Below are 56,533 nucleotides of genomic sequence, written 5' to 3'. Positions count from 1 at the left end.
CGCTTCCTTTTGTTCGTCGGAGCGACCTTCGATCATCGTGATCTGGACGATGGGCATGGCGCGTTTCTCCTGAATAGCGTCGATGTGAAAGATCAGCCGGCATGGATCACCGGCCGCAAAATTGCGCAGCCGCGCCAAGCGAGGGCGCCTGGTACAACAACAATTGCGCCGCGTGGCGAAGCTGCTCGCCGCACCAGGCGGTGCGTTCGGCGTCGAGCTCGCGTGAGAGCGCAGTGGTGACGAGACAGCCGGCGGCCGTGCCGGTCCATGTGCGCACTGGGGCGCCGATCGCCGTCACGCCCACGCGCTGTTCGTCGCGCGCGACCACGTAACCGCGCTCGGCCGATAACGCCAGGTCCGTATCCAGTTGCGCCCACGTTCTGAGTGTGTTGGCCGTCCAGGCTTCGAACGGTTCGACACCGAGCAGCGCGTGGCGCTCCTCGGCGCGCAGCGTCAGAAGCAGCGACTTGCCGGCGCCGCTGCCATGCAACGGTCCATGCAGCCACGTGCCGTAAAACGGGCTCAGCGAGCCGGGCGTCTGTGCGATTTCGAGGACCATGCGTTCATAGCCCAGAAACAGGACGAATACGATCGTCTGGCGCAGTTCGTTAGCGAGTTCGCGCACGACGCTGCATGTTTCGCGGCGCAATTGATCGACCGGATTGAGCAGCGCGAGGGGATGGATGGCTTTCGGCGACGGCGAATAGCGCTTCGCAACCGGGTTGCGCACCACGAACGCGCCGTCTTCGAGCGCGCGCAACAGGCGCAACGTGGTGCTCTGTTCAAGATTCGCCAGCGCGGCGATTTCCGCGAGCGACAGTGGCTGGCGAGCGGCCAGCATCACTTCGAGCACGGCGAGGCCGCGCGCGAGCGTGCCGACGAGCGCATCGCGGTCGCTGTCCTCGGGCGCGGCAAGCGCCGCCGGACGCAGCGTGACGGCCGGCCACTCTGAAGACGCCGTGCGGATGGCCATGGCTTTGGCGAGTTCGCTCAAGGGTATAGTTCCTGAAAGGAGACCGGGCCCCGGTCAGCCGGCCGGCGTATGAAGACCGACACGCAGGCTTTCCAGGCGGTCCCAGTCGAATTCGAAGCCCACCCCGGGACGCGTCGGCAAGGCAGCGCGACCCTCGGCATCGAGCGTGACTTTTTGCTGGAAGAGCGGTTCGAACCAGGGAAACGACTCGCAGTACAGCCCGTTCTGCGATGAAGCCACGATGTGCATGCTGTGCTCGGTAAAGATGTGCGGCGAGATCGGCACGTCGCGCGTGGCGAGATAACCGGCGACCTTGCGCATTTCCGTGTAGCCACCCATGCGCTGCAGGTCCGGCATCATGATTTTGGCGGCGCGCGCTTCGACCATGCGGCGCACGCCGTAGCGCGTGTATTCGGTTTCGCCGCTCGCGATTGCCGTGTCGAGCGTGGCTGCGAGCGCGGCGTTTCCAGCATCGTCCCAGGTGGGGAGCGGTTCCTCGAACCACACGAGGTTGAACTTCTCCAGCGCGCGGCCGAGGCGAATGGCTTTGTCGAAGGTGAGGCCCTGGTTGGCATCGACCATTAGCGCAACGTCTTCGCCAATCGCGTCGCGCACGCACTCCACACGCGCCACGTCCTGCTGCCAGCGTGGCGAACCGAGGCGCAGTTTCATCGCGCGGAAACCTTGCGAGAGGAACTTCTTCGCCTCCGCGCCGAGTTCTTCGAGCGTGCTCGACAACCACAAGCCACCGCTCGCATAAATGGGCACGCTCGAACGGCACGCGCCGAACAATTGATAGAGCGGACGTCTGGCTGCCTTGCCGATGATGTCCCAGCACGCCACGTCGAAGGGCGTCATCGCGATCACGGCAATGCCGCCCTGACCGTAGAAATTGAGCGAGCGAAACGTTTCTGCCCAGAGCGCTTCCACGTCATGGGGATCGCGGCCCATATAGAGCTTCTTCAGCGACTGCGCGAGCGCCGCGATGGACTGCATGCGCTCGATGTCGAAGCTGAACGCATAGCCTTCGCCGGTAATGCCCGCGTCGGTCGTGATGGTGACGAGCAGCGCCGCGACGTGATCGAAGCGATGAATCGCCGTGGTCTGCGGCCGTTCCAACGGCAATTTGACGGCTGCCAGTTCAATTCCCGTGATCTTGATGTCGACGCTGCTCATGCGATATGTCTCCGTGATCGTTTTGGTGAGTATCGTCAAGTATTTCGTTGGTAGCAATTAAAATTTCATTATGGAAAATACCAGCGCGTTTCCTCGATGAGGCGAACACCTTGCCAGCTATGCCGCCCGAGCAATTTTTCGCCCTAAGCTCATGAAATTTACGGGATTCCACCTACGCCCGTTCGGTTGACAGAGATTCGCAGCAGTCATATCGTCCATCAAAATAGAATTTTCATTCACCGAAACGTAGACGGTAAAAACGTGCTCGGTCCATTTGATCAGGAGGCGGCGTGTCGGAGCGGATTGGCGTTAAACGGGTGTTGCAGTGTCTGGGGGCAGGAGCGGTCGTGCTCGCAATGGGAACTTCGACGGTATTCGCGGCCGACGAGGGGCCGATTCGCATCGGCTGGCTTTCATCGCTGACCGGTCCCTTGTCTTCGGCGGCCAGCGCCGAAAACCAGGGCGTGCAATTCGCGGTCGAGCAGATCAACGCCGCGGGCGGCATCAATGGCCGCAAGCTTGAACTCGTCACGCGCGATACCGCCGGCGATCCGACCAAGGCCGTCAACTACGCAAACCAGTTGATCTACAGCGAGAAAGTCGCGGCGATCATCGGCCCGGTGAATTCGGGCGAGTCGCTTGCCACGGTGCCGATCGTCGCGCGATCGGGCACGCCCAACATGGTGATCAGCACGGTTGACGAACTCACGGACCCGCACCGGTATCCCCGCGCGTTTCGCGTGATCAACACCAACGAACAGTGGTTGAACGCAGCCAACCACTACGCGCTGGACGTGCTGAAACGGCGCAAGATCGCGATCATCGGCGATACGAGCGGCTACGGTACGACCACCGCGAAGCGCGCCGCGCAGTTGCTGGCGGCGAAAGGCGTGACGCCCGTATACAGCGTATTGGTGGACGCGAATCAGACCAGTCTCAACGATGAAATGAGCAAGGCGCGCGCCGCCGGCGCCGATGTCGTGATGCCGTGGTCGGCCGCAACCGGCCTGCTCGCCCGCATTCTGAACGCGCGCGGCGACATGGGCTGGGACGTGCCGGTGGTCGGGCACCCCGCGATCATGGGCACGCCGATCCGCGCGCTGCTGAACAAGCCATCCTATTGGGACAACACGTATTCGGTCGGGTACGCATCGTCGACTTATGGGCCCAATGGCGAATTGCCGGCGGCCACCCGCAAGTTGATGCAAGACATCACGCCACGCCTGGGCGGCAAGATCGACTTCACGTTCTGGTGGGTCGCGATGGGTTACGACTCGGTGAAGCTGATCGAGCGGGCCGTGAAGACCGCTGGTTCCACCGATCCCGCCGCGTTGCAGAAGGCTTTCGAAGGCATGAAGAACGTGCCGGGTGTCTACGCGAATTACAGCTATGGTCCGACGCAGCGCAACGGATTTCCTGATTCGGGCATCGTGATGGATCGGGCGAATACCTTCAGGGATGGCAGCTTCGAGCGTGCGCCGAACTGAGGCGGTGGAAACCGGAAAGGGACTGCATTGATGGAAACCGTTTTGATGTCAGGCCTCGCCATGGGTGCGCTCTACGGCGCCGCCGCGCTCGCCTATAACGTGATGTTCTCCACCTCGCGCGTTCTGAGCGTGGCGACCGGCCATCTTTTCATGCTGAGCGCCGTGGCGGGCGCATTCTTCGTGAACCAGCTCGGCTGGCCGGCGTGGCTGGCGTTCCTGGGTGCGGTCGTGATCGGGATCGTGGCAGGTTTGATCAGTGAGATCGTCGCGATACGGCGCGTGTTGTCGCGTTCCACCGATCACCTGTGGTTGCTGAGCACCCTGGCGCTCGGCACGATCATGCAGCAGAGCGTGGGCCTGTGGTGGGGAACGGAGCCGAAACCGTTTCCGCGCGTGTTCACCCAGGGCTTCAATACCTCCATCTGGGATCAGAAGTATTGGCTGCCGATTGTCGCGGTCGTGCTGCTCGCGATCGGCCTCGAACTGTTTTACCGGCGAACGCTGTATGGCAAGATTTTTCTCGCCGTGGCCGAGGATTCGCTCGCCGCGACCGCGCGAGCGGTGAATACGGGGCATGTGCGGATGCTCTCATATGGGCTGGCGGGTTTGATCGGCGGCGTGATGGGTTTCGCGGCCGGACAGATGACGTTCGCGTTCTTCGCGACCGGACTCACGCTGACGCTGAACGGATTCATCGCCATCGCGGTGGGCGGTCTCGGTAGCAATACCGGCGCGCTGGTCGGCGGCGTCGTGCTCGGCCTGCTGAGCGCATTCACCACGTATTTCTTCGGCGGGCAGTATCAGCAGACGATCGCGGTCGGTCTGCTGATGGCCTTTCTCCTTATCCGGCCCGAGGGACTGTTCGGCGCCAAACTGGTCCGTCAGGTATGAACGCCGACTCGAAAAAGACCTTGCAAAAACGCGCGTCGTACGTAGCCGCGCTGGCTGCGGCCAGTGTGCCGCTATGGTCGCCGAATCCGTATTTCGTGCATCTGGCGACGCTCATCGCCGTGTACTGGATCCTGATCTCCGGGCTCAATCTGGTAGTCGGTTTCATGGGACTGCTATCGATCGGGCATGTCGGTTTGCTGGCGATCGGCGCATATGGGTTTGCGATATTGGCCGGTACGCTGGGCTGGAATCCGCTGCTGACGCTACCGGCAGTCGGGGTGGTCGGTGGCGTGTGCGGCTTCCTGCTCGGGCTGCCCGCGTTGCGCCTGCCCGGCTTCTATTTCGCGATGGCAACGCTCGCCTTTTCGTTGATGGTTGGCGAGTTCACGCTCGCGCAAAGCGGCCTGACGGGGGGCGGCGCGGGCATTGCAGCACCGTTGTTCAATCCGCCGTTCGATACCCCGAACGCCTTCTACTGGCTGGTCGCCGGCGTGGCCGTGCTGGTGACGTGGATGACCTGGAACGTCTCGCGCATGATGTGGGGCCGCGGCATGATCGCGCTGCGCGACAGCGAAGTGGCGGGGGCCTCCGTGGGCGTGCCGATGTACCGCGTCCGGCTCACCGTCTTCACATTCAGCGGCGTCACGGCGGGTGTGGGCGGCGCGCTGTTTGCCTCGCTGCAAAGCTACATCACGCCCGAAACGTTCGTGTTCGAACTGGGCCTGTTCTTTTTTATCTGCATCGTCATTGGTGGACGTGGTTCGATTCTCGGGCCGCTGATGGGTACGATCGTGCTGACGGCGCTCCCTGAACTGGTCGCGCCGCTCGCACGCTTCGGCCAGCTGTTCTATGGTCTGTTGCTGCTCGGTGTCGTGTTGCTGCTGCCTGAAGGACTGGGCGAATTGCCCGCGCTGCTGCACCTGAAAAGACACAAGGCGGCGCACGTGCATGAACCGCTCGTGCCCGATATGGATGTGCTCAAAGCGGCAATCCGCGCCGGGAGAGAAGCCTGATGCCAGGATCACGACCTTCGCCGGCTTGCTTGCCCGTGGCGCTTGCCCGCGACGTCAGCATGACCGATCAGTCGCTGGAACGGATGTCCGCGTCCACGGCGCCGGCTGCGGACGCCCGCTCCGGAGTTCCGCAACCGAACGTGCTCGACGCGCGAGGCGTGGTGAAGCGCTTCGGCGGCGTGGTGGCGGTAGACGACGTCAGTCTCGAACTGAGCAGCACCGAGATCCATGGTCTCATCGGACCGAACGGCAGCGGCAAGACGACCATGCTGAACCTGCTGTCCGGCTATTACAGTGCGGATCAGGGCGACATCACGTTGAACGGCACCGTGCTCACCCACGCGAGCACGCAACTGCGTACCCGTCACGGACTCGCGCGCACGTTTCAGAAGCCGCGCCTGCTGGAAACGTTGAGCGTGCTCGACAATGCCACGCTCGGCGCCTGGAACGACGCGCGCACGAACTTCCTCAAGACGGCGTTCGCGTGGCCCTCGGAACGACGCCGCGACGGTGAATTGCGTGAGCGCGCGCGACGCCTGCTCGAGGGCGTGGGGCTCGGCGGCATGGCGGAGCGCCGCGCGAATTTGCTGGATCATGCGCAACAGCGCTTTCTGGAAATTGCGCGCGCGCTCGCCATGCGGCCGCATTTCATTCTTCTCGATGAACCTGCGGGCGGCCTCACCGAACACGAAATCGACCTGCTCGGCGAGATCCTGCTGGCCGTGCGCGATTGCGGCATCGGCGTGCTGGTCGTCGAGCATCATACCGACTTCGTGTTCCGTATCTGCGACCGTGTGACCGTGCTCAATCTTGGCAAGACGATTGCGAGCGGGGCGCCTGATGAAGTTCGTCAGGATGACGAAGTCATCCGCGTTTATCTGGGGGCTTGAATGCAGGCATCGATGCAACGTCGCGGGGCGCCTGTGCTGCTCGACGTCAGGAACCTGAGCGTCGCGTACGGCAAGGCGCAAGTCGTGCACGACGTGGACTTCGAAGTGCGCGAGGGCGAGTTCACCGTGATGCTCGGGCGCAACGGCGCCGGCAAGACCACCATTCTGCAGGCGCTGTCGGCGCTCGTTCCGAAGCGTAACGGCACGGTGCGCTTCGGCGACGCGGAATTGGGCGCGGCGCGCGCGCCGGAGATCGTGCGGGCGGGCATCGTCCACGTACTCGAAGGACATCGCGTATTCACGACGCTCAGCGTGGAAGACAATTTGCTGCTCGGCACGTTTGCGAAGAGCCGTCGCGGCGACCGCTCCAAGCTCGCGCGTATCTACGACATGTTTCCGATCCTCGGGGAAAAGCGGCATCAACTGGCGTCGCGCCTGTCCGGCGGACAACAGCAGATTCTCGCGGTGGCGCAGGGCGTGATCGCCGATCCGAAACTCCTGATCCTCGATGAACCGTCGCGTGGTTTGGCGCCGCTGATCGTCGATCAAATTCTGCAGGTTTCCCGGCAGCTTTGCGCGGAGGGCATCGCCGTGCTGCTGGTCGAGCAGCTCGTGCGCGAAGCGCTCAAATATGCGGACTACTGCTATCTGCTCGACACGGGGCGCATAGGCGGCGAGGGCACGCCCGCTGCCCTACGTTCCGGCGATCTCTTGCAGAAGGCTTTCCTGGGGCACTGAGCCGGACCCGCATGGGCACGGCATCGCGGAGCACGACATGAGCGACAGCAGCAAGATCAGAAGCATCGAAGCCATTCCGGTTGGCTTGCCCTACACGCACGACGGCCCGCCGACCGGCTTCGGCGGCACGAACTGGACCACGTTGCGCTATGTGCTGGTGAAGGTCGTCACCGAAGACGGCCTGACCGGATGGGGTGAAGCGTTCGGCTACAACGTGCAGAGCGCGACCGTCGAGGTGGTCAACCACACGCTTGCACCGCTTGCCGTGGGCAAGGATGCGGCCGATATCGCCGGTTTGATGGGCTGGCTCAAGCACACGATGCATCTCTTCGGGCGCGGCGGCCCGACGCAATACGGCCTGGGCGGGCTGGACATCGCGCTGTGGGATCTGGCGGGCAAACGCGCGGGGATGCCGGTCGCGCAGTTGCTGGGCGGCATCAGCCGCCGCGAGATTCCCGCCTATTCGAGCCTGATGCGCATGCCCGATCCGCAGGCGGTCGCGCATGCCTGCGAGCGCGTGCTCGCCAGAGGCTACCGGCAGATCAAGCTGCACGAACACACGGTCGCGGCCGTGGCGGCGGCGCGCGAGGCGGTAGGCGAGGACATTGACCTGATGCTCGACGTCAACTGCGCGTGGACGCCGAACGAAGCGCTCGGTATCGCCAGGAAGCTGGTGCGTTATCAACTCAAGTGGCTCGAGGAACCCATTTATCCGCCGGAAGATTTTGCTTCGCTAGCCCGTCTGCGGCAACTCGTTGACGTGCCGCTCGCCGCGGGCGAGAACCTCCCGAATGCGTGGGCGTTCAAGGGCATGATAGAAAGCGGTGCGCTGGATTACCTGCAGCCCAGCGTGACGAAGGTCGGAGGCATCAGCGAATTTCGAACCATCCTTACGATGGCCGAGATGCAGGGCCGCGCCGTCGCGCCGCATTCGCCCTATTTCGGTCCGGGATTGCTAGCCACGTTGCAGCTCGCGGCGTTTTCGCCGCTGATCGGCGGTATCGAAAGTTTCGGGGTGACGCTCGACACACCATTCTTCGGCGACATCGGCTTGCCCGATAGCCGCGGCATGATTCGTGTGCCCGACGGTCCCGGTCTTGGCGCCGATCCGGATCCGGACGTCATCGAGCGGTTCATGATCCGGTAGCGGCGCAGACGGCACCGCAGCGACCCGCATTCATCCGGCAACCATCGAAAACGGAGGAGGGTAAATCCTCTCATCGCGACAAGCGTGAGCGCGGCGGCCGCGGGAATCGAGATCATTCTGTGTACACGAAGTGCGCGTTGTACCGGTTCGCTCATCGTGTGCGCCGGCATTCCAGCGCGGCTGCTTGCGGGTAATCGTGGGACGCGTCGTTCGACGCGCTACCTGCCACGCATTCGGCTTCGCAGGGGGTGCCTCCGGGTTACTTTAGAATGCGGGGCGTCGAATAGTGGTCTAGCTTGTTTCAAGGAAGGTATGAGGAAGCGAAAGGAAAAAGAACACGTCGAGAGTGCGGTCACCCTCGACATACCTGAGAGCGGAGAGCGCGATGGGCCGGTCGGTACGCTCGCACGCGGTCTGAGCGTGCTCGACGCGCTCGCCGGCGCGCCGCAACCGCTTGGACTCGCCGAGGTCGCCGGCCTGACAGGCCTGGAGCAAAGCACGACCTTGCGGTTGTTGCGGGCGCTCGAGGAAAGCCGTTTCGTGATTCGCAGTGTCGAATCGAAGAAGTACTGTCTCTCTCCGAAAGCGCTGCGGCCATTGCCGCTACTGCATCCGCTAGAACAACTGCGGCGCGAGATTGCGACGCCGTTGCGGGATCTGGCGCTGCGTATCGATAAAACCGTGTTGCTCGCGCTTTATGTCGGGCATGAGCGGATGGTGATTGACATCGCGCAGGGCAACAATACGATCAACGCGTACTACGACACATGGCTCACCGGTCCTCTGCATGGAACCGCGGCGGGCAAGGCGTATCTGGTGAGTCTCGATGCGAAGCGCCGCCATGCGTTACTTGGGCCGGAGCCGCTGCAGCGCTATACAGAGGCTACGTTCGCTGACTATGCGGCGCTTGAGACGGACCTCGCGTTGTCGGAGAAACGAGGTTATGTGCTCGCGCGGGAAGAAAGCCGGCCAGGTATCGGCGCACTTGCGGCCAACGTGCGGACATGGCGGGGCAATGCCGTCGGCTGCGTGGTCGCGACGGGCCATGCGCGTGACTTCAATGAAGCCGCCGTCGAAAAGATCGGTCTGGAGGTTAAGCAGGCCGCCGATCTGATTCTTGTCCAGGCGCCGTCGCTGCTCGCCGCTGCTCAGTTTTGCGGGAACTAGTACCGGTCGAGCTGTCGCCGTCTTATCGAGCTTCGGTCCGATCCGGCAGCACTTCGCACTCAAGCGAAGGCGCTCGATCATCTCTTTTAACTTGACAGTGCAATCTACCGTTTCAAGGTAGATTGCACGAAACATGCGGTCGGCGTCAGATCCCGCCCACGCACATGTACTTGATGACGACATAATCGTCGATACCGTAATGCGAGCCTTCGCGGCCGAGGCCAGATTGCTTGACGCCGCCGAACGGCGCGACTTCGTTGGAAATCAGCCCGGTGTTGATACCGACCATGCCATATTCGAGTGCTTCGGCGACGCGCCAGACGCGACCGATATCGCGGCTATAGAAGTACGATGCGAGGCCGAATTCGGTGTCGTTGGCGAGGCGGACGACTTCTTCATCCGACGAGAAGCGGAACAGCGGCGCGAGCGGCCCGAAGGTTTCGTCGCGAGAGAGCTTCATGGCCGGCGTGACATCCGCGAGCACGGTGGGCTCGAAGAAACCGTGACCAAGCGCATGACGCTTGCCGCCGGTGACGATGCGAGCGCCTTTGGCGAGGGCATCTTCGATATGCGATTCGACCTTGAGCACGGCTGCTTCGTTGATGAGCGGACCTTGGGTGACGCCATCTTCGGTGCCGCGGCCCACCTTGAGTTGTTCGACGGCGACGCGCAGTTTGTCGGCGAACGCGTCGTAGACTTTATCGTGAACGTAGAAACGATTCGTGCAGACGCAGGTCTGGCCGCTATTGCGATATTTCGACGCGATGGCGCCTGCGACGGCGGCATCCAGATCCGCGTCGTCGAACACGATGAACGGCGCGTTGCCGCCGAGTTCGAGCGAGACTTTCTTGACCGTCGGCGCGCACTGCGCCATGAGCAGACGGCCGACCGGCGTAGAGCCTGTGAAAGACAATTTGCGCACGATCGGATTGCCGGTCATTTCCGCGCCGATGGCTTTCGGCTCACCGGTGACGACGTTGAACACGCCGCGTGGCACGCCGGCGCGTTCGGCCAGCACGGCGAGTGCGAGAGCCGATAGTGGCGTGGCTTCTGCCGGTTTGACGATGATCGGGCAGCCGGCGGCGAGGGCCGGGCCGACTTTACGCGTGATCATGGCCGCCGGGAAATTCCATGGCGTGATGGCTGCGCAGACGCCGATCGGTTCTTTCGTGACGACGATGCGTTTGTCGCCTGCCGGCGTAGGGATGGTGTCGCCGTTGACGCGTTTGCCTTCTTCCGCGAACCATTCCAGGAACGAGGCGGCGTACTGGATTTCGCCTTTAGCTTCGGCGAGGGGCTTGCCTTGTTCGGTGGTCAGGATCCTGGCCAGATCGTCGGCGTTTTCCAGCATCAGGTCATGCCATTTGCGCAGGATCGTGGCGCGTTGTTTGGCCGTGGTTGCTCGCCATGCCGGCCAGGCCGCGTTGGCTGTGTCGATCGCTCGACGGGTTTCGGTTGTGCCCATGCGGGGCACTGTGGCGATTGTTTCGCCTGTGGCAGGGTTCTTTACTTCGAAAGTCGTGGCGTCGTCGGCGGATTGCCATTCGCCTGCGATGTAGGCTTTTGTTTTTAGAAGGGTGGGGTCTTTTAGGGTTAACGTCGTCATTTTGTCTTTTTGCTCCAAGGTCTTTGAATGAGGGTTTTTTGCCTGCTCGGCGCTTTTGCTTTTTTGCCTTCGTGGAGCTTCTTTTTTTTGTTTGCTTGCTGGGTTGGGGTTTTCTTGTTTTGTTAGTGGTCTATTAGCGTCGCCCCTGTGCGGGGCGGCACCTACTTTTCTTTGCCGGCTGCAAAGAAAAGTAGGCAAAAGAAAGCAGCTCAAACCGCTAATGCTAAGCGGCTCCCGCAGCCAGCCAACGGTAGTGGCTCCGTGGAATCCGTGTTCTCGCACATTCGGCACTAGTGACAAAGGCGTCATACTTCCGGCGGCGCTGCGCGCGCCGAAGCGTAGTTCATCAAACCAGCGCCTGTTCCGAGGCTTCGCCGAGGCGAAGCCGACGGCCCCCACATCCTGAACGAAGCCCCTGGTTTCCCATGCAGACTCGTCCGCGACGCACGTAGTGCGGAGTGGGAGCTGATGACACCTTTGTCACTTCGCGCTGAAGGTCCGAGGGCGCGGATTCCACGGGGCCACAGGCCCCTCCAAGCCAGGGGAGCCGCTTAGCATTAGCGGTTTGAGCTGCTTTCTTTTGCCTACTTTTCTTTGCAGCCGGCAAAGAAAAGTAGGTGCCGCCCCGCACAGGGGCAACGCTAATAGACCACAAACAAAACAAGAAAACCCCCCACAACAAGCACCCAAAAAAAGAAGCGCCGCGCAGGCAAAAAAAAACTCAAACCCCTACAGCAACACTCTCCCGAACAACATCTTCGAGAATAGCCAAAGCCTCCTCGAAGACGGAGTCTTGAACAGTAAGCGGAAACAGGAACCGCACAACATTCGAATAAACCCCACACACCAACAGCAACAACCCGCGCTCCAGCGCCCGAGCCTGCACTCGCTTGGTGAACTCGGCATCCGGTTCCGTCCCCCCCGCCTTGCAGAACTCAACAGCCACCATCCCACCGGGCCCGCGTACATCGGCAATCTGCGGCACTTCGCTCTGAAGCGCGATCAGCTTCGCTTTAATACGATCGCCCAAAACAGTAGCCCGCTCGCAGAGCTTCTCTTCATCGATGATATCGAGCACAGCATGTGCAGCAGCAAGGGCAAGCGGATTGCCGGCATAGGTGCCGCCCAGGCCACCAGGCGCCGCCGCATCCATCACGTCAGCGCGCCCAACCACACCCGACAACGGCATGCCGCCAGCCAGGCTCTTGGCAATCGTCATCAGATCAGGCACCACGTCATAGTGATGCATCGCAAACAACTTTCCGGTACGGGCAAAACCCGTCTGCACTTCATCGGCGATCAGCAAAATGCCATGCTCATTGCAAAGCTTCCGCAGTGCGCGCACGAACTCGGCCGGCGCCGGATAGAAACCGCCTTCGCCCTGAACCGGTTCAAAAATAATCGCCGCCACTCGCTTCGGATCGATGTCGGCCTTGAACAGAAACTCGATCGCCTTCAGCGAATCGGCCGTCGTCACGCCGTGCAGCGGATTCGGGAACGGGGCATGGAACACGTCCGACGGGAACGGACCAAAACCGATCTTGTACGGCGCAACCTTGCCGGTCAGCGCCATGCCCATCAACGTGCGGCCGTGGAAGCCGCCGGTAAACGCAATCACGCCCGGGCGGCCGGTCGCGGCGCGGGCAATCTTGATCGCGTTTTCCACGGCTTCGGCGCCGGTCGTGAAGAATGCGGTCTTCTTCGGGTAGTCGCCGGGCGCGCGCGCGTTGATCTTCTCAGCCAGCTCGACATACGACGCGTACGGCACGATCTGATACGCGGTGTGCGTGAAATGATCGAGCTGGTCGCGGATCGCAGCCAAAATCTTCGGGTGACGGTGGCCCGTGTTGCACACCGCAATACCCGCAGCGAAATCGATGAAACGGCGGCCTTCGACGTCCCACAATTCGGCGTTCTCAGCGCGCTCAGCGTAGAAATCGCACATCACCCCGACGCCGCGCGGCGTGGCGGCATCCTTGCGGCTCTTCAATTCTGCATTCTTCATGGTTATCTCCTTCACTCCTCGATTTTGCGGGGGCCCGCCTGCGGGCGCCGCGCACACAGCGCAGCACATGCCGCGACTATAATGAGATTTGGCTCTTAATTTCAGAGCCATTTCAATAAAAATATAGGAGCCAATCATGCGCGCGAGCGTTTTGTCCGACTGGCTGGCACAGCGCCTCGACCGTGGCAACGGCCAGCCGATCTATCGTCAGCTGCACCGGCTGTTGCAGCAGGCGATCCTGTCGCGTGAATTGCCGGCGGGCAGCAAGGTGCCGTCGTCCCGTCTGCTGGCGCAGGAATTGGGCGTCGGGCGCAATACCGTAACGCAGGTGTACGAGCAGTTGGCGCTCGAAGGCTATGTAAGCTCGGCAACCGGCAGGGGCACCTTTGTCGCGGATAGCGCGCCGGATGAGATCGTCGGCGTGCCCGATGCCGAGGCGCCGGACGCGCGGCTCGAGCCATTGCCGCCACCTTTGACGGCCAAACGCGCGTTGTCCACGCGCGGGGCGAGGCTTATCGCGGGAGCGGGTGTGTCGAAGCGGCAATGGGGCGCGTTCATGCCCGGGGTGCCGGACGTCACGAAATTTCCGGCGCGCGTGTGGAGCCGCCTGCACAACAAGTATTGGCGCCGTCTGCGTCCGGACCTGCTGACTTATGCGCCGGGCGGAGGGCTGGCCTCGTTGCGGCACGCGCTGGCCGAGTATCTGCGCACTTCGCGCTCGGTGCGTTGCACGCCCGAGCAGATCATCATCACGACCGGGATCCACCAGTCCGTCGATCTGGCCGTGCGCCTGCTGTCCGATCCGGGCGACCTGATCTGGACCGAAGACCCTTGCTATTGGGGCGTGCGCAGCGTGCTGCATGTGTCCGGCCTGCAATCGCGGCCGATCGCCGTCGACGAAGAAGGCATCAATCCCTCCGCCGACGATCTCGCGCAGCCGCCCAAGCTAATGCTCGTCACGCCGTCGCACCAATATCCGCTCGGCATGGTGATGAGCCTCGCGCGGCGTCGCATGCTGCTCGAATACGCGCGGCAAAACCAATGCTGGATCATCGAGGACGACTACGACAGCGAATACCGCTACGGCAGCCGGCCGCTGGCATCGCTGCAAGGTCTGGATACGTCCGGGCAGGTGATTTACGTGGGCAGTTTCGGCAAAACGCTGTTTCCTGGCTTGCGCATCGGCTATCTGGTCGTGCCCGAGGCGCTGGCGGAGAGCTTTGCCACCGCGAGTGCCGAGTTGTATCGGGAAGGACAGTTGCTGCAGCAGGCGATGCTCGCGGAGTTCATCGCGGAAGGGCATTTCACGTCGCATATCCGTAAGATGCGCACGCTTTACGGGCAACGTCGTCAGACCCTGCTCGATGCCGCGGCGCAGCGTTATGGCGATGCGCTGCCGGCGGTGGGCGGCGACGCCGGTTTGCACCTGGTGATGCAGTTGCCTGAGGGTACCGACGACCGAGCGGTGGCGGCTGCCGCGCTGGAGCGCAATATTGTCGTGCGGCCTTTGTCGGGGTACTACGCGCAACCGTCGCTGGCGCCGTCGGGTTTGCTGATCGGCTATGCGTGCGTGCCTGACGAGGAGATCGCGCCGGCCTTCAATACGCTCGCCGATGCGATTGACGAGACGCTCGTGCAGTTTGCATGAGGGGGCTTGCCGAGCCGCTCTTTCAGCCGAGCAAAGGCGGCTCTGGTCAGATGGCTATGCTGTAGGGACGGACAACTGAAACGGTTTGCGTGAGGCCCAGTCCGGCTAGGGTGTCGAGGTACTCGTCGATAGACTTCGGCGGACTTTTCAATGATTTCCGATGCTCAGCCATCGCTTCAAGAACCTTTGCCTGGTTCAGGTCGAAGAGATCAGCGATAAAGTCGTCGGGATGCTGAGCGGCCACGTTGAATGTGCTCAAAGCGTCGGCCGGGAAATCCTTCAGGTTAAACGTGACGATGAGTTCCGCGCCACAATGCACGGCGGCGGCGACCACATGTGCATCATCAGGGTCTGGCAAATCGATGGCCGGTATCAGGTGCTCGTAGTTGTCGACCAAAGCGTCCCGAACATGCGCGTCCATAAGATCACGGACGCGATAGATCCTGGCGGGGTCGAGGTCAGGACGGTTTGCGATCAGATTGCGAGTCCACTCGCCATGAATAGCCTGCGTCCAGCGCGCCCGGTAGAGGTCGGTTAGCGCCAGACGCATCAACAGGTTTCGTAATGGTTGGGAGTACAGAACGCAAGCGTCGTAGATTGCGGTGAAATGTGACGACATCGATTATTCCAGTCCCATTTCCTGCGACAGCGCCGCGAGTTCGTCCAGCGCCTTGCGGCGTTCCGAGTCGATTCGATTCTTATAGGCCATCACGTCTTCGTAGCGCACGCGCCGATGCGTGTTCACCTTCCGGAAAGGAATCTCCTTCTTCTCCAGCAACTGCACGAAGTACGGTCGCGACACATTAAGTAGGTCGGCCGCTTCCTGCGTGGTCAGCTCGGCATGAATAGGGATGATCGATACGGCGTTACCTTGGCCGATTTGCGCGAGGACGTCGACTATTAGACGCACGACCAATGTCGGCAGCTCCACGCTACGCGTTTCGCCCTTGCTGTCCTTGAAGTCGAACTGTTGCGTTTCGGCACGGCTTGAAAGCACGACCGACAGATTTCGACCGGAGACGCGGGCGAGTTCAGCCTCTTGCGCTGACGGCAGCGACGTGGGGTGGAGCGAGGTGTTCATGGCACGGTTCCTTTCGAATTTCGGTATTGTAAATCGAAATATTCGAAATCGCAATAAACGAAACAGGCGTAAACAGAAGCGCGAGCGCGTGCTTCACCGCTTCAAATCCTGATCAGCACCGCTCCCAGCGTAACCAGCGCACACGCAACAATACGCCGCGTGGTCAGCTTCTCGCGCATGAAGAGCCAGCCGATCAGCACCGCGAAGAGCGAACTCAGCTCGCGCAGCGCGGAGACCATCGCAATCGGCAGATAGCGGTAAGCCTCGATGATCAGGCAATAGGCGGTCAGTGCCAGCGCACCGGACGCCATGCCTTTGAGCACCGCCGCGCGGCCAATGAAAAGGCCTTTGGCGCCGCCGCGCCAATGCCAGGCAAGCAGAAACTGCGGGATGTTCCAGATCAGATAGACCCACATGATGTAGCTCAGGCCGTTGCCCGCCACGCGCGAGCCGATCCCGTCCACGACGGAATACGTTGCGATGAAGAAGCCGGTCAGCAGCGCAAACGGCACGCTTTCCCCTGAAAACCGCATGCCCCGGCGGAACGCCAGCGAGACGATGCCGAGCGACACCAGCGCCACGCCGATCGCCGCTGGCGGCTTGAGCGCTTCGTGCGCGAACACCAGCGCGCCGACGAACACGAGCATCGGCGAAAGGCCGCGTGCAATCGGATAGATCTGGCCGAAGTCGCCGCTCTTGTACGCGCGAATCAGCGCCAGCAGGTAGCCGAATTCGAGTACCACCGATGCGACGATGTAAGGCCAGGCCGCCGGTTCAGGGAGCGGCAGCACGGTCACGCCGACCGCGCTGACGGCGAGATACGGAATCGCCATCATGCCGAGCAGCCAGACGCGGTCTTCGGACAGATGCAGGAAAGCGTTCCAGGTGGCGTGGAGCAGCGCGGAGAGCAGCACTAGCAAGACGACAAAGGTGTCCATCGAAGGCCAGGGAGTGGGAACGGGAGGCCTGGGTGCCGGCCGCAACCCTGTGATTATTCCAGCAGAACGTGGCAATGGTCCAATCACGCTTTGGCTACAAGGACTTTGAGGCTCTCCAGATCACGGCCGGACTGTCAGGTCACGCGTTCGCGCAGCCACGCGGACGCCAGATCGATCACCGTCACCACCACGATCACCATGATCATCACCGCGGCGGTCTGCGCGTAATTGAACGAGCGGATCGCTTCGTACAGCACCACGCCGATCCCGCCCGCACCGACCATGCCGACCACCATCGCCGAGCGCACGTTCGATTCGAAGCGATATAACGCGTATGAGATCCACAATGGCAGCACTTGCGGCAGTACGCCGTAAATGATTTCGTCGAGACTGGTCGCGCCGGTTGCGCGCACGCCTTCGGCCGGACGTGGATCGATGGCTTCGACCGCTTCGGCAAAGAGCTTGGCGAGCACGCCAGTGGTGTGCACCCACAGGGCCAGCACGCCGGCGAACGGACCGAGCCCCACTGCGACGATGAACAGCATCGCGAAGACCATTTCATTGATCGCGCGGCACGCGTCCATCACGCGCCGCATCGGCTGCACGACCCACATCGGCGCCATGTTGTGCGCGGACATCAGCCCGCACGGCACCGCGCATACCAGCGAGAGAGCCGTGCCCCACACCGCCACCGACAGCGTCACAATCATCTCGTGCAGATAGCTGCGCCATTCGGTGAAATCCGGCGGGAAGAAGTCCTTGGCGAACTGGCCCATGTTGCCGGAGTCGGAGAGCAGGTCCAGCGGACGCATATCGGCGCCGTGCCATGCGCCGCCCAATACGGCAAGCAGGGCGATCCAGCCGACGAGCGACAACCAGCTGCGCTTGCCCGCGGCCGGGGCGGCATGACGCGCCGTCTGCGCGGCGAGCGCTTCGCTCGCACGCGTTGGCGACGTGCTCAGGTCAACCGTGTTCATTGTTTGGCTAAGGCGGTGTTCAGTGCGCTCAGCCTGGCATCGAGCGCGGCCAGCTGGGTCTTGCGCTCGTCATCGGACAGATGCGTGTCGCTCTCGATCTTCTGCTTCTGCTGGAACAACGCGACCTGGCGGATCGGCAGCAACTGCGTATCCGACGATGCGGCAAAGCCAGCGTAGCCGGTAATCGCCGCCATCACCGCTTTTTCGTGCGGATCGGTCTTCGCGTAGTTCAGGAAAAAGTTGCGGATCTTGTCCTTGGTGGCTTGCGGCAAATCCTTGCGCCACACCAGCGGGTCCGACGGAATCAGCGGCGAGGTCCACAGCACGCGCACTTGCGCGAACTTGTCCGGATGCTGTTTCTTCAGGGTGTCGAGCATCTCGGTGTTGTTGGTCGCGATGTCGATCTTGTTGTTCACCACGGCCAGCAGATTCGCTTCGTGGCTCGACGGCAGGACGGCCTTGAACGACGTGTTGACCGGCGTGTTGTGCTTGGCGAACAGGTAGTAGCCGGGGATCAGCGTGCCCGAGGTGGAGTTCGGATCGCCGAAGCCGAGCGTGACGTCCCTGGTGTTCCTGAACACGTCGTCGAGCGTTTTGAAGCGGCTATTCACGTTGGTGATCAGCACCGAGTTGTAACCCGCGTCGCCGTTCGCGTACTGGACCTTCGCGAACACTTCGCCTTGCGAACGATCCACTGCTTCGATCGCCGACGCATTGCCGAAATAGCCGACCTGTACCTTGTTAAAGCGCATCCCTTCGATGATGCCGGCGTAGTCGGTCGCGAAAAACGCTTTGACGTTCAGGCCGGTTTGCTTGTTCATGTCTTCGATCAGCGGTTCCCAGCGCTGTTTCAGCACGGAGGACGAATCGGTCGAGATGATGCCGAGGTTGATATCCTCGGCCTGTGCGGTGGCGACGCAGGCGAATGCGGCAGCGCCGACGGTCAGCGTGATCAATGAACGCAGGATTTTCATCGGTTGAGATCCGGTTGAGTGAACAGAATGGGTCGGCGCGCTCAGTTCGAGTGCGCCGGATCGAGAGCGAACGCATAACGCGTCGACGCGGGCGTGGCGTCTTGCGGCGGTACGCTGGTTTGGGCGCCGGTGGCGGGGTTGGCCGTATGACCGGCATCGCTATCGGCGGCGGCCTCGTCGAGCAGTTCGTGCGCCTCGTCGCCGTAGAGTTTCTTGAGCAGGGCAGGGGTCAGCGCGGCGGATGGCCCGTCGTAGACCACCTTGCCGCGTCGCAACGCGACAGTGCGCGGGCAATACTGCATCGCGATGTCGACCTGATGCAGCGACACCAGCACCGTCAGTTGATGCTCCCTGTTCAGCGTGCGCAGCATGTCCATCACGCGGCGCGACGATTCGGGGTCGAGCGAGGCGATCGGTTCGTCGGCGAGCACGATGCGCGCGCGCTGCACCAGCGCACGCGCCAAGGCCGCGCGTTGCTGCTGGCCACCGGAGAGGGTGGCGGCGCGCTCGCGCGCATGTTCGCCGATGCCGACTTCATTGAGCGCGGCCAACGACCGCTCCCGCTCGGCACTCGGAAAGCGCCCGCTCAAACGGCGCCACAAAGGCAGCCGCGCGAGCGCGCCGATCAGCACGTTGCTCTCGACGGTGAGCCGGTTCACGAGATTGAATTGTTGGAACACGAAGCCGATATCGCGGCGAATGCTGCGCACTTCGCGCACAATGCGGCCGTTCTGCTGGATCGGCCGGCCGAGAATCGCGATCCGCGACGGCTGGGCATCCGAGGGCGTGAAGCCCGCGATATGACGCAGCAATGTCGACTTGCCCGAACCCGACGCGCCGATCAACGCAACCATTTCGCCTGGCTCGATGCGCAGATCGATCTCGTCCAGTGCCTTGCGGCCATTGCTGAACGTCTTGCTCAACCGTTCGATGCGAATTGCTTCCCGAATTGCTTCCATAGGTATCCCCTGATGCATCCGGCCATTGGCGGCATGTGTGGGGCTCATTCTAGGAAGCGTCTGTGACGGTTGAGTGAAGGCATCGCAACGTCTAGACGACTATATCTTCTTGTGTCTTTTTTGCGTCGTCAGAAAGGCAGCAAGATGTCATTCGTTCGAGTCAAAAATGACACCCGTATGACACGATTTGGATCGGGTTGGGGCCGGTGCGCATGATCGCCTGCAGCCAGGCTATATTGCGTCATTCGGGGTGCCGTCCCCAATAACCTTGCAATTCCTTTCGACGTCGTCATGCCGCCTTTGAGCTTCCTTCCCGACAGTTTTGCGGAGTACGAAGATCTCAGGACGATCCTCGACCAGGGCAGCGCGAGCTTTGAGATCCGCTCGGTCTGCGAGACGACAGTGCGAGGGCGGCACTTCGTGGTGCACACCGCGAGCATCGGTTCGACCGATCCGCTCGCGCCGGCGATCGGGTTTTTCGGCGGCATTCACGGGCTCGAACGGATTGGCTCGCAACTCGTGCTCGATTACATGCGGGCGCTCCTTGCGCGGCTTGAATGGGACGAACTGTTGGTGCGGGAGTTGCAATCGATTCGTCTGGTTTTTATGCCGATCGTCAATCCAGGCGGGATGTGGGCGGCTACACGCGCGAATCCCAACGGGGTCGACCTGATGCGCAACGCGCCGCAGAACGCCAACGAGCGCGTGCCGCTGCTCGCCGGCGGCCAGCGGGTGGGCGCATGGCTGCCCTGGTATCGCGGCCGGCAAGGCGAGCCGATGGAGCCGGAGGCCGCGGCGCTCCTGCGGGTGGTCGAAACGGAACTGGCGGCGCGGCCTTTGAGCATCGCGCTCGACTGCCACTCGGGTTACGGCTGGCGCGACAGCATCTGGTTTCCCTACGCGCGAACCCGCGAACTGATGCCTCATCTGCCGGAAATGTACATGCTGAAAACGATGTTCGAGCACGCGCATCCGCATCATGGCTACGCGTTCGAACCGCAGAGCCACCAGTATCTGTTGCACGGCGATCTCTGGGACTTCGCCTACGACCGCACACCGGCGCCCAACATATTCCTGCCGATGACGCTCGAACTCGGTTCGTGGCTGTGGATCAAGAAGAACCCGCGCCAGCTGTTTTCACGTCAGGGTATGTTCAACCCGGTGAAAGCGCATCGCACCGCGCGCGTGCTGCGGCGTCACGCGAACCTGTTCGACTTCCTGGCGCGGGCGGCGTTCTCAGCGCAACGCTGGCTGCCCCAAGGCAATCGTCGCGAGCAACTGCTGCAAAGCGCAATCGACCACTGGCATAAACCGGACGCTTCATGAGCACGTGGATTGTGTTGCGCGGACTCACGCGCGAAACGCGCCACTGGGGCCGCTTGCCCGGCTTACTGGGTGAAGCGGTCGGCACGGATCGCCTGCTGTTGCTCGATCTGCCCGGCAACGGCGAGTTCTCCCATCTGCGCGCGCCGGCTACCGTCGCGGAGATGGTGGGCTTCGTGCGGATTGCTGCTTTGCAAAGCGGCGCGCCAGGTCCGTATAGCGTGCTGGCGATGTCGCTCGGTGGCATGGTGGCGACGGATTGGGCACAAAGGCATCCCGGTGAAATCGAGCGGCTCGTGCTGATCAATACCAGCATGCGGCCGTTCAGCCGTATGCTGGAGCGGTTGCGTCCATCGGCATGGCCGGGGCTGTTAGGCGTCGCCGCGCACTGGCGCGATGCGCCGCGCGCTGAAAGCGGCATTCACGGATTGACGTGCAATAACGTCGAGACGCGGGGCTTTGATCTCGATGCTTGGGCCGAAATCCGCCGGAGCGCGCCGGTGAGCCGTGGCAATGCGTTGCGGCAGCTTTGGGCCGCCGCGCGCTTCAGTGCGGCGGTCGCGAAACCGGGGTGCCCGTTGCTGATTCTTTCTTCGCGCGCCGACAAACTGGTCAACCCGATGTGTTCGGCGAAGCTCGCGGCGGCGTGGGGGGCAACGCATCGCGAGCATGCGTGGGCCGGTCACGACCTGCCGCACGACGATCCGGCGTGGACCAGCGACCAGGTGCGAGCGTGGCTGACGCAGGACGCCGGTGATCCGAAGCCTGCATTTTGAGCAGCCGGCAGCGGGTGGGTATAACCTAAGTGCAGTCGCGCATCGCTTTCCGGGTGACAGGCGCATAATTCCCGTTCAGACGATGCATGCGAATCAAGCGATACTCGCTATTGCCGCCCGCCGGGGGAGTTGATCATGCAAGCAAAGAATGAAGAAGCCGTCACCCACCTGCTGAACGATGTCTCCGAATTTGCGCGTGCGCGCTTGCCGGAACCCACCTTCAAAGTCGTCGAGCCTTTTCTACGGCACTACTACGATTTCGTCGACGCCGACGATCTGCAGAGCCGCTCGATTGCCGATCTCTACGGCGCGGCCCTCGCACACTGGCAGACCGCGCAGCGCTTCGTACCCGGCAGCGAGCGGCTGCGCGTCTACAACCCGATTCTCGAGCAGCACGGCTGGCATTCCGATCACACAGTGATCGAGATCGTCAATGACGATATGCCGTTTCTGGTCGATTCGGTATCGATGGCGGTCAACCGCCTCGGACTCGCGCTGCATTCGGTCGTGCACCCGGTATTTCGTATCTGGCGCGGACCGGATGGCAGCATCGTACGGGTGGGCCTGGGCGCTGAAGACGCAGCCGACACGCGTTCGCAGCTCGCCTCGTTCATTCACTTCGAAGTTGACCGTTGCGGCGACGCAGCGAAGCTCGACGCGTTGCGTGACGAGATCGCCAAGGTCCTGCGCGACGTGCGTGCGGCGGTGGAAGACTGGCCCAAGATCGTCGAACTCGCGCGCGTTACCACCAAAAGCATGAAGGCCGGCGAGGCCGGGCCGGAAGGGGTCGAGGCTCGCGCGTTTCTCGAATGGATGGTGGCCGATCACTTCACGTTTCTCGGCCAGCGCGACTATGAACTGGTGCAGCACGATATCGGCTTTGGCCTGCGCGCGATACCCGGCTCCGGCCTAGGCATTCTGCGCGACCCGCCGCGTCCTGCGGGCGCAGCCGAAGTCACGCCGTTGCCACCGGCGGCCGCCGAGATCATCTCCGGCTCGTCTCCGATCTTCCTCACCAAGGCCAACTCGCGCGCGACCGTGCATCGGCCGGGCTATCTGGATTATGTCGGCATCAAGCTGACCGGTGCGGACGGCAAGGTAACCGGTGAGCGGCGTTTTATCGGCTTGTACACGTCGACCGCGTATCTGGTCTCGGCTTCGGAAATTCCGATCGTGCGGCGTAAATGCGCGAACATCGTAAGGCGCGCCGGCTTCCTGCCGAAAGGACATCTGGCGAAATCGCTGGTGACGGTGCTTGAAACCTATCCACGCGACGAACTCTTCCAGGCCGACGAAAACCAGCTCTACGAAATCGCACTCGGTGTGCTGCGTTTGCAGGAGCATCAACGCACGCGCCTGTTCGTGCGGCGCGACCGCTTCGACCGCTTCGTGTCGTGCCTCGTGTTCGTGCCGCGCGACAAATACAATACCGATCTGCGGCAGCGCATTGCCAACCTGCTGGCCGATGCATTCAACGGGGAAAGTGTCGAGTTCACGCCGCTGCTGTCGGAGTCGACACTCGCGCGCATTCACTTCGTCGTGCATGCGAAGCCGGGCGGCATGCCCAACGTCGATACGCGCGAACTGGAAGCACGGCTCGTGCACGTGACGCGCCGCTGGCAGGACGATCTCGCCGACGCGTTGCTCGATTCATTCGGCGAAGAGCAGGGCAACCGTCTGCTGCAACACTACGCGGATTCTTTTCCTCCGGGCTATCGCGACGATTATCCGGCCCGCACAGCGGTGCGCGATATCGAACTGATCGAACGCGTGCAGGGCAGCGAGCGGCTCGCGATGAACCTGTACCGCCCAATCGAAGCAGGGCCGCGGGCGTTTCGCTTCAAGGTTTATCGTGCGGGTTTGCCCATCGCGTTGTCGCGCAGCTTGCCGATGCTGGAACATCTCGGCGTGCGCGTCGATGAAGAGCGGCCCTATCTGATCGAAGCGCCGGATGCCACGCCTGCCTGGATTCACGACTTCGGCCTCGAACTCGCGGACGATGCGGAGTTCGATATCGAACGCATTAAGGACCTGTTCGAAGAGGCGTTCGAACAGGTGTGGACCGGCGGAATCGAAAGCGACGACTTCAACCGGCTCGTGTTGCGCGCACAACTGAATGCGCGTGAGGTGACGATTCTGCGGGCTTACGCGAAGTACCTAAGGCAAGTGGGTTCGACATTCAGCGACGCCTATATCGAACGCGCGGTGACCGGTAACCCGGCGATTGCCCGCATGCTCGTGGAGTTGTTCATTGCGCGCTTCGATCCGGTGCTCGGCGATACGCGCGAGGACCGCGTCGACGGCTGGTTGAAAACGATCGACAGTGCGCTCGATCAGGTGCCGAATCTCGACGAGGACCGGATACTCCGGCAATTTCTCGGCGTCATCAAGGCGACGAAGCGTACGAACTATTATCGCTTCGACGCCGACGGACATCCTAAGCCGTATCTGTCGTTCAAGTTCGATCCGGCGCAAGTGCCGGGTTTGCCTGAACCGAAACCCATGTTCGAGATCTGGGTGTATTCGCCGCGTGTGGAAGGCGTGCATTTGCGCGGCGGCCGCGTCGCGCGCGGCGGCCTACGCTGGTCGGACCGGCGTGAGGACTTCCGCACGGAAGTGCTCGGGCTGATGAAGGCGCAGATGGTGAAGAACGTGGTGATCGTGCCGGTCGGCTCTAAAGGCGGTTTCGTCGTGAAGAATCCGCCGCCGCAAACCGAGCGCGATGCGTGGATGCGCGAAGGGATTGCCTGCTATCAGACGTTCTTGCGCGGCCTGCTCGATTTGACCGACAACCTCGCGGGCACGACGGTAGTGCCTCCGTCTGATGTGGTGCGACACGATCCCGACGATCCCTATCTGGTGGTCGCCGCCGACAAGGGCACCGCCACCTTCTCGGACTACGCGAACGCGATCTCCCAGGAGTATGGCTTCTGGCTCGACGACGCATTTGCGTCGGGCGGTTCGGTCGGCTATGACCATAAGAAAATGGCGATCACGGCGCGCGGCGCGTGGGAATCCGTCAAGCGGCACTTCCGGGAAATGGGCGTCGATACGCAGACGACCGACTTCACGGTGGTTGGCGTCGGCGATATGTCGGGCGATGTGTTCGGCAATGGCATGCTGTTGTCGCCACATATCAAGCTGGTGGCCGCGTTCGATCACCGGCATATCTTTCTCGATCCAAACCCCGATCCGGCGGTAAGCCTTGCCGAACGTGGGCGCCTGTTCGCTCTGGATCGGTCGAGCTGGGCCGACTACGATCCTTCGCTGATCTCGACGGGCGGCGGCGTGTTTCCGCGTACCGCCAAGACGATTCCGCTGTCGCCGGCCGTGCAGGCGGTGCTCGGCATCAGCGCGCCGGCGCTCGCACCGGCTGAGTTGATGCGAGCGATTCTGCAGGCGCCCGTCGATCTGCTCTACAACGGCGGCATCGGAACCTATGTGAAGGCGAGCCGCGAAACGCATCTGCAGGTCGGCGATCGCGCCAACGATGCGATCCGCGTCAACGGCGCCGATCTGCATTGCAAGGCCGTGGCGGAAGGCGGCAATCTCGGTCTGACGCAACTCGGGCGCATTGAATTCGCGCAGCGCGGCGGCCGCATCAATACCGATGCGATCGACAACTCCGCAGGTGTCGACTGTTCGGACCACGAGGTCAACATCAAGATTCTGCTGGGCCTGGTCGTCTCCGACGGCGAAATGACCGAGAAGCAGCGCAATGCATTGCTTGCGGAAATGACCGATGAAGTCGGCTTGCTTGTGTTGCAGGACAACTACTATCAGACCCAGGCACTCTCGATTGCGGGCCGCTACGGCGTCGAATTGCTCGATGCGGAAGCGCGTTTGATGCGTTACCTCGAACGTGCAGGCCGTCTGAATCGCGTGATCGAGTTCTTGCCGACCGACGAGGAAGTTACCGAACGCCAGGCCGCGAAACAAGGGCTGACCACGCCCGAACGCGCGGTGCTGCTTGCCTATAGCAAGATGTGGCTGTACGACGCGCTGCTCGAATCGTCGATGCCGGAAGACCCGCTCGTCAGCGACATGCTGATCGAATATTTCCCGAAGCCGTTGCGGCAGCGCTTTAGCGAACCGATGCAACGTCACCCGCTGCGGCGCGAAATCCTTGCGACGCATTTGACCAATGCGCTGGTGAATCGGGTGGGCTGCGAGTTCGTGCATCGCCTGATGGAAGAGACCGATGCGCAACCCGGCGAGATCGTGCGCGCCTGCATCATGGCGCGCGATGTGTTCGATCTCGACGATGTATGGCGCAGCATCGACGCGCTCGATAACCGTGTCGCCGACGACGTGCAGGCGCGCATGTTCGTCGAAGTCGCGCGGCTCGTCGAACGCTCCGCGCTGTGGTTCTTGCGGCAGTTGCAATCGGGCGCGGTCAGCCACGGCGATGTTGCCGGCTTGCTCGCACGGTGCCGCGATGCAGCGCAACGCCTCGCGCCGCAATGGCCCGCACTGCTGCCGACCGCTGATCTCGAAGCGCTATCCGAACGGCAACGCGTGCTTGCGGACGCGGGTGTCGATAGCGAACTGGCGGTGCGGATCGCGAGCGGCGAGATTTCGGCGGCTTTGCTCGACATCGCCGAGGTGGCGTCGGCCTGCGGGCGCAGCCTCGAACTCGTGGCGGGTGTCTACTTCGCGCTCGGCACGCTGCTGAACTACGGCTGGATCAGCGAACGCGCGGCCGCGCTGCCGGCGCCCACGCATTGGGACATGCTGGCGCGCGCCACGGCGCTGGCCGAGCTTGCACGCCTGAAACGCGCGTTGACCACGAGCGCGCTGGCGGACGCCGATGAAGCGTCGACGCCGGATGCGTTGGTTCATACATGGCGTGAGAAGCGTGCCGGGCAACTCGAGCGTTACGCGCGCCTGCTTGCCGATTTGCGGGCGACGGGCGGCGCGAGCCTGTCGATGCTGCTGGTGATCGTGCGTGAGATGGCGGCGCTCGAACGCGCATAACACGACTCGAAGCGCACAAGGATGAGCGTTGCAGAAATCGGCGCAAAACAGCGCCGGGGTTGGACGCATGCCGCCCGGCGTGTCCATAATACGAACTATTGCCAACCGAAAGCTCTCTGCAAACTCACCGACAACCGCCACGACGATGAAAGAAGAATCGCCGAAAGCCATTTTCTATGCGCTTGCCGCCAACTTCGGCATCGCAATCTGCAAGTTTGCTGCCGCCACGTTTACCGGTTCCGGCTCGATGTTCGCTGAAGCCATTCACTCGACCGCCGATTGCGGCAATCAACTGCTGCTGCTATTCGGTTTGCGTAAAGCGCGCAAACCGGCGAGCCCGTTGCATCCCATGGGTGGCGGCCGCGAGATCAATTTCTATTCGCTGCTGGTTGCGTTGCTGCTGTTTTTTGTCGGCGGCGCGTTTTCGGTGTACGAGGGCGTGCATCGTCTGTTTGCACGCGAGCCTTTGCAGTATGCGTATGTGGCGCTTGTCGTGCTTGGCGTTTCGGTGGTGCTCGAAGCGCTTTCGTTGTGGGGCGCGGTCAAGGAAATCCGCAAGACGCATCCCGACACAAGCATGTGGCACTGGTTTCGCGAAACGCGCGAGTCCGAATTGCTGGTGGTGGCGGGCGAGGACATCGCTGCGTTAGCGGGTCTTGCGATGGCCTTTGCCGCCGTGCTGCTGACGATGGTGACGGGCAATCCCGTCTACGACGCGTTGGGCTCCATCGGCGTGGGGGTATTGCTGATGGTGATTGCGTGGCTGGTGGCGCGCGAAGTGAAATCGATGATCGTCGGCGAATCGGCGAGCCCGGACGTGCGCCGCGCGATCGAGACGCATCTGCGCGCACGCACCGAGATTCGCAGCATCATCAACATGATTACGCTGCAATGGGGCCGTCACGTGGTGGTGGCGGTGCAGGCGGAAATGATCGACTATGCGAGCGGCCGCGCGATGGTCGACGCGATCAACGTGATCGAAGCGGACTTGCAGGCGGCGTTTCCGCAAGTGCGCTGGGTGTTTTTTGAACCGGACGTGCCGCGGGTTTGATGCCTTCCTGCCTGCGGGTGGCGCGCAAGGGTATGTCCGGTCCAGCCGGGTCGGCGGGTTCCATTCCAATCAGGTGCCCGCTGACTGTTACACGTACCGCTTATTTGAAACCAGTCACCGCATGCGGCACATACAGCTCTTCAAGTTGGCGGATTTCGTCCGCGCTCAGGTTCAACGAGAGTGCCGCGACCGCATCGTCCAGATGATGCAGCCTGGTCGCGCCGACGATCGGCGCGGTGATCGGTTTCTTCTGCAACACCCAGGCTAGCGCGACTTGCGCACGCGGCACGCCGCGCTCCCTGGCAATCTCGCTGACCCATTCGACGATCCGGCGATCCGCGTCTTCAGTATGCGCGTACAGCGTGCGGCCGAATTCGTCGGTCTCGGAGCGTGCGCTTTCAGTATTCCAGTCGCGCGTCAGACGCCCGCGTGCCAGCGGACTCCACGGAATCACGCCGATGCCTTCGTTTTCGCACAACGGCAGCATCTCGCGCTCTTCTTCGCGGTACAGCAGGTTCACGTAGTTCTGCATTGTCACGAAGCGCGTCCAGCCATTGCGTTCAGCCACATTCAACGCCTTGGCGAATTGCCACGCATACATCGACGATGCACCGATATAGCGCGCCTTGCCTGCCTTCACAACATCGTGCAGCGCTTCCATGGTTTCTTCGATTGGCGTGCCGTAGTCCCAGCGGTGGATTTGATACAGATCGACGTAATCCGTACCGAGGCGTCTCAGGCTGTTATCGATTTCCGCCATGATCGCCTTGCGTGACAGGCCTGCACCGTTCGGACCCGGATGCATGCGGCTATTCACCTTGGTAGCCAGTACGATCTCGTCGCGCTTCGCAAAGTCCTTCAGCGCGCGGCCGACGATTTCTTCGCTGGTGCCGTCCGAATAAACGTTGGCGGTATCGAAGAAATTGATGCCGTGGTCGAGCGCCTGCTTGATAAAGGGGCGCGCCGCTTCATCGTCGAGCGACCAGGGGTGGGTGCCGCGAGCGGGCACGCCATAGCTCATGCAGCCGAGACAAAGACGCGATACATCCAGGCCGGTGCGGCCCAGTTTCACATAATCCATCGAAGTGCTCCTGTTTTTAAGTGCCCAAACGCGGTACGTGCTGCGGACTCTCGATTATAGGGAAATGCGGGGCCGGACGTTGCAAGCCCATTCGCGTGCCTGGCCGCGCTGGATATGACTGCGACGCGGGAAACGGCGCATCGTGTAGTGGCAAATAGTTTCTTCGCATCTATACTTCTTTCGGCTTGAAAGCAGCACCCTCTCCCAATCTGCATCTTAAGCAAAAGGAAGGATCACGATGCTGACTCGCACACTCGGCGCCCTCTGCGCAATGACACTCGCGGCGTGTGCCGCCTTTTCGTCCGGACCCGCCAGCGCGGACGACAACGACGGTTTCTCGCAGGGCGACGGCGGCTCGCATGGGCGGCCGGTCAAGGTAATGATCATTTCGATGTTCGGGCCGGAGGGGCAGGTGTGGCTCGATCGGCTCGGACCATGGCGTGAAATTCCGGTGGACGGGTTATCGCCCGATTACCCGACGGTGCATTGCAATAAGCAGGACGTGTGCGTCATGACTACCGGCATGGGGCATGCGAATGCTGCCGCGTCGATCATGGCGCTCACCTTCTCGCCGCGCTTCGATTTGCGGCATACGTACTTTATGGTTGCGGGGATTGCCGGGATCGATCCGCAACAGGGCACGGTTGGGTCGGCCGCGTGGGCGAAGTATCTGGTCGACTTCGGGATTCAGTGGGAGATCGACGGGCGGGAGATTCCGGCCGGCTGGAACACGGGGTACCTTGGGATCAATACCAAGAGTCCAACGGACAAGCCGCCGCTCGATTATCGGACGGAGGTGTTTCAGTTGAATACTCAGCTTGCCGATACGGCGTTTGCTTTGTCGCGCAGCGTTGTGCTTTCCGATAACGCGCAGGCTCAGGCTGCGCGGGCCAAGTATTCTTATGCGCCGGCGAATCGGCCGCCTACGGTCATTCAATGCGATACGCTGGCAGGAGACACCTGGTGGTCAGGGACGTTGCTTGGGCAGCGGGCTCGGGATTGGACCAGGATTCTGACCGACAACAAGGGAGTTTATTGCACTACGCAGCAGGAGGATAACGCGACGTATGAGGCGCTTAAGCGCGCCGCCTCTGTGCATAAGGTCGATTTGAATCGCGTTGCGGTGGTGCGCGCTGGGTCGGATTTTGACCGGCCATATGATGGGCAGACTAGTGCGGATAATCTGCTTAACTATGCTGCGCAAGGGGGCTTTGCGATTGCTATCGAGAATCTGTTCCAGTCTGGGAATCCGCTCGTGCAGGATATTGCTACCCATTGGGGAGAGTGGCGGGATGGGGTGCCGAAGAGGTAGTTTTTTTTGCCTTTGGTGGCGGCATTTGGTTGGGTGATTGTGGCGGTGCTTTTCTTGAATTGTTTGTGGTCTATTAGTGTTCCCCCTGTGCGGGGGGGCACCTACTTTTCTTTGCCGCCGCAAAGAAAAGTAGGCAAAAGAAAGCGGCTCAAACCGCTAATACTAAGCGGCTCTCCTGGCTTGGAGGGGCCAGTGGCCCCGTGGAATCCGGGTCATCGCACCTTCAGGTGCTAGTGACAAAGGACTCATCAGCTCCCACTCCGCACTGCGTGCGTCGCGGACGAGTCTACATGGGAAACCAGGGGCTTCGTTTGAGCAAGTGGGACCATCAGCTTCGCCCCGGCGATGGGCCTCTGCACGGATGGGCGAACCACAATTTCGAATGAATGTCGGTATGTTGTGGTTGTAATGCAATTACGAGCCAATGGTCCTGAGCAAAATTCGAGTGTCAAAACGTAGCGAGCGGCTTTAGGAAATACTCTTCGGCGCGCGCAGCGTCGCCGGAAGTATGACGCCCTTGTCACTAGTGCCGAATGTGCGAGAACACGGATTCCACGGGGCCACTACCGTTTGCTGGCTGCGGGAGCCGCTTAGCATTAGCGGTTTGAGCTGCTTTCTTTTGCCTACTTTTCTTTGCAGCAGGCAAAGAAAAGTAGGTGCCCCCGCACAGGGGGAACGCTAATAGACCACAAACAAATCAATAGACCACAAACAAATCAAGAAAAGCCGCAAAAACCAGAACCACAAAAAAACAAACAGCCGCACAGGCAAAAAAAACCTCAACACCCTATCGCTGCGGTGCCCGATAAGGCATCCACACAGGCGCATCCGCATCCCAATGATCGAGTTCAGACGGTGTCATGATGTGCTCCTTTATGAAGAGTCCACAGATAGCCCCGCAATGACGATTTATTTTGGAAACCGAATCATTGCGGAATCTTCGCCTCACCGCCCGTTGGCAAACCGTGCCACATCGCCGCCAGCGCCTTCCTGCAGCGCAATGCGCGCTGCTTGCGTTTGACCAACAAGACCCTTATTCGGATACGTGGTGCGATTCAGCGAAGGCAGCGACCCGTCGCGATACGCCGCCACTAGTTCGGCTTTCACTTCAGCACGGGTTTTGCCGCTCGTCGTCGGGGCCGGTTGCGTTTCGTACGTGCCGGCGCGGCCAATGCCACCACCACCGCCATTGCCTTGAGCAAAAACCGATCCGCTGGCAAGCAGCGAAAGAGCCAGACCTGCTAAGAGATTGCGTTTCATGATTCACTCCTGTCAACTTGTTTGCAGCACAAGCAGCGCTGCGACAGGGTGAAATGTAGACTTCGAAGCGGTGCGGATAAATCGCACTTTCGCGAAATGAATTGTCGCGATTCCAGAACAATCGCGGCGACCAGCGCGTCACTCAGGCAACCGCGGCATTAGCGCCGCGGTTGGAATTCACTGTTCCAGATTTTGTACTTCAAAGAACCCGCGTCAAGCAACCCACTCTGTTATCACCGGCGTATCGAGCATCGGAGCAGATTCGCGTTCCTCAAAAGTTCGCTTCGTGCACGTCGCGTCCAGACTCCCGCGGCCGCTTAGCAACGGGCAGCGATCGAACAACTCCGCAATCCAGTCTACGAAAACCCGGACTTTAGGCGACAGATGACGACTGTGCGGATAGACTGCGGAAATTGGCATCGGCAAAGGTTTCAGCTCCGGCAGCACTTCTACCAGCTGACCCGAACGCAGATGCGGCAGTACCATGAAGAGCGCCGGCTGCACCAAACCGAAGCCTTCGAGTCCGCATGTTACGTAGGCATCCGCGTCGTTGACCGACACGATGCCCTTCATCTTCACTTCAACTTCTTTGCCATCAACCTTGAAGGCCCAATCGATCGTGCGCCCCGTGCGGCTCGAGAAATAGTTGACTGCTTTGTGATTCTCCAGATCCTCGAGCGTCATAGGCATGCCCGCGCGCTCGATGTAGTCGGGGGACGCGCACGTCACGCCCTCGAACAAACCGATACGCCGCGCCACCAGCGACGAATCCTGTAGCGCGCCCACCCGCACCACGCAATCCACGCCTTCCTGCAACAGGTCGACGGGCCGGTCCGTCAACCCAAGCTGCAGGTCGATGTCGGGGTAGCGCGTGTGGAATTCACACAGCGAAGGAATCACCAGCAAGCGTCCAATCGATCCCGGCATGTCGATGCGTAGCTTGCCGTGCGGCTTTTTATTGCCGCTCTGAAAACTGGCCTCGGTCTCTTCGACGTCCGCAAGGATGCGCACGCAGCGTTCGTAATACGCGGCGCCGTCCGGCGTCAGCGACAAACGCCGCGTGGTCCGATGCATCAGACGTGTGCCGAGGAACGCTTCGAGGTTCTGAATGATGGTGGTAACGGATGCGCGCGGCAGGTCGAGCGTTTCCGCTGCACGGGTAAAGCTGTTGGTGTCGACGACGCGCGTGAACACTTGCATGGCCTGAAGCCGGTCCATTGCAAACCTCCAGAAAGGGGCGGGCGCACTGAACAGGAATCGAATCCGCAGCCAATTCGCAGAGCATCGGATTCGATTGTTCAGGGGCGCCGAATTGTGTTGCCGGATTATAGGCATTTATTTACGAGTCTGCCGAACCCACAATTCGCACCATTGAAGTTCTATGCGCATTGCGCGGCTCGACATGGATGCATTTAAACCGCCGTACTCCTTTGTGCCCGCCGGCAGCGGCTCAGCACAGGTTGATCGCACGGCACTCGAGATCACTGACGTGCTGATCGAGGGGCACGCGCAGGACATCACGTTGCGTTTGTACCGGCACGCACAGAAAACCGCACTGCCAGTACTGCTTTATTTTCACGGCGGCGGCTTTACGAAGGGTTCGATCGATCAGGCCGACTACGCCGCGCGCTATTTCGCAGAACACTTACCTGCTTTGGTCGTGTCGGTCGGTTATTCGCTGGCGCCGCAGTTTCCGTTTCCCGCCGCGCCTGAAGACGCACATCGCGCAGCACTGTGGGTGCAAACAAGAGCACGAGCGTTCGGCGGCAACAGCAAGAAGGTCGGCGTGGCCGGCCACGATGCGGGCGGGCAGTTGGCCAATTGCCTGGCGTTCATCGCGCGTGACCGTGGCGACGTGCGCATTGCAGCGCAAGCGCTGTTCGGACCGATGCTGGATCCGAGCCTCACGCGCCTCGGCGACGAGCAGCGTCTCGGCTCGGACATCACCGCGAAGGAATGCGCGGCGTGTTATCGCGCATATCTGCCGCAAGCGTCGCAGCGCATGCATCCGTATGCCGCGCCGCTTGAATCGTCGCGCCTCGCGGGCCTGCCGGCCACGCTGATCGCGACGGCGCAAAACGATGTGCTGCATGTGGAAGCGGAGAAGTACGCGAGCAGTCTGATCGACGCGGGTGTGCTGACCCAGGTGGTTCGCTATCCGAGCGTCTCGCATGCCGCATTAGCCGATCATCCGCCCGCATTGCAGGAAGCGGTGCGATTTTTTCAGTGGCGCTTCGATGCGCGCGCCCATCGATAAACAGAACTTCAATCAACGATATCGGGAGCTTCTCATGACTATCCTTCCTCTTTCCCGTCGCCGTGTGGCGATTGCCGCCCTGGTCGTTATCGTCGTGGCGGGGCTCGGCACGTTCGGCGCGATTCGCGTCGACGCGAGTTCGCCTGCTGCACCGACCATCGTGCCAGAAGTCGATGTGGCCACCGTGGTGCAAAAAACGATCACCGACTGGCAAAGCTATTCAGGCCGCCTCGAAGCGGTCGAAAAAGTGGACGTCCGTTCGCAGGTGCCAGGCACCATCGTGTCCGTCAACTTCAAGGACGGCGCACTCGTGAAGAAGGGCGACACGCTGTTCGTGATCGATCCGCGTCCGTACGCCGCCGAAGTGGATCGCGCGGAAGCACAGCTCGCGGCGGCGCAAGCGCGTACCGGCTACACGCAAAGCGATTGGGAACGCGCGCAACGCCTGCTTGCCGACAACGCGATCGCCAAGCGCGATTACGATGAGAAGCAGAACGCCGCGCGTGAAGCGAGCGCCAACCTGAAGGCCGCGCAAGCCGCCGTCGAAACCGCGCGCATCAATCTCGGCTACACGAAGATCGTCGCGCCGGTGGCGGGGCGCGTGTCGCGTGCGGAAATCACGGTGGGCAACGTAGTGTCCGCGGGTGCAAGCTCGGCGCCGCTGACCACGCTCGTGTCGGTTTCGCCGATCTACGCATCGTTCGACGCTGACGAACAAACCTATCTGCAATACCTGAGCCGCGCGAAAGACGGCCGCAAGGTGCCGGTGGAACTGGGCCTCGCGGATGAAAGCGGCTATTCGCGCAGCGGCACGATCGAATCCGTCGACAACCGGCTCGATACGTCGTCGGGCACGATCCGGGTACGTGCGCGCTTCGATAATCAGGATGGCGCATTGATTCCCGGCTTATATGCGCGCGTAAAGGTCGGCGGCAGCGAGCCGCATCCGGCACTGCTGATCGACGACGCAGCCGTGGGCACCGATCAGGACAAGAAATTCGTGCTGGTGGTCGATCAGAGCAATCACGTCGTATATCGCGAAATCTCCGTGGGCAGCATGCAGGGCAATCTGCGCGTGGTGAAGGGCGGTTTGCAGGCGACCGACCGGATCGTCGTGAACGGTATCCAGCGTGTGCGTCCGGGTGATTCAGTGCGCGCTCACAAGGTGCCGATGACCACCGATCAGGATCCGAACAGCGCGCCGCTCGCGCAGGCGCGTGCGAAAGCCGCGGACAAGAATTCGTGAGCCTCGTGCACCGCGCTTATTTGGCTGCGCTTATTTAGCTGCGTTTAGTGAGCCGCAATTACAAAGCCTTAGCGTGCGCATGCTCCATCTTTAAGAGCTTCCCATGAACATATCCAAATTCTTCATCGACCGGCCTATCTTTGCCGGCGTGCTGTCGGTACTGATCCTGCTGGGGGGCATCATTTCGCTCTTCAAGCTGCCGATTTCGGAGTACCCGGAAGTCGTGCCGCCTTCCGTGGTGGTGCACGCGCAATATCCGGGCGCCAATCCGAAAGTGATCGCCGAGGCCGTCGCCGCGCCGCTTGAAGAGCAGATCAACGGCGTCGAGAACATGCTGTACATGCAGTCGCAAGCGAATAGCGACGGCAATCTCACGCTGACAGTGACCTTCAAGCTCGGCACCAATCCGGACCTTGCGACGCAGCTGGTGCAGAACCGCGTCAACCAGGCGCTGCCACGCCTGCCGGAAGACGTGCAGCGTCTCGGCATCACGACCATCAAGAGTTCGCCGACACTGACGATGGTGGTCCACCTGATCTCGCCGAACAATCGCTACGACATGACGTATCTGCGCAACTACGCGCTGCTCAACGTCAAGGATCGGCTTGCGCGGATTCAGGGCGTCGGCGAAGTGCAACTGTGGGGTTCGGGCGACTACGCGATGCGTGTGTGGCTCGATCCGCAGAAGGTCGCACAACGTGGTTTGACGGCGACCGAAGTGGTCAACGCGATCCGTGAGCAGAACATTCAGGTGGCAGCCGGAGTGATCGGCGCATCGCCTTCGGTGCCGGGCACGCAATTGCAGTTGTCGGTGAACGCGCGTGGCCGTTTGAAGACTGAGGGCGAATTCGGCGACATCATCGTCAAAACCGCGCCGGATGGCGGCGTGACGTACCTGCGCGATATCGCGCGGATCGAACTGGCGGCATCGGAATATGGCCTGCGTTCGCTGCTCGATAACAAGCCTGCCGTGGCACTCGCGATCAATCAGGCGCCCGGCGCGAACTCGCTCGCGATTTCCGATCAGGTTCGTTCCGCGATGAAGGAACTGGCGCAAGACATGCCGGCGGGCGTCGAATACAAGATCGTCTACGACCCGACGCAGTTCGTGCGCTCGAGTATCGAAGCGGTGATCCACACGCTGCTCGAAGCGATCGCGCTGGTGGTGATCGTCGTGATCGTGTTCCTGCAGACGTGGCGTGCGTCGATCATTCCGTTGATTGCGGTGCCGGTGTCGATTGTCGGGACGTTCTCGTTGCTGCTCGCGTTCGGATTCTCGATCAATGCGTTGTCATTGTTCGGCATGGTGCTCGCGATCGGGATCGTGGTGGACGATGCGATCGTGGTGGTGGAGAACGTCGAACGGAACATCGAAAGCGGACTCAGCGCGCGTGACGCGACCTACAAGGCAATGCAGGAAGTCAGCGGGCCGATTATCGCCATCGCGCTGACGCTGGTGGCCGTGTTCGTGCCGCTCGCTTTCATGACCGGCTTGACGGGCCAGTTCTACAAGCAGTTCGCCATGACCATCGCGATCTCGACGGTGATCTCGGCGTTCAACTCGCTGACCTTGTCGCCGGCGTTGTCCGCGATGCTGTTGCGTAGCCACGGCGCGAAGGAAGACTTCCTGACGCGGGTGATGAATCGCGTGCTGGGGCGCTTTTTCAAGGGCTTCAACAAGGTGTTTCGTCGCGGCTCGACAGCGTATGGCCGCGGCGTGACGGGCGTGCTTCGTCGTAAGGGTGCGATGCTCGCGGTGTACGCGATCCTGTTGGGCGCAACCGTGCTGATCTCGCGTGTCGTGCCGGGCGGCTTCGTGCCGGCGCAGGACAAGGAATATCTGATTGCATTTGCGCAGTTGCCGAACGGCGCATCGCTGGATCGCACGGAAAAAGTGATCCGCGATATGAGCGCGATCGCGCTTAAGCAGCCGGGTGTGGAAAGCGCGGTGGCTTTCCCGGGTTTGTCGGTGAACGGCTTCACGAATAGTTCGAGCGCGGGCATCGTGTTCGTCACGCTGAAACCCTTCAAGGAGCGCGGCAGCAAGAAGCTCTCCGCCGGTGCGATTGCCGGTGCGTTGAATCAGCAGTACGGCGCGATCAAGGATTCGTTCGTCGCGGTGTTCCCGCCGCCTCCGGTGCTCGGTCTTGGCACACTCGGCGGCTTCAAGATGCAGTTGGAAGACCACGGAGCGGTAGGTTATGCGGAGTTGAACAAGGCTGCGGAAGCGTTCGTGAAGAAAGCGGCGCAAACGCCTGAACTTGGACCGACCTTCTCGAGCTATCAGATCAACGTGCCGCAGTTGAATGTCGACCTGGATCGCGTGAAGGCCAAGCAACTCGGTGTGCCGGTCACGGACGTGTTCAACACGATGCAGATCTATCTGGGCTCGCTGTATGTGAACGACTTCAACCGCTTCGGCCGCGTGTATCAGGTGCGGGTGCAGGCGGACGCGCCGTTCCGTCAACGTGCCGACGACATCCTGCAACTGAAGACGCGTAATGCGGCGGGAGACATGGTGCCGTTGTCATCGCTGGTGACGGTGACGCCTACGTATGGTCCGGAAATGGTCGTGCGTTACAACGGCTATACCGCTGCCGATATCAACGGTGGACCGGCGCCGGGCTTTTCGTCGGGTCAGGCGCAGGCCGCGGCCGAACGCGTGGCAGCGGAAACCTTGCCGCATGGCGTGAAGCTCGAATGGACCGACCTCACGTATCAGCAGATCCTCGCGGGCAATGCCGGCTTGTGGGTGTTCCCGATCAGCGTGCTGCTCGTGTTCCTCGTGCTGGCTGCTCTGTACGAAAGCCTGACACTGCCGCTCGCGGTGATCCTGATCGTGCCGATGAGTGTGCTGTCCGCGCTGACCGGTGTATGGCTCACGGCGGGCGACAACAACATCTTCACGCAGATCGGTTTGATGGTGCTGGTGGGGTTGTCGGCGAAGAACGCGATTCTGATCGTCGAATTCGCTCGCGAACTCGAACATGACGGACGTACGCCGCTATCGGCGGCAATCGAGGCGAGCCGCCTGCGTCTGCGTCCGATTCTGATGACGTCGATCGCGTTCATCATGGGGGTCGTGCCGCTGGTGCTCTCGAGTGGCGCGGGCTCGGAGATGCGTCACGCGATGGGTATCGCGGTGTTCTTCGGCATGCTCGGCGTAACGCTGTTCGGCTTGATGCTGACCCCTGTGTTTTATGTGGTGCTGCGTACGCTGGCGGGTGGGACGATTCACGTCGCGCAGAAAGATGCGCCGCACTATGGCGCGCCGGTGACGGACGCCTGAGGAGAAAACAATAATGGAACGTTTTGAATCTTTGAGCGGGTGGGGGTGGGCGGCTGCCAGTGGTTTGCTGGTGGCATTGCTCGCGGCCTGCTCCGTGGAGCCCACCTATAAGCGGCCGGAGGTGGATACGCCGGTCGCGTTCAAGGAAGCGCCTGTTGCTGCGTCGGGTGCGTCGGCTACGTCCGCCGCATCGGCGCGGGACACCGGTACGTGGAAGCAGGCCCAACCCGCCGACGACACGCATCGCGGCGAATGGTGGACGATTTTCGGCGATCCGCAGCTCAATGCGCTGGAAGCGCAGGCGGCTGCTGCGAACCAGGACCTGAAGGCGGCTGCGGCACGTGTGCAGCAGGCGCGTGCGGTGACGCAGGCGGCGAAGTCGGACTGGTTTCCGAAGCTCGACGCGGGCTTCGGCCCGACGCGTGAACGGGCATCGGCGGCATCGCAACTCCAGCCGGATAGCGCAGGCGGCACGACCGGCACGATCTGGCGTGCGCAGGTGGGCGCGTCGTATGAAGCCGATCTGTTTGGGCGGGTCGGTTCGAATGTGAATGCGACGCGTGCGGACCAGCAGCAGAGTGAAGCGCTGTTCCGTTCCGTGCAGTTGTCGCTGCAGGCTGACGTCGCGCAGAACTACTTCCAGTTGCGCGAGCTCGATACGGATCAGGATCTGTACCGCCGTACCGTGGCGTTGCGCGAGGACACCCTGAAACTGGTCGAGCGGCGTTTCAAGGAAGGCGATATCGGTGAGCTGGATGTTTCGCGCTCTCGCAACGAGCTGGCCAGTGCGCGGGCCGATGCGGTTGGCGTGGCGCGTCAGCGCGCGGCGTCCGAGCACAGTCTCGCGATTCTGCTCGGCAAGCCGCCGGCGGATTTTTCGTTCGCGGAAGCGCCGCTTGCGCCGGTGACGGTGCGTGTGCCGCCCGGTTTGCCTTCAGCATTGCTCGAACGCCGGCCGGATATTTCGGCGGCGGAGCGGGCGATGATGGCGGCGAATGCGCGAGTCGGTCTCGCGAAGTCGGCGTTCTTTCCGAAGCTCGATATCACTGGCGCCTTTGGGTATGAGTCGGCGACGCTCGGCGATCTGTTCATGTGGTCGAGTCGTGCGTTCATTCTCGGCCCGTTGGCCGGTACCGCACTGACGCTGCCGTTGTTCGACGGCGGGCGGCGCCGGGCGAATCTCGCGCAAGCTCGCTCGAAGTACGACGAGGATGTCGCGCAGTATCGTCAGCAGGTGCTGGTGGCCTTCCGTGAGGTTGAGGACAACCTGGCCGATCTGCGTTTGCTCGACGATCAGATGCGCGAGCAGAACGATGCGGTCGTGGCATCGCAGCGCGCGGCGCATCTGTCACGCACGCAGTACACGGAAGGTGCGGTCAGCTATCTGGATGTGATCGACGGCGAGCGGCAGGTGCTGATTTCGCAGTTGCAGGCGAGTCACTTGTCGGGCACCCAGGCGGTGGCCACGGTTAATCTGATTCGCGCGCTGGGTGGCGGCTGGGGTGGGGTGACGCCTGCTGCCGATTCGGCTGTGGGATCGGTTAAGCCTGGTTCGGATCCGGCTGCTGCCGCTTTGGCGTCGCCGGATCAGGTGGCAAAGCGTTAGGGTCCTGCTTGACTGACTAGAGGGTGGTAGGCGCCGGGTTACGCGACAGCGTGCCCCGGCGTTTCGGTTCGAATCAGGCCGGAGCGGCCCTTATCGAGTCGACTCGAATCAGGCGGCTTGCGCGATCTGCGCTGCTTCGAGCGCTTCCTGGCGAGCGGCGGCGGCTTTCTTGGTCTTGCCGGCGCGCGAGGGCGGCTGGCAGGCGCCACACACCACGTTATGTTGCAGGTCGTGCTTGTGCGCGACGAATTTGCCGGTGCAACGGCAGCATTTGGTCAGTTGCAGGATGTCGGCGTCGAAGAAGCGCACCAGCGTCCACGCACGCGTCAAATCCAGCACCGGTTCGGTTTCGCTGTGCTGGCAATGTTCAAGATACAGCCGATACCCTTTGGTCAGCGAATCCAGATGCGAGCAACGCGCTTCGGTTTTCAGAAACAGGTACGTGTTGTAGAACAACGACGCGTGGATGTTCGCCAGCCACGTCATATACCAGTCCGCCGAGAACGGCAGCATGCCCTTGGGCGGCGACACACCTTTGACCTCGCGGTACAGACGGATCATGCGATCGCGCGAGAGCGTCAACTCGCTTTCGAGTACTTGCATGCGCGCGCCGAGTTCAATCAGCGCGATGGCACGGAAGACTTCTTGCGCGTCTTCCGTCAGGCTACGCTTGAGCATCGCGGTCACCTCGATTAAGCGAACTGCTCAGCAGGCTGGCCTGCAAGCAGGATCGCCGCGTGAGTCGGTGCAACGGCTGCGTGCTTCGTTGTTTGCGTCAGCGCAGACAACATCGAGTGGTCATTGAAGCGGAAAAAGCACAAAAGCTGATCGGAAGCGGCCAGCTTGACGATCTGCGCGAGCGACAGCCCGGCAAGCAAATCAGCCAGTTCCGATGACAGTCCCAGCCGGAACATCCCGACAGGTTTGTCCTCGCGCAACATACGTTGCGCGAGCATGATGTAAGACAAGTTGATCTCGCGGATTGAATCCAGCGTCTCGCTGCTACGGTCCATTTTTGTGTTTCCGAAGCCCCGAATTACTATGTCGGCATTTTTTGCCGTTATGTCTTTTGTGCCTCACCGGGAAGTCGTCCTCCGGCTACATGTCACCACCTGATCCAGGCGGCGACTTTCTGATACATCGCGTTACATTTCGTAACAGCTTGGGACGAATTGTATGAAGGGCAAAACAAGAAAGCAATCCCTTCTCGAAAAAATATCCCAAAAAGATACATCAAATTTCGGTAACTATTTCACGGGTCTGTAATAGACGTGGCTTAGCGAGTTCGTTGCCGATCCGGGATTTCGTCATATCCATGGAAACCCTTGTATGACGGGCATTTTGTACAATCATCCGAGCAAGGGTTCGTGGCTCATCACGAGCTCGAAAAACCGGCCTGAATTAGAAAGGAATTAGAAAGCGAGCCAATTAAAAAGTAATAAATACCGTTTATTGGCGTCTCTATGGGGACAAATCAGAGGTGTTACAGGTGGGTGCGGCCCCGGTTACAAACGAGGCCGTATTTGTAACTGCTAGCAAGCGTTTGCGCGGCTCCGTTCGACTTCGAGTCCGAACGCCGGCCGCAGGCGCGTGCCCAGCACGTTTCCGGCGAAAGCGGCGACGAGCCACAGCCAGCCGTGCAGGCTGCCTGACACGATGCCGCTGAAATAGGCGCCGATGTTACAACCGTAGGCCAGGCGGGCTCCGTAGCCGAGCAACAAACCGCCGACCACCGCTGCGATCAGTGAGCGAGCCGGCAGCTTCCAGACCGGCGCGTAACGGCCGGCGAGCGCCGCAGCCGTCATGGCGCCGAGGATGATGCCGATATCCATTACCGTGGTGACGTCATGTGTAACAGGAGCGGCCAGCGCGCCTGCGTTGGCGTGAGCGGCCCAATAGGGCCAGTTGGCCACGTCGATCCCCAGCGCGGCAAATAGCTTGGCGCCCCACAGCGCGAACGCCGACGTCACACCCCACGGACGGCCCGACAGCGCCAGCGTCGCGAAGTTGAGCAAGACCAGGGCGATCGCGCCGACGAACAACGGCCATGGGCCGTGCAGCCATGGCGACGCATGCGACGCTCGCTGAGGCTCGTTGATCAGCCGACCATGGCGGCGCCGTTCGACGAATACGGTAAGCGCCGCGATCGCAGCGAAAACGACCAGATTCAGCGCGATGGCCCAGCCCGCGCCAAGCGTGGTTACCATCGAAAGCGGCTTGAGGGACGGTAGCGCGCTCCAGAACGGCATGTGCGCGGTCGCGACGACCGAACCGACGATGAACGCTGCCAGCGTGACGATCATGCGTGTACTGCCGCCGCCGACGGTGTACAGCGTGCCGGATGCGCAGCCCCCGCCCAATTGCATGCCGACCCCGAACATGAAGGCCCCGACCAGCACGGACGTGCCTGCCGGCGCGACCAGCCCGACCACCGGCCGGCCGAACAGCGTGCCGGCGGCGAGCGCCGGAAAAAACAGCAGCACGCCGAGTGCCAGCATTAGCATCTGTGCGCGCAGACCGGCGCCGCGACCGTCGGCGATAAAGACCCGCCAGGCGGAGGTAAAGCCGAACGCCGCGTGATAAAGCGACATTCCCAACAGCGCGCCGACGATGTAGAGCGCCGACTGACGGCCGCTGACGGTTTGGGCCAGATAAATGGCGCCCAGCGCAATGAGAACGAGTGCGACGCCTAACGGTTTCGGATTGATGTCGAAACGGCGCGGTACGCGTGGAAGCGAAGTAGAGAGTTCGGACATAGTGTTTGACGGACAAGCGGCTAATCGAAGGCAAGTCCTGGAGCGGTTGATGAACCGTTTCGGGCTTGGTGCGGCGCGGAAAGTAATTGAAAAAGATAGCACGGATCACGCTGTAGGGCTGGGCGGTCCAACGGGCGCCAGTGCTTGTGCCACAAGCCTTGGTCGAGGCGCGATGGCCGTTTCGGTGCGACTACGCGCCCGTGTGCAGCCCGCACCCGCAGCCGCACTGGGGCGCGTGGTGGGCCTGCTCAGGCTTTGTTGTCAGGTGCGGCTATGGCTTCGCTGCTTCAGCGGCCTGCGCTTCGGCCCCTTGGCTTTCGGCAAACTCGCGCAATGTCGCCGCAGTTTGCTGATCGGCGGGAAAGAACGCTTCGATAGCAAGTTCGGAGAGTGTCACATCCATCGGCGTGCCGAACACCGTGGTCGTGCTGAAGAACGACAGCACGCCGATCGGCGTGCGCATTCGCAGCGGTACGGCGATCGGGTTGAGCGCGGTGTCGTCATGATTGGACTCATCCGCGCCGGGCGGCGCGGGATATGCCGCCAGCTCATCGCGCAATGCACTCAACGTGTCGTCACCACTTACGTCGATTTGCCGCTGCAGTCGACCCAGCGCATGCGCACGCCATGCGTGCCAATTGACGATTGATGCCGCGATGCCCTCCGGATGCAAGCTCAGTCGCAGCGCATTGACTGGCGGCTTCAGCAGTTCCGGGCTTGCGCCGGCGAGCAGCGGGGCGAGCGCGTTGTTCGCGGCAACGATGGTCCAGTGACGATCGATCGCGAGTGCCGGGTACGGCTCGTGACCTTTGAGCACCAATTCGACAGCCTCGCGTGCTGCGGCCAACTGAGGGTCCGTCAACGGACGCTCGCGGAACAGCGGTGCATAGCCCGCCGCGACCAGCAGCGCATTGCGCGCGCGCAGCGGTACGTCGAGTCGCTCGGCGAGATGCATGACCATTTCCCGGCTGGGCACCGCACGGCCTGATTCGACGAAGCTCAGATGCCGGGTTGAAATTTCCGCTTCAGCGGCGAGCAGCAACTGGCTCATTCTTCGCCGCTGCCGCCATTCGCGCAGCAGATCGCCGACCGTGCGGCTTGCCATCGGCGCGTTCGACGGATTGGTTTGTGCAAGAGAGAGTGTGTTCATGCTGCCGATCATAGCTAAAGCGCGTTGGCGATCCATTACCTGACAGGTAATGGAATACCCGGAAAAGCCCGGGAAAGCCCACGAATACGCAGCACGGCCGAGGCATTGCCTCAAGCATCAACAAGACAAGCGCGAATCAAGCGGGCGCCACGCCTTCGGGCACTGCGTTGAGCTTGACGCCCAGCGCGCGCAGCAGTTTGAACACCGTATCCATGCGCGGTTTGGAGCCGGGCGCGAGCGTTTTATAGAGGCTTTCGCGCCCGAGCCCGGCGTCGGCTGCGACCTTCGCGATGCCGCGTGCTTTTGCGATGTCGGCGATCGCGGCGAGGAGGAGGTCCGCGTCGCCTTCTTCCAGCGCTGCGTTGAGATACTCAGCGATCATCTCCTCGCTATCGAGGTAGTGTGATGCATCGAACCGTGCGATTTTGGCTTTGCTCATGACAGTTCCTTTCTGATTGCTGCCCACATTGTTTTGGCATGCTTGATGTCGGCCGACTGCGTGGACTTATCTCCACCACAAAGCAGCAGATACACCATGCGCCCTTCGCGCGCGAAGTAGACCCGATAGCCAGGACCACAATCGATGCGCATCTCGGATACGCCTTCTTCCAGCAGTTTCACGTCGCCGAAATGACCTCGTTCCGCGCGCCGGACCCGCACCAGGATCTTTGCCCTCGCTCTTAAGTCCGCGAGGCCGGCAAGCCAACTGTCGAATTCCTCGGTGCGATTGACCGTGTACACAGGCGGTGAACCGATTTGCTGATGATTGTATCCTTGTGGATACGGTCTTGCAAGTGTAAAAACCATATTAAAAAAGCGGCGAATGCCGCGCCCGTTCAGTTCCTCACATGCCGCGTGCGAATGCTGCGCGGCCCCAATTGCCACATGAGGTTAGCGGCTGACGCAGCCCGTGACGATTCGGCCGGATGGCCAATCCGGCGGCGCGAAAGAAGCGCGGCCTTGCTGCGTGACGCGTGCGGATGCTTACCTCCCACGTAATCGACGCGCCGCGCTCAAGCTGCCAATCTTCACGCCGAGCCCGCCGCATACAACGTGTCTGCCGAGCGTAGTGCTCAGTCATGCCAATGAAGGAGTTTGAGATGAATGCGCATACCGATCTGATCGACCGTTATTTCGACGCATGGAATGAAACCGATGCAGTGCGCCGCGGCGAATTGATCGCCTCGACCTGGACCGTCGATGCCGACTATCGCGATCCGCTGCTGGCAGGCGCGGGCCATGACGGCATCGACGCGATGATCCGCGCGGTGCATGAGCGCTTCCCGCATCACACGTTTCGCCGCACGACGGAGGTCGATGGCTTCGCGAACCGGTTGCGTTTTTCGTGGGAGCTGACCACGCCCGCGGGCGTGGCGATCGTCAAGGGTTCCGACTTCGGCCTGCTCGACCCTCAAGGCCGCTTGCAGACGGTGACCGGTTTCCTCGACCAGGTACCTGCCGCCTGACCCCACCCGCAGTTTTTCACGGAGACGATCATGCACGAGTCCGCTGCCGCCACGATTCCCGGTTCGGCCATCACGTTCGAGCGCCTGTCGGGCGCGGTCGACGCGCTCTCCAGCGCGATCGCCGGCTTCGCGCTGCTGGCCGGCCCGCGCGCGTTCACGTTCACTGCGTTGCTGGCCTGGCGCGAGCCGGTGGTGGGCGGCGCGGGTCTCGTGCTGCTGGCGGTGGTCGGATGGCTGCGGTGGCAGTGCCGCGAGAATGCCGCTCGACGCATTGTGCAGAAATGCTGATTGGCGATGGGCCGCCGGCAACGGAGCACTCGCCGCGGTCTTGCTACAATCGATCGACGCGTAACGCGTTGCAAGGACAAACCGTCCGAACCCGGGCGGCCAGCCACCAAATCGGACCTCAAGGAGACACCGTGCTGAAGAATCTGGACCCGCTGCTGAATGCCGATGTGCTGCATGCGCTACGTGCCATGGGCCATGGCGACGAACTGGTGGTTTGCGACGCCAACTTCCCGGGCGCTTCCGTCGCGCGGGAAACGGTGTTGGGCAAGCTGCTTCGCCTCGATGGCGTGAACGCACCGCGTGCAATTCGCGCGATTCTGTCGGTGATGCCGCTGGATACCTTCGTCGAGCGCCCTGCCTCGCGAATGGAAGTGGTGGGCGAGCCCGATACGATACCGGCCGTTCAGCGCGAAGCGCAGATCGAGATCAATGCCGCGGAAGGGCGCGATGTGCCGTTTGCATCGGTCGAACGTTTCGCGTTCTATGAGCGGGCGCGCAAAGCCTATTGCGTGATCGCTACCGGCGAAGAGCGCGGTTACGGTTGCTTCGTGTTCACCAAGGGCGTCTTGCTTGCACCGGATGCGCCGAAGCAATAGCAGACTGCGTTCCATTGCATCCCACCATGGCGACGAAACCGCGGACGGCAATCTGATCGAGGTTGCGACGTATCCTCACGCCTAAGCACGGCGGCAATCCCGGCACGGGAGAGCGAACCGCGCGCTCGCCGGAGCGCTCAAAGCCCCTTTTTTCTTCCCGCAATGCGGCGCACATTGCGCCGTTAGTTCGGCCCGAGCTTGGAAATAGCGGGCAATGCACATATTCTCAGGAGCAAAGCGGGGAACTGCGGCCGCCCGGCCGGGTCTGCTGCTTATTCATTTACTGGAGCCCCTCATGACGCGTCCCGTCGATTCCGGCGTTATTCTCATCGCGCGTATTGCCCTTGCGGTGCTGTTTCTGTGGGGCGGCGTGATGAAACTGCTGGGCTATGCGGGCTTCGTGGGCTATCTGCATTCGAAGGGTGTGCCGTTCGTGCAGGTTGCCGGGCCGATTGCGATAGCGGTCGAAGCACTTGGCGGTTTGCTGCTGATCGTCGGTTTCAAGGTCCGCCCGCTCGCGCTCATCATGGCCGCCTACACCGTGGCGACCGCGGTGCTGGGCCACGATTTCTGGAACGTCACCGATCCCGCATTGCAACGCGACATGGTGATCCACTTCTGGAAGAACATCGGCATCGCCGGTGGTTTCCTCCTGCTGTTCGTGACCGGAGCAGGCCGTATCAGTATCGACGGTGCGCGGGCGCCACGCAGCGGGCTGAGTCTCTGAGGGCGCAGTTGAGGTCGTTCGTGTCGTTCGCTTTTGATTCTGGCTGTAATCAAGGGAGCAAATAATGATTCAAAGTTTTGAGCAAACCATTGGTGGCAAGGCTACGCAGTTGTGCGCGAGTCTCGGCGAGGGGCCTACGCCGCATCGTGTCATCATCAGTCTCGCCGATTCGGCGAAAACGCTGGTGATCCTGGATGCGTCCGGCCTCATCAGCACGATCAAGGCCGAGATCGAGGAGCCGGAAAAACTGATCGCCGACGCGATCGCCAAAGCGCAAAACGAAGGGCTGATCGAGCGCGCAATCGATACCGGCACGATTCAGGAAGCGTCGTTGTAAGCCGTGCGGCGGCTTTGAGCGTTATTGACCGCCTGCTATCGTCGTGTTGCCGTTAAAACAACCCCCAAGGTGCGTGAACACCTCTGGGGGTTGTTTTTTGCGCTCAAGGCAAAGCGGCGAAGACACTTAAGGCGATTTGCCCCTTCGCCGATTTGCCGATTTGCGCGTGGCAAAGCGATGGGGGGATCAGCGTGATTTACCGGCTTGAACCGGGCCGCTCTTACGCGGCTTCGAGGCCGGTGTGTGCGGTTCAGGATGCATGAAGCAGCTCAGCACGCCACCGAGCACCAGCAAACCGACCGAGACGGCCGTCGCGGCCTGCATCCCCGAGACGATCTGCGTGGCGGCTGCGCCGCTCGCCAATGCGCCGAAGGCGGCCACACCTACCGCGCCGCCTGCTTGCCGGGCGGTATTCAGCACGGCGGACGCCGTGCCCGCGCGCTTCGCTTCGACGGAGGCCAGCACGGCGGTGGTCATCGCCGGGACTGCCAGGCCCATGCCGGACGGAATCAGCAGGAACGGCAGCAGCAAGCCGACGAGCGGCGTGCCAGCGTCGACGAAATGCAGCAAGCCATAGCCGAGCCCCGCGGTGATGGCCCCGGCGATCATCGGCACACGCACGCCGAAGCGCCCGACCACCCAGCCGCTCGCCACGTTGGAGAGCAGAAAGCCGCCCGTCAACGGCAGAAATGCGAGGCCCGCCTGCAACGGGGTATAGCCGCGTACGCGCTGCAGATAAAGGCTCAGCACGAACACCATGCCGTAGTACGTCAGATTCACGCAGATGCCGAACAGCACCGCCGCGCTGAAGGTGCGCGTGCTGAATAGCGAGAGCGGCAGCATCGGTGTCGCGACGCGCGATTCCACGGCGATAAAGGCACCGGTTGCGATCAGCGCGAGTAGGAAACCGCCGGTTACGAGCGGATGGCTCAGCCCTAGCGGCCGCCATTCGATCACTGCTGCGACGAACGCGGTCAGCGCGACGATCGCAAGACACTGGCCGCTCAGATCGAAACCGCGCGGGCTTGGCTCGGCCCCAGCCCCAGCCCCAGCCCCAGCCCCAGCCCCAGCCCCAGCCCCAGCCCCAGCCCCAGCCCCAGCCCCAGCGTTAACTCTGACCGTAGCCGCTTGCCGTGCGTTTTTCCGCGCGGAGGCAGGCCTTGGCACCCAGATTAAAGTCGCCAGCAAACCGGCTGCGCAAATCGGCAGATTGACGAGAAAGATGCTGCGCCAGCCGAACGCCGCGATCAGCACGCCGCCGACCACCGGTCCGGCCGCGATCGAAATCGCGCCCGCGGCGGTCCACAGGCCGACTGCACGCGCCCGGAGCTTCGGATCATGGCCGTATGACTGATTGAGCAGCGCCAGCGAGTTCGGCAGCATGGCGGCCGCGCCGATGCCTTGCACCGCACGCGCGGCGACCAGCATGGTGGCATCGAGCGCCAATCCGCACGCGAGCGACGCAAGCGCAAACAGCACGATGCCGCCGGCGTACATGCGCCGCGTGCCAAGCCGGTCGCCGAGCACGCCTGCTGAAAGCATCAGCACGGCGAACGCGAGCGTGTACGCGTCGACGACCCATTGCAGCCCCGCGACATTCGCATGCAGGTCCGCACCGATCTTCGGCAGCGCGATGTTGACGATGGTCACGTCGAGTTGCGTGACGACGAAGCCGACGCTGACCGTCGCGAGAATGCGGCCGAGGGCGGGTGAGGGGAGAGTATTTGGAATGTTCATGTGATACATCGTAGGCCCGACGTCGTGCACATGTTTCGGCGTGACGTGAAGTATCGATGTCGCCGACAACAGCTAAAACAGCCGAAACGGGCCGCCGAGCGCGGCGAGGCCGAGTAGCCCGTAAGCGTTTCGCCGAAGAGAGCATGCGGGTGTGTTCTTTTCAACGAAAGGCAGGCCTGCGCGGACTGTTCGCCGTGCGAGCCGCAGCGGTCGCCTGTAGGAATGCCGCGCTCAGGTGTCGGAGTGCGGCGATTGGTATGCAAATTAGGATTGCTCCTATGGGATGGAGGGGGCGTCCCTCTGAGAATCGCGTCCGAGCTATCAGTTAAGAGTTATTCAATGCGCATTGCCATTCTTCAGCGTGACCCGGTCATGCGCCAGTCGATCGAAAAGGTCCTCATGAGCGCCAGCCATATCTGTATGACCTATGACGACGGCTTGTCCATGTCGAAAACGCTCGCCCGTTCCACCGTGGATCTTCTGGTGCTGGATTGGCAGGGCGCGCGCCTGTCCGGCGCCGAGGTCTTGAGGTCGGTGCGCGCGGTCGGCGGCGACCGTCTGCCGGTCGTGTTCGCGTCGGCGGAGACGTCGGAGGAAAGCGTGGTGCGCGCCTTTGCCAGCGGGGCGGACGACTATGTCGCGCTGCCCCTGCGGCCGGGCGAGTTCCGCGAACGCGTCACGGCGCTGCTGCGCCGCGCCTATCCCGATCGTTTCAGCGCCGCGAGCTTCGATGTCGGCCCGTACCATTTCGACGCGCGTCGCCAGCTCGTCATGCTGCGCGGTCAGCCGGTGCCGTTATCGGGTACCCAATACCGGTTGGCGTCGCTGTTCTTTTCGAATATTGGCCGCGTGATGTCGCGTGATCATATCTTCGCGATGGTGTGGGGCCGCGAGTTCCGCGAGTTCACCCGCACGATCGACAGTCATGTGTCGCGCCTGCGGCTATTGCTCGAGATCGAGCCGCAAAACGAATTCCGGCTGCAACCGGTGTACAAGAGCGGTTATCGGTTGCTGCATCTGCGGCAAGACGAAGCGGGGGCGGAGAAGCAGGCGGCCTGAGCGCGCCTGGGGTCGCGGGCGGCACGTGCCGCCCGACGTAACATCCGCCGCTTCTTACGCCGCTACACCGTCGCGACGGTTGCAACCGCCCTCGCGCCGTGCCCGAAAGCGGCTCAAGTCAACTACTTACAGCACCTCAAACCTGCGGCAACGCCGGCCGCGTTTCAATCGCCCGCCTGATCAACGCCTCCACAGCCTTGCGCTCATCTCCTGCCAACGGCAGCCGCGGCGGCCGCACCGGCTCCGTGCCAAGTCCGACGATCACTTCAGCCAACTTGATGTTCTGCACCAGCTTCGACGAGACGTCGAGCGCGAGCAAAGGCGCGAACCAGCGATAGATCGCGCGGGCCTCTTCAAGCCGGCCTGCCTTCAGCAACTTGTAAATCACCACCGTCTCGCGCGGAAACGCGCACACGAGACCGGCCACCCAGCCATGCGCGCCCATCAGGATGGCTTCCATCGCGAGGTTATCGACCCCGCATAGAATCGCGAAGCGGTCGCCGACCACGTTGATGAGATCGGTCACACGCCGCACGTCGCCGCATGATTCCTTGATCGCGACGATTTTCGTTTCGTCGGCGATCTCCGCGAACATCTCGGGCGTCATGTCGACGCCATAGGCGAGCGGATTGTTATAGATCATCAGCGGCAGCGCGCTCGCATCGGCGACGCTGCGGAAGTGGTGCAGCGTTTCGCGCCGGTCGGACAGATAGCGCAGCCCTGGCAGCACCATGAAACCGGCCGCGCCGTGGCGGCTGCCGGCTTCGGCCTGGCGGCATGCATCGAGTGTGCTGTTCTCTGCGATCGTCAACAAAACCGGTACGCGGCCGCGAGCGGCATCGATCGCGATATCGAGTACTTGCAGCTTTTCGTCGAGCGAGAGCGTGGACGCTTCGCCGAGCGATCCGCACACGATGATGCCGTCCACACCCGCGTCGATCTGCGCTTCGATATTCTTGCCGGTCCATGCCCGGTCTATGCTGAAATCCGCGTGAAACTTGGTGGTGACTGCGGGCAATACGCCTTCCCAGATATGCGCCACGACTGCTCTCCTGAGTGTGATGAGTCCAAGCGCAGTGTAAGCAGGGAAAATGCCGTCGTCTTGCGTCATTCACGCGTGACGGATGACGATTTCAGCATAGCACCTGTGCCCGTAGGCGTGACAATGCAGCACCGTGCGGCTATTTCAGTATGGGGCGAAAAGTGCGTTGAGATCACATGAGCAAGGTCTGCCGGGCGACCCTGCATTGGCCTGATGCGTATGGTGCGGGCTCGGGCGCGGTCCGTTTCAGGCGGCAAAGACATTCCCGAACGAGCGCAACGACTATGCCGAAATCGTCACAATCAACGCGCAGGCACACCAAGACTCCGGCGCCCGGCGTTTCTACCATGTGGATCATGAAAACCTTAGACATCATCGACTCGCACACCGGCGGTGAACCGACCCGCCTGGTGGTGTCGGGCGGCCCGGACCTTGGCGGCGGCACACTGGCGCAACGTCTGGACGTGTTCCGCACGCATTTCGACGAGTGGCGCGCGGGCATCGTCACCGAACCGCGCGGTTCGGATGTGGTCGTCGGCGCGCTGCTGTGCGAGCCGGACGACCCCACCTGCGCGGCCGGCGTGATCTTCTTCAACAACGTCGGCTTTCTCGGCATGTGCGGGCACGGCACGATCGGCCTCGTTGTCTCGCTGGCGCATATGGGGCGGATCGGGCCGGGGCGTCATCGGATCGAGACGCCGGTCGGCGTGGTCGAGGCGACGCTCAACGAGGACGGTAGTGCCGCGGTGCGCAACGTGCCGGCGTATCGCTACCGGCAAGGCGTGCAGGTGGACGTGCCGGGTTACGGCAGATTGAGCGGCGACATCGGCTGGGGTGGCAACTGGTTCTTTCTTGTCGCCGAACATGGGCGCAGGCTGGAGGCGGCGCGTATTGGCGAGTTGACCGCGTTCAGTGCGGCAATCCGCGATGCACTGATCGCCCAGCACGTCACCGGCGCGGATGGCGCTTTGATCGACCACATCGAACTGTTCGAACCTGGCTCACGCGACGGCATCGACAGCCGCAACTTCGTCCTGTGTCCCGGCAATGCGTACGACCGCTCGCCGTGTGGCACCGGCACGAGCGCGAAAGTCGCCTGCCTCGCCGCCGACGGCAAGCTCGCCGAAGACGCGGTGTGGCGGCAGGAGAGCATCATCGGCAGCGTCTTCGAGGCGAGCTATCGGCACGCCGGCGACGGCGTCTCGGTGATTCCGACCATTACCGGCCACGCGCACATCATGGCCGAAGGGCGCTTGTGTTTCGACGAGCGTGATCCTTTCGCCTGGGGCATCCGCACGGCATGACGGCCGACGCGTTGATCGTCGGGGCGGGCATTGTCGGCGCGGCCTGCGCGGCTGAACTGGCCACGCTCGGCATGCAGGTCGAGGTGCTCGACGCACATGGCATTGGCGGTGGCGCAACGGCTGCGGGCATGGGCCATATCGTCGTGATGAACGACTCGCCGGCGGAATTTGCATTGAGCCGCTATTCGCGCGACTTGTGGCTGGCGCTCGCGCCGCAACTGCGCACGCGCGACGCGTTCGCGCGCTGCGGCACATTATGGGTCGCAGCCGACGATGAAGAATGGCAAGCCGCCCGCACGATGCATGGCGCGTTCGAAGCCCAGGGTGTCGCCGCGCAACTGCTCGACGCGGCCGAATTGCGCGCGTGCGAGCCGGCGCTGGCGGCGTCGCTGGCGGGCGGCTTGCGAATCGAGCACGACAGCATTGTCTATGCGCCCACCGTCGCCGAGTGGCTGCTGAAGCAATCGCCATGCGCCGCGAATATCCGCGTACGGTTGGGCAAGCCGGTTTCCGCGATCAGCGCCGGCGGCGTGACGCTGGCGGACGGCGAGCGCATTCACGCCGCGCACGTGATCGTTGCCAATGGCCTGGGCGCGCAGCAATTGCTGCGGTCGTTGCCGTTGCAACCGAAGAAAGGCCATCTGCTGATCACCGACCGCTATCCCGCATTGATCCGCCATCAACTGCTCGAACTCGGCTACATCAAGAGCGCGCATCACGCGGCCGGCACGTCGGTGGCGTTCAATGCGCAACCGCGGCCTACAGGCCAACTGCTGATCGGCTCGTCGCGTCAGTTCGACACGACCGATCCCGCCGTCGACATGCCGGTGCTCGCTCAGATGCTGCAACGCGCCGCGCGCTATCTGCCGGTCCTGCCGACGCTCAACGGCATCCGCGCGTGGACCGGCTTTCGCGCGGCGTCGCCTGATGGTTTGCCGTTGATCGGCCCGGCCGGCGATTTTGCGCCCGGCGTGTGGCTCGCTGTCGGACACGAAGGCCTTGGCGTGACGACCTCGCTGGCGAGCGCAAAGCTGCTCGCCGCGCAAATCATGGCGAGCGCCGCGCCGATCCCTGTCGAGCCTTACTTGCCGGTCCGTTTCGCGCAAAAGGTCGCCCATGCATAGCGCGCACGCATCCCCTATCCGCCTGACGATCGACGATAGATGCATCGAGGTCGAAGCCGGCACGACCGTCGCTGCCGCGCTCGTTATCGCGGGCGTGAGCGCCATGCGGACTTCGGTCAGCGGTCAGCCGCGTGCCGCGCTCTGCGGCATGGGCGTATGCCAGGAGTGCCGCGTGACGATCGATGGCCGCGCGCACGCGCTGGCGTGCCAGACACTTTGCCGTGAAGGCCAGATCGTGTGTACGCACAACACCATGGGCGCGCGATGAACCGGCACTTCAACATCGTCGTGGTAGGCGCCGGTCCAGCCGGGTTGAACGCTGCACACGCGGCGGCGCGCGAAGGCGCCACGGTCGCGCTGCTCGACGACAATCCGCGCGCCGGTGGTCAAATCTGGCGGCAAGGCCCCGGCGATTCGCCGCAAGCCCGGTTACACACGCTGCTTGCTGCGTTAAACGGGCAGCGCAACGTCACGCTGTTTGCGTCGACTCGCGTGATCGCGCCGCTGGGTCCGCGTGGCTTGCTGCTCGAATCGGTTGAGCACGGCGGCGTGAGTGTCACCTACGAGCGCTTGATCCTCGCGACCGGCGCGCGCGAGCGGCTGTTGCCATTCGCCGGCTGGACCTTGCCCGGCGTGACCGGTGCAGGCGCGTTGCAGGCGCTCATCAAAGGTGGCATGCCGGTGCGCGGCGAGCGGATCGTGATTGCGGGCAGTGGCCCTTTGCTGATCGCCGCGCTCGCTACCGCGCGCGCCGCCGGAGCGCAGGTGGTGGCGGTGGTGGAACAGGCCTCGGCGCTCAAGGTCGCGCGCTTTGGGGCCTCACTGTTGATGGAGCCCGCGAAGTTGCGGCAAGCCGTGGGCCTGACGCGCGGCTTCGCGGGCCTGCGTTATCGGACCGGCAGCATCGTGCGGCAAGCGCATGGCGACGGCCGCGTCGAGCGCGTGACCATCCGGCGCGGCCGCCGGGAGTCGACGCTCGATTGCGACCGTGTCGCGTGCGGCTATGGACTCGTGCCGAATATCACGCTGGCGCAAGCGCTCGGCTGCGCGATCAACGACGCGGGAGAGATTGTCGTCGAAGGCGAGCAGCGGACTTCGGTGGACGGCGTGCTGGCGGCTGGCGAATGCACGGGCGTCGGCGGCGCGGAACTGGCCGGTGTGGAAGGCGAGATCGCCGGCCTCGCGGCAAGCGGCGCCTCTGCAAGCCGCGCCGCGCTGCACGCGCAAAGAGCGCGATGGCGGCGCTTCGGTCGGCGCGTCGAAGCGGCTTTTGCTCTCACGGACGCCGCGCGCACACCGCCCGACGATGCCACGCTGCTGTGCCGTTGCGAAGACGTCAGTATCGGCGAAGTCCGCGCCTTTGCGGATTGGCGCGAGGCCAAGCTGCATACCCGCTGCGGGATGGGCGCGTGCCAGGGACGAATCTGCGGGGCGGCGGCCGGCCTGTATTTCGGCTGGCAAGCCGCCGTCCCGCGCCCGCCGTTCAATCCGGCACGCATCGGCACGTTAATGGCAAGCGCGGAGCCGCCGCCGGCTGACTGACGCCGCCATCGCGACTTCGGCCGGATATTGTCGGCGGCGGCTCGGCCCTATAATCGACCGCACGCCAACCGACAAATGCACGGACAAACGGAACCCGCATGATGAACACGCTGGCTCATCCGCTCGAACCGGACGATGCAACCTTGTCCGGCATGCTGTCGCATTTCACGCTGCTCGAGCCTGTGTTCGACGCGATGCCGGACGTCGTGTTCTTCGTCAAGGATGCGCGGGCGCGTTATGCGCTGGTCAATCGCACGCTGGCCTCGCGCTGCGGCTTCAAGGAAAAGTCCGCGCTGCTCGGCAAGACCGCCGAGGACGTATTCCCGCGCCGCTTCGGCCGCATCTACACGGCGCAGGACGAAGCGATCATCAACGTCGGCAGCCAGATGATCGATCAACTGGAACTGCACCTGTATCCCGGCCGCCAGCCTGGCTGGTGTCTGACGTGCAAACAGCCGTTGCGCGATCCAGCGGGTAAAGTGGTCGGCCTCGCCGGCATCTCCCGCGACCTGAAAGCGGACGAAAGCAGTCATCCCGCTTACAGCCGGCTGGCTGCGGTAGTGCAGTCCATCCAGGAAAATTACGTGCAGCCGTTAAATCTGAAACAGCTTGCTGCGACGGCGGATATGTCGGTGGCGCAACTCGAGCGTTACTTTCACAAAGTGTTTCATTTGACGCCGCGTCAGGTGTTGCTGAAAACGCGGCTGGACGCGGCCACCGCGCTGCTGGTCTCGCACGACAAAGTCACCGACGTCGCCGCGCTCTGCGGCTACACCGATCACAGCGCCTTTACGCGCCAATTCAAGGCGACCGTCGGCATTACGCCGACCGAGTACCGGATGCTGCTGCACGGAACCTCACGAAGCTGAGCCGCCGCGTACATGGTTCGTCGTAAGCATCATTACTACGTCTACGTCGTCGCGCTGGACGACCAGGTCTGGAACGAGGCGCGCTTTCGCCGCGCGAATCCGGATTACCGGTTCGACAAGCCTTGCGTGTACGTGGGAATGACGGGACTGGACCCGGATCTGAGATTCGACCGGCACAAAGCCGGCATCCAGGCAAATCGCTATGTGCGCGACTATGGCCTGCGCCTCGTGCCCGAGTTGTATGAAGTGTTCAATCCAATGCCTTACCGCGGCGCACAGGATATGGAAGTGGAATTGGCGATTGGACTGCGCGAGGCGGGGTACGGCGTGTGGCAGGCGTAAGCCGCGCCTTATTTCACGCCAAGCCCGCGCAGCACCGCGTTGCCTTCAGGCGTCAAACGGATGTGCGAAGCGCCTGAGTCGCCGGAGACCGTTTCGATCAAGCCGGCTTCGTGAAGCTGCGGAATCTCGGGTTTAGCGGATGCGTCGATCGGCGCATGCAGCAACAGCAGCAGCGTCGCCAGCTCGTGGTGGCTCAGCAGCCGGCGCAAAATCGTGGGCCGCCTGGCCGGTGCCGGTGAGTCGTTCATAGTGTGATCGGGCTGGTTCATGGGGCACACCTTGTGCGGGAGAGTGTCGAGTGGATCATGCGGACGAAGACTTAAACGATTCTTAAGAGGCATTGTCC

The 56,533-nt window shown here is 62.2% G+C and carries 52 protein-coding genes (1 of these 52 cut by a window edge); 29 read left to right on the top strand and 23 right to left on the bottom strand.

Annotated elements, in window-relative coordinates; genetic code table 11:
• The 3 genes in view from ACAX43_RS15005 to ACAX43_RS14995 are tightly spaced (at most 33 nt apart) and all read right to left on the bottom strand, a layout consistent with a single transcriptional unit that may run on beyond the window.
• Positions 1-138, bottom strand: partial view of a 2-hydroxymuconate tautomerase gene (locus tag ACAX43_RS15005; RefSeq protein WP_370709181.1) — the 5' portion only. Its footprint begins 174 nt before the window's first position; the window shows 138 of its 312 coding nt (coding positions 1-138); it begins with the start codon at positions 136-138; its stop codon lies off the left edge, out of view.
• Entirely contained in the window at positions 107-994 is an 888-nt protein-coding gene (locus tag ACAX43_RS15000) for an IclR family transcriptional regulator (protein ID WP_370709180.1), read from the bottom strand. The genes ACAX43_RS15005 and ACAX43_RS15000 overlap by 32 nt, the downstream gene beginning before the upstream one ends.
• 33 nt (positions 995-1,027) lie before the next feature.
• Positions 1,028-2,149 (bottom strand): mandelate racemase/muconate lactonizing enzyme family protein, encoded by a 1,122-nt coding sequence (locus ACAX43_RS14995; RefSeq protein ID WP_370709179.1) that lies wholly within the window; start codon positions 2,147-2,149, stop codon positions 1,028-1,030.
• A gap of 356 nt (positions 2,150-2,505) precedes the next feature.
• Between ACAX43_RS14995 and ACAX43_RS14990 the strand changes: the two genes are divergently transcribed.
• The 7 genes from ACAX43_RS14990 to ACAX43_RS14960 all read left to right on the top strand — a co-directional run bounded on the left by ACAX43_RS14990 (position 2,506) and on the right by ACAX43_RS14960 (position 9,482).
• A complete protein-coding gene (locus ACAX43_RS14990; protein WP_370709178.1) occupies positions 2,506-3,636 on the top strand; it encodes an ABC transporter substrate-binding protein in 1,131 nt (376 codons plus the stop codon).
• Positions 3,637-3,666: 30 nt separating this feature from the next.
• Positions 3,667-4,527 carry a branched-chain amino acid ABC transporter permease gene (locus ACAX43_RS14985; RefSeq protein WP_370709177.1) on the top strand — a complete coding sequence of 287 codons (861 nt, stop codon included), beginning with the start codon at positions 3,667-3,669 and terminating at the stop codon, positions 4,525-4,527.
• A complete protein-coding gene (locus ACAX43_RS14980) occupies positions 4,524-5,540 on the top strand; it encodes a branched-chain amino acid ABC transporter permease (RefSeq protein ID WP_370709176.1) in 1,017 nt (338 codons plus the stop codon). Before ACAX43_RS14985 ends, ACAX43_RS14980 begins: the two co-directional genes overlap by 4 nt.
• 59 nt (positions 5,541-5,599) lie before the next feature.
• The gene (locus tag ACAX43_RS14975) at positions 5,600-6,430 is read left to right on the top strand and encodes an ABC transporter ATP-binding protein (RefSeq protein WP_370709175.1); all 831 of its coding nucleotides are present in this window, start codon (positions 5,600-5,602) and stop codon (positions 6,428-6,430) included.
• 12 nt (positions 6,431-6,442) lie between these two features.
• Positions 6,443-7,168 carry an ABC transporter ATP-binding protein gene (locus ACAX43_RS14970; protein WP_370709174.1) on the top strand — a complete coding sequence of 242 codons (726 nt, stop codon included), beginning with the start codon at positions 6,443-6,445 and terminating at the stop codon, positions 7,166-7,168.
• A 37-nt stretch (positions 7,169-7,205) separates the two neighbouring features.
• Positions 7,206-8,315 carry a mandelate racemase/muconate lactonizing enzyme family protein gene (locus ACAX43_RS14965; protein WP_370709172.1) on the top strand — a complete coding sequence of 370 codons (1,110 nt, stop codon included), beginning with the start codon at positions 7,206-7,208 and terminating at the stop codon, positions 8,313-8,315.
• 312 nt (positions 8,316-8,627) lie between these two features.
• A complete protein-coding gene (locus tag ACAX43_RS14960) occupies positions 8,628-9,482 on the top strand; it encodes an IclR family transcriptional regulator (protein WP_370709171.1) in 855 nt (284 codons plus the stop codon).
• Between the two features lie 145 nt (positions 9,483-9,627).
• Here ACAX43_RS14960 and gabD read toward each other — a convergent pair whose 3' ends face one another.
• Positions 9,628-11,088, bottom strand: a complete 1,461-nt coding sequence (gene gabD / locus ACAX43_RS14955) for an NADP-dependent succinate-semialdehyde dehydrogenase (protein WP_370709337.1) — start codon at positions 11,086-11,088, stop codon at positions 9,628-9,630.
• Between the two features lie 721 nt (positions 11,089-11,809).
• On the bottom strand, positions 11,810-13,093 hold the full coding sequence (locus ACAX43_RS14950) for a 4-aminobutyrate--2-oxoglutarate transaminase (protein ID WP_370709336.1): 1,284 nt from the start codon (positions 13,091-13,093) through the stop codon (positions 11,810-11,812).
• A 136-nt stretch (positions 13,094-13,229) separates the two neighbouring features.
• Between ACAX43_RS14950 and ACAX43_RS14945 the strand changes: the two genes are divergently transcribed.
• Complete coding sequence (locus tag ACAX43_RS14945) at positions 13,230-14,741, top strand: PLP-dependent aminotransferase family protein (protein WP_370709170.1); 1,512 nt, start codon at positions 13,230-13,232, stop codon at positions 14,739-14,741.
• Between the two features lie 46 nt (positions 14,742-14,787).
• Here ACAX43_RS14945 and ACAX43_RS14940 read toward each other — a convergent pair whose 3' ends face one another.
• From ACAX43_RS14940 to phnC, 6 genes are all read right to left on the bottom strand, one after another.
• The gene (locus tag ACAX43_RS14940) at positions 14,788-15,360 is read right to left on the bottom strand and encodes a PIN domain-containing protein (RefSeq protein WP_370709169.1); all 573 of its coding nucleotides are present in this window, start codon (positions 15,358-15,360) and stop codon (positions 14,788-14,790) included.
• A gap of 3 nt (positions 15,361-15,363) precedes the next feature.
• Positions 15,364-15,822 carry a helix-turn-helix domain-containing protein gene (locus tag ACAX43_RS14935; protein ID WP_370709168.1) on the bottom strand — a complete coding sequence of 153 codons (459 nt, stop codon included), beginning with the start codon at positions 15,820-15,822 and terminating at the stop codon, positions 15,364-15,366.
• Between the two features lie 101 nt (positions 15,823-15,923).
• A complete protein-coding gene (locus ACAX43_RS14930) occupies positions 15,924-16,760 on the bottom strand; it encodes an EamA family transporter (protein ID WP_370709167.1) in 837 nt (278 codons plus the stop codon).
• Positions 16,761-16,894: 134 nt separating this feature from the next.
• On the bottom strand, positions 16,895-17,737 hold the full coding sequence (phnE, locus tag ACAX43_RS14925) for a phosphonate ABC transporter, permease protein PhnE (RefSeq protein WP_370709166.1): 843 nt from the start codon (positions 17,735-17,737) through the stop codon (positions 16,895-16,897).
• Positions 17,734-18,711: a phosphonate ABC transporter substrate-binding protein gene (phnD, locus tag ACAX43_RS14920; RefSeq protein WP_370709165.1), complete on the bottom strand. Its 978-nt coding sequence runs from the start codon at positions 18,709-18,711 to the stop codon at positions 17,734-17,736. Before phnD ends, phnE begins: the two co-directional genes overlap by 4 nt.
• Positions 18,712-18,752: 41 nt before the next feature.
• A complete protein-coding gene (gene phnC, locus ACAX43_RS14915) occupies positions 18,753-19,670 on the bottom strand; it encodes a phosphonate ABC transporter ATP-binding protein (RefSeq protein ID WP_370709164.1) in 918 nt (305 codons plus the stop codon).
• 291 nt (positions 19,671-19,961) lie between these two features.
• Here phnC and ACAX43_RS14910 point away from each other — a divergent pair, with 291 nt between their 5' ends.
• The 4 genes from ACAX43_RS14910 (at position 19,962) to ACAX43_RS14895 (ending at position 27,797) form a co-directional block, all read left to right on the top strand.
• Positions 19,962-20,996: a M14 family zinc carboxypeptidase gene (locus ACAX43_RS14910; RefSeq protein WP_370709163.1), complete on the top strand. Its 1,035-nt coding sequence runs from the start codon at positions 19,962-19,964 to the stop codon at positions 20,994-20,996.
• A complete protein-coding gene (locus ACAX43_RS14905; RefSeq protein WP_370709162.1) occupies positions 20,993-21,769 on the top strand; it encodes an alpha/beta fold hydrolase in 777 nt (258 codons plus the stop codon). Before ACAX43_RS14910 ends, ACAX43_RS14905 begins: the two co-directional genes overlap by 4 nt.
• 135 nt (positions 21,770-21,904) lie before the next feature.
• The gene (locus tag ACAX43_RS14900) at positions 21,905-26,746 is read left to right on the top strand and encodes an NAD-glutamate dehydrogenase (protein WP_370709161.1); all 4,842 of its coding nucleotides are present in this window, start codon (positions 21,905-21,907) and stop codon (positions 26,744-26,746) included.
• Between the two features lie 145 nt (positions 26,747-26,891).
• The gene (locus tag ACAX43_RS14895; protein WP_370709160.1) at positions 26,892-27,797 is read left to right on the top strand and encodes a cation diffusion facilitator family transporter; all 906 of its coding nucleotides are present in this window, start codon (positions 26,892-26,894) and stop codon (positions 27,795-27,797) included.
• Positions 27,798-27,897: 100 nt separating this feature from the next.
• Here the strand turns inward: ACAX43_RS14895 and ACAX43_RS14890 are convergent, their stop codons facing one another.
• Entirely contained in the window at positions 27,898-28,878 is a 981-nt protein-coding gene (locus tag ACAX43_RS14890) for an aldo/keto reductase (RefSeq protein WP_370709159.1), read from the bottom strand.
• Between the two features lie 238 nt (positions 28,879-29,116).
• Here ACAX43_RS14890 and ACAX43_RS14885 point away from each other — a divergent pair, with 238 nt between their 5' ends.
• Positions 29,117-30,190: a purine nucleoside permease gene (locus ACAX43_RS14885; RefSeq protein WP_370709158.1), complete on the top strand. Its 1,074-nt coding sequence runs from the start codon at positions 29,117-29,119 to the stop codon at positions 30,188-30,190.
• 945 nt (positions 30,191-31,135) lie between these two features.
• Here the strand turns inward: ACAX43_RS14885 and ACAX43_RS14880 are convergent.
• Together ACAX43_RS14880 and ACAX43_RS14875 are read right to left on the bottom strand one after the other, a co-directional pair.
• A complete protein-coding gene (locus tag ACAX43_RS14880; protein WP_370709157.1) occupies positions 31,136-31,450 on the bottom strand; it encodes a DUF4148 domain-containing protein in 315 nt (104 codons plus the stop codon).
• Positions 31,451-31,663: 213 nt separating this feature from the next.
• Positions 31,664-32,668: a LysR family transcriptional regulator gene (locus ACAX43_RS14875; protein ID WP_370709156.1), complete on the bottom strand. Its 1,005-nt coding sequence runs from the start codon at positions 32,666-32,668 to the stop codon at positions 31,664-31,666.
• A 184-nt stretch (positions 32,669-32,852) separates the two neighbouring features.
• On the opposite strand from ACAX43_RS14875, the gene ACAX43_RS14870 reads away from it, so the two are divergent.
• The 4 genes from ACAX43_RS14870 (at position 32,853) to ACAX43_RS14855 (ending at position 39,848) form a co-directional block, all read left to right on the top strand.
• The gene (locus tag ACAX43_RS14870) at positions 32,853-33,707 is read left to right on the top strand and encodes an alpha/beta hydrolase (RefSeq protein ID WP_370709155.1); all 855 of its coding nucleotides are present in this window, start codon (positions 32,853-32,855) and stop codon (positions 33,705-33,707) included.
• Between the two features lie 34 nt (positions 33,708-33,741).
• Positions 33,742-34,953, top strand: a complete 1,212-nt coding sequence (locus ACAX43_RS14865; protein ID WP_370709154.1) for an efflux RND transporter periplasmic adaptor subunit — start codon at positions 33,742-33,744, stop codon at positions 34,951-34,953.
• Between the two features lie 103 nt (positions 34,954-35,056).
• A complete protein-coding gene (locus tag ACAX43_RS14860) occupies positions 35,057-38,242 on the top strand; it encodes an efflux RND transporter permease subunit (protein WP_370709153.1) in 3,186 nt (1,061 codons plus the stop codon).
• Between the two features lie 13 nt (positions 38,243-38,255).
• A complete protein-coding gene (locus ACAX43_RS14855) occupies positions 38,256-39,848 on the top strand; it encodes an efflux transporter outer membrane subunit (RefSeq protein ID WP_370709152.1) in 1,593 nt (530 codons plus the stop codon).
• Positions 39,849-39,956: 108 nt separating this feature from the next.
• On the opposite strand, the gene flhC is transcribed toward ACAX43_RS14855, so the two are convergent.
• The 6 genes from flhC to ACAX43_RS14825 form a co-directional block, all read right to left on the bottom strand.
• Complete coding sequence (gene flhC, locus ACAX43_RS14850; protein ID WP_370709151.1) at positions 39,957-40,526, bottom strand: flagellar transcriptional regulator FlhC; 570 nt, start codon at positions 40,524-40,526, stop codon at positions 39,957-39,959.
• 14 nt (positions 40,527-40,540) lie between these two features.
• Positions 40,541-40,861, bottom strand: a complete 321-nt coding sequence (gene flhD, locus ACAX43_RS14845; protein ID WP_028194930.1) for a flagellar transcriptional regulator FlhD — start codon at positions 40,859-40,861, stop codon at positions 40,541-40,543.
• Positions 40,862-41,380: 519 nt separating this feature from the next.
• Entirely contained in the window at positions 41,381-42,604 is a 1,224-nt protein-coding gene (locus tag ACAX43_RS14840; RefSeq protein WP_370709150.1) for a YeeE/YedE family protein, read from the bottom strand.
• 271 nt (positions 42,605-42,875) lie between these two features.
• Positions 42,876-43,754: a helix-turn-helix domain-containing protein gene (locus ACAX43_RS14835; RefSeq protein ID WP_370709149.1), complete on the bottom strand. Its 879-nt coding sequence runs from the start codon at positions 43,752-43,754 to the stop codon at positions 42,876-42,878.
• A gap of 136 nt (positions 43,755-43,890) precedes the next feature.
• Entirely contained in the window at positions 43,891-44,193 is a 303-nt protein-coding gene (locus ACAX43_RS14830; RefSeq protein WP_370709148.1) for an addiction module antidote protein, read from the bottom strand.
• Positions 44,190-44,639 carry a type II toxin-antitoxin system RelE/ParE family toxin gene (locus tag ACAX43_RS14825; protein ID WP_370709147.1) on the bottom strand — a complete coding sequence of 150 codons (450 nt, stop codon included), beginning with the start codon at positions 44,637-44,639 and terminating at the stop codon, positions 44,190-44,192. The genes ACAX43_RS14830 and ACAX43_RS14825 overlap by 4 nt, the downstream gene beginning before the upstream one ends.
• A gap of 215 nt (positions 44,640-44,854) precedes the next feature.
• Here ACAX43_RS14825 and ACAX43_RS14820 point away from each other — a divergent pair, with 215 nt between their 5' ends.
• From ACAX43_RS14820 to ACAX43_RS14800, 5 genes are all read left to right on the top strand, one after another.
• The gene (locus ACAX43_RS14820) at positions 44,855-45,220 is read left to right on the top strand and encodes a nuclear transport factor 2 family protein (RefSeq protein ID WP_370709146.1); all 366 of its coding nucleotides are present in this window, start codon (positions 44,855-44,857) and stop codon (positions 45,218-45,220) included.
• A 30-nt stretch (positions 45,221-45,250) separates the two neighbouring features.
• Positions 45,251-45,508: a hypothetical protein gene (locus ACAX43_RS14815; protein ID WP_370709145.1), complete on the top strand. Its 258-nt coding sequence runs from the start codon at positions 45,251-45,253 to the stop codon at positions 45,506-45,508.
• Positions 45,509-45,639: 131 nt separating this feature from the next.
• On the top strand, positions 45,640-46,104 hold the full coding sequence (locus ACAX43_RS14810; protein ID WP_370709144.1) for an RbsD/FucU family protein: 465 nt from the start codon (positions 45,640-45,642) through the stop codon (positions 46,102-46,104).
• A 295-nt stretch (positions 46,105-46,399) separates the two neighbouring features.
• The gene (locus tag ACAX43_RS14805; protein WP_370709143.1) at positions 46,400-46,831 is read left to right on the top strand and encodes a DoxX family protein; all 432 of its coding nucleotides are present in this window, start codon (positions 46,400-46,402) and stop codon (positions 46,829-46,831) included.
• A gap of 64 nt (positions 46,832-46,895) precedes the next feature.
• The gene (locus tag ACAX43_RS14800) at positions 46,896-47,168 is read left to right on the top strand and encodes a hypothetical protein (protein ID WP_370709142.1); all 273 of its coding nucleotides are present in this window, start codon (positions 46,896-46,898) and stop codon (positions 47,166-47,168) included.
• A gap of 186 nt (positions 47,169-47,354) precedes the next feature.
• On the opposite strand, the gene ACAX43_RS14795 is transcribed toward ACAX43_RS14800, so the two are convergent.
• Positions 47,355-48,914, bottom strand: a complete 1,560-nt coding sequence (locus ACAX43_RS14795; RefSeq protein WP_370709141.1) for an MFS transporter — start codon at positions 48,912-48,914, stop codon at positions 47,355-47,357.
• A 330-nt stretch (positions 48,915-49,244) separates the two neighbouring features.
• Here ACAX43_RS14795 and ACAX43_RS14790 point away from each other — a divergent pair, with 330 nt between their 5' ends.
• Entirely contained in the window at positions 49,245-49,964 is a 720-nt protein-coding gene (locus tag ACAX43_RS14790) for a response regulator transcription factor (RefSeq protein WP_370709140.1), read from the top strand.
• Between the two features lie 136 nt (positions 49,965-50,100).
• Here ACAX43_RS14790 and ACAX43_RS14785 read toward each other — a convergent pair whose 3' ends face one another.
• The gene (locus ACAX43_RS14785) at positions 50,101-51,006 is read right to left on the bottom strand and encodes a dihydrodipicolinate synthase family protein (protein ID WP_370709139.1); all 906 of its coding nucleotides are present in this window, start codon (positions 51,004-51,006) and stop codon (positions 50,101-50,103) included.
• 347 nt (positions 51,007-51,353) lie between these two features.
• On the opposite strand from ACAX43_RS14785, the gene ACAX43_RS14780 reads away from it, so the two are divergent.
• The 6 genes from ACAX43_RS14780 to ACAX43_RS14755 all read left to right on the top strand — a co-directional run bounded on the left by ACAX43_RS14780 (position 51,354) and on the right by ACAX43_RS14755 (position 56,187).
• Positions 51,354-52,310: a 4-hydroxyproline epimerase gene (locus ACAX43_RS14780; RefSeq protein WP_370709138.1), complete on the top strand. Its 957-nt coding sequence runs from the start codon at positions 51,354-51,356 to the stop codon at positions 52,308-52,310.
• Positions 52,307-53,434, top strand: a complete 1,128-nt coding sequence (locus ACAX43_RS14775) for an NAD(P)/FAD-dependent oxidoreductase (RefSeq protein WP_370709137.1) — start codon at positions 52,307-52,309, stop codon at positions 53,432-53,434. Before ACAX43_RS14780 ends, ACAX43_RS14775 begins: the two co-directional genes overlap by 4 nt.
• The gene (locus ACAX43_RS14770; RefSeq protein ID WP_370709136.1) at positions 53,427-53,702 is read left to right on the top strand and encodes a (2Fe-2S)-binding protein; all 276 of its coding nucleotides are present in this window, start codon (positions 53,427-53,429) and stop codon (positions 53,700-53,702) included. The genes ACAX43_RS14775 and ACAX43_RS14770 overlap by 8 nt, the downstream gene beginning before the upstream one ends.
• Complete coding sequence (locus ACAX43_RS14765) at positions 53,699-54,976, top strand: FAD-dependent oxidoreductase (protein WP_370709335.1); 1,278 nt, start codon at positions 53,699-53,701, stop codon at positions 54,974-54,976. Before ACAX43_RS14770 ends, ACAX43_RS14765 begins: the two co-directional genes overlap by 4 nt.
• 101 nt (positions 54,977-55,077) lie before the next feature.
• Positions 55,078-55,845 carry a helix-turn-helix domain-containing protein gene (locus ACAX43_RS14760; protein ID WP_370709334.1) on the top strand — a complete coding sequence of 256 codons (768 nt, stop codon included), beginning with the start codon at positions 55,078-55,080 and terminating at the stop codon, positions 55,843-55,845.
• Positions 55,846-55,857: 12 nt separating this feature from the next.
• Complete coding sequence (locus tag ACAX43_RS14755) at positions 55,858-56,187, top strand: hypothetical protein (protein WP_370709135.1); 330 nt, start codon at positions 55,858-55,860, stop codon at positions 56,185-56,187.
• Positions 56,188-56,195: 8 nt separating this feature from the next.
• On the opposite strand, the gene ACAX43_RS14750 is transcribed toward ACAX43_RS14755, so the two are convergent.
• A complete protein-coding gene (locus tag ACAX43_RS14750) occupies positions 56,196-56,456 on the bottom strand; it encodes a hypothetical protein (RefSeq protein WP_370709134.1) in 261 nt (86 codons plus the stop codon).
• Positions 56,457-56,533 lie beyond the last annotated feature (77 nt).

It is taken from the genome of Paraburkholderia sp. IW21 (assembly GCF_041321145.1).
GTDB lineage: Bacteria > Pseudomonadota > Gammaproteobacteria > Burkholderiales > Burkholderiaceae > Paraburkholderia.
The sequence above is the reverse complement of the archived record's forward strand: the minus strand, read 5'-3'. Positions and strand labels throughout refer to the sequence as shown.

Excerpts from the sequence above, each read along its gene's own strand:
- ACAX43_RS14995 (WP_370709179.1), bottom strand. The coding sequence starts at position 2,149 with ATGAGCAGCGTCGACATCAAGATCACGGGAATTGAACTGGCAGCCGTC.
- ACAX43_RS14990 (WP_370709178.1), top strand. The coding sequence starts at position 2,506 with ATGGGAACTTCGACGGTATTCGCGGCCGACGAGGGGCCGATTCGCATC.
- ACAX43_RS14985 (WP_370709177.1), top strand. The coding sequence starts at position 3,667 with ATGGAAACCGTTTTGATGTCAGGCCTCGCCATGGGTGCGCTCTACGGC.
- ACAX43_RS14980 (WP_370709176.1), top strand. The coding sequence starts at position 4,524 with ATGAACGCCGACTCGAAAAAGACCTTGCAAAAACGCGCGTCGTACGTA.
- ACAX43_RS14975 (WP_370709175.1), top strand. The coding sequence starts at position 5,600 with ATGACCGATCAGTCGCTGGAACGGATGTCCGCGTCCACGGCGCCGGCT.
- ACAX43_RS14970 (WP_370709174.1), top strand. The coding sequence starts at position 6,443 with ATGCAACGTCGCGGGGCGCCTGTGCTGCTCGACGTCAGGAACCTGAGC.
- ACAX43_RS14965 (WP_370709172.1), top strand. The coding sequence starts at position 7,206 with ATGAGCGACAGCAGCAAGATCAGAAGCATCGAAGCCATTCCGGTTGGC.
- ACAX43_RS14960 (WP_370709171.1), top strand. The coding sequence starts at position 8,628 with ATGAGGAAGCGAAAGGAAAAAGAACACGTCGAGAGTGCGGTCACCCTC.
- gabD (WP_370709337.1), bottom strand. The coding sequence starts at position 11,088 with ATGACGACGTTAACCCTAAAAGACCCCACCCTTCTAAAAACAAAAGCC.
- ACAX43_RS14950 (WP_370709336.1), bottom strand. The coding sequence starts at position 13,093 with ATGAAGAATGCAGAATTGAAGAGCCGCAAGGATGCCGCCACGCCGCGC.
- ACAX43_RS14945 (WP_370709170.1), top strand. The coding sequence starts at position 13,230 with ATGCGCGCGAGCGTTTTGTCCGACTGGCTGGCACAGCGCCTCGACCGT.
- ACAX43_RS14940 (WP_370709169.1), bottom strand. The coding sequence starts at position 15,360 with ATGTCGTCACATTTCACCGCAATCTACGACGCTTGCGTTCTGTACTCC.
- ACAX43_RS14935 (WP_370709168.1), bottom strand. The coding sequence starts at position 15,822 with ATGAACACCTCGCTCCACCCCACGTCGCTGCCGTCAGCGCAAGAGGCT.
- ACAX43_RS14930 (WP_370709167.1), bottom strand. The coding sequence starts at position 16,760 with ATGGACACCTTTGTCGTCTTGCTAGTGCTGCTCTCCGCGCTGCTCCAC.
- phnE (WP_370709166.1), bottom strand. The coding sequence starts at position 17,737 with ATGAACACGGTTGACCTGAGCACGTCGCCAACGCGTGCGAGCGAAGCG.
- phnD (WP_370709165.1), bottom strand. The coding sequence starts at position 18,711 with ATGAAAATCCTGCGTTCATTGATCACGCTGACCGTCGGCGCTGCCGCA.
- phnC (WP_370709164.1), bottom strand. The coding sequence starts at position 19,670 with ATGGAAGCAATTCGGGAAGCAATTCGCATCGAACGGTTGAGCAAGACG.
- ACAX43_RS14910 (WP_370709163.1), top strand. The coding sequence starts at position 19,962 with ATGCCGCCTTTGAGCTTCCTTCCCGACAGTTTTGCGGAGTACGAAGAT.
- ACAX43_RS14905 (WP_370709162.1), top strand. The coding sequence starts at position 20,993 with ATGAGCACGTGGATTGTGTTGCGCGGACTCACGCGCGAAACGCGCCAC.
- ACAX43_RS14900 (WP_370709161.1), top strand. The coding sequence starts at position 21,905 with ATGCAAGCAAAGAATGAAGAAGCCGTCACCCACCTGCTGAACGATGTC.
- ACAX43_RS14895 (WP_370709160.1), top strand. The coding sequence starts at position 26,892 with ATGAAAGAAGAATCGCCGAAAGCCATTTTCTATGCGCTTGCCGCCAAC.
- ACAX43_RS14890 (WP_370709159.1), bottom strand. The coding sequence starts at position 28,878 with ATGGATTATGTGAAACTGGGCCGCACCGGCCTGGATGTATCGCGTCTT.
- ACAX43_RS14885 (WP_370709158.1), top strand. The coding sequence starts at position 29,117 with ATGCTGACTCGCACACTCGGCGCCCTCTGCGCAATGACACTCGCGGCG.
- ACAX43_RS14880 (WP_370709157.1), bottom strand. The coding sequence starts at position 31,450 with ATGAAACGCAATCTCTTAGCAGGTCTGGCTCTTTCGCTGCTTGCCAGC.
- ACAX43_RS14875 (WP_370709156.1), bottom strand. The coding sequence starts at position 32,668 with ATGGACCGGCTTCAGGCCATGCAAGTGTTCACGCGCGTCGTCGACACC.
- ACAX43_RS14870 (WP_370709155.1), top strand. The coding sequence starts at position 32,853 with ATGGATGCATTTAAACCGCCGTACTCCTTTGTGCCCGCCGGCAGCGGC.
- ACAX43_RS14865 (WP_370709154.1), top strand. The coding sequence starts at position 33,742 with ATGACTATCCTTCCTCTTTCCCGTCGCCGTGTGGCGATTGCCGCCCTG.
- ACAX43_RS14860 (WP_370709153.1), top strand. The coding sequence starts at position 35,057 with ATGAACATATCCAAATTCTTCATCGACCGGCCTATCTTTGCCGGCGTG.
- ACAX43_RS14855 (WP_370709152.1), top strand. The coding sequence starts at position 38,256 with ATGGAACGTTTTGAATCTTTGAGCGGGTGGGGGTGGGCGGCTGCCAGT.
- flhC (WP_370709151.1), bottom strand. The coding sequence starts at position 40,526 with ATGCTCAAGCGTAGCCTGACGGAAGACGCGCAAGAAGTCTTCCGTGCC.
- flhD (WP_028194930.1), bottom strand. The coding sequence starts at position 40,861 with ATGGACCGTAGCAGCGAGACGCTGGATTCAATCCGCGAGATCAACTTG.
- ACAX43_RS14840 (WP_370709150.1), bottom strand. The coding sequence starts at position 42,604 with ATGTCCGAACTCTCTACTTCGCTTCCACGCGTACCGCGCCGTTTCGAC.
- ACAX43_RS14835 (WP_370709149.1), bottom strand. The coding sequence starts at position 43,754 with ATGAACACACTCTCTCTTGCACAAACCAATCCGTCGAACGCGCCGATG.
- ACAX43_RS14830 (WP_370709148.1), bottom strand. The coding sequence starts at position 44,193 with ATGAGCAAAGCCAAAATCGCACGGTTCGATGCATCACACTACCTCGAT.
- ACAX43_RS14820 (WP_370709146.1), top strand. The coding sequence starts at position 44,855 with ATGAATGCGCATACCGATCTGATCGACCGTTATTTCGACGCATGGAAT.
- ACAX43_RS14815 (WP_370709145.1), top strand. The coding sequence starts at position 45,251 with ATGCACGAGTCCGCTGCCGCCACGATTCCCGGTTCGGCCATCACGTTC.
- ACAX43_RS14805 (WP_370709143.1), top strand. The coding sequence starts at position 46,400 with ATGACGCGTCCCGTCGATTCCGGCGTTATTCTCATCGCGCGTATTGCC.
- ACAX43_RS14800 (WP_370709142.1), top strand. The coding sequence starts at position 46,896 with ATGATTCAAAGTTTTGAGCAAACCATTGGTGGCAAGGCTACGCAGTTG.
- ACAX43_RS14795 (WP_370709141.1), bottom strand. The coding sequence starts at position 48,914 with ATGTATCACATGAACATTCCAAATACTCTCCCCTCACCCGCCCTCGGC.
- ACAX43_RS14790 (WP_370709140.1), top strand. The coding sequence starts at position 49,245 with ATGCGCATTGCCATTCTTCAGCGTGACCCGGTCATGCGCCAGTCGATC.
- ACAX43_RS14780 (WP_370709138.1), top strand. The coding sequence starts at position 51,354 with ATGTGGATCATGAAAACCTTAGACATCATCGACTCGCACACCGGCGGT.
- ACAX43_RS14775 (WP_370709137.1), top strand. The coding sequence starts at position 52,307 with ATGACGGCCGACGCGTTGATCGTCGGGGCGGGCATTGTCGGCGCGGCC.
- ACAX43_RS14770 (WP_370709136.1), top strand. The coding sequence starts at position 53,427 with ATGCATAGCGCGCACGCATCCCCTATCCGCCTGACGATCGACGATAGA.
- ACAX43_RS14765 (WP_370709335.1), top strand. The coding sequence starts at position 53,699 with ATGAACCGGCACTTCAACATCGTCGTGGTAGGCGCCGGTCCAGCCGGG.
- ACAX43_RS14760 (WP_370709334.1), top strand. The coding sequence starts at position 55,078 with ATGAACACGCTGGCTCATCCGCTCGAACCGGACGATGCAACCTTGTCC.
- ACAX43_RS14755 (WP_370709135.1), top strand. The coding sequence starts at position 55,858 with ATGGTTCGTCGTAAGCATCATTACTACGTCTACGTCGTCGCGCTGGAC.
- ACAX43_RS14750 (WP_370709134.1), bottom strand. The coding sequence starts at position 56,456 with ATGAACCAGCCCGATCACACTATGAACGACTCACCGGCACCGGCCAGG.